Source organism: Mesorhizobium mediterraneum, assembly GCF_002284565.1.
Lineage (GTDB): Bacteria > Pseudomonadota > Alphaproteobacteria > Rhizobiales > Rhizobiaceae > Mesorhizobium > Mesorhizobium mediterraneum.
Genome location: NZ_NPKI01000025.1, coordinates 57,672 through 115,184, shown reverse-complemented (window position 1 = coordinate 115,184; position 57,513 = coordinate 57,672). Strand labels below are relative to the sequence as shown.

Annotated in this window: 53 protein-coding genes, 1 tRNA gene and 1 pseudogene (2 of these 55 running past the window's edge); 30 read left to right on the top strand and 25 right to left on the bottom strand. The window is 60.4% G+C overall.

Annotation, left to right across the window (positions count from 1 at the left end; all coding sequences use genetic code 11):
* The 4 genes from CIT25_RS19715 to rnhA all read left to right on the top strand — a co-directional run.
* Window positions 1-722, top strand: the 3' portion of a protein-coding gene (locus CIT25_RS19715; RefSeq protein WP_167391077.1) for an SURF1 family protein. The gene continues 34 nt to the left of window position 1, outside the view; 722 of the gene's 756 nt are visible here — the last part of the coding sequence; its start codon lies off the left edge, out of view; its stop codon occupies window positions 720-722.
* A gap of 94 nt (window positions 723-816) precedes the next feature.
* Entirely contained in the window at window positions 817-1,827 is a 1,011-nt protein-coding gene (gene ispH / locus CIT25_RS19710) for a 4-hydroxy-3-methylbut-2-enyl diphosphate reductase (RefSeq protein ID WP_095486173.1), read from the top strand.
* A 5-nt stretch (window positions 1,828-1,832) separates the two neighbouring features.
* On the top strand, window positions 1,833-2,795 hold the full coding sequence (locus CIT25_RS19705; protein ID WP_095486172.1) for a homoserine kinase: 963 nt from the start codon (window positions 1,833-1,835) through the stop codon (window positions 2,793-2,795).
* The gene (gene rnhA, locus CIT25_RS19700) at window positions 2,792-3,325 is read left to right on the top strand and encodes a ribonuclease HI (protein ID WP_095486171.1); all 534 of its coding nucleotides are present in this window, start codon (window positions 2,792-2,794) and stop codon (window positions 3,323-3,325) included. The genes CIT25_RS19705 and rnhA overlap by 4 nt, the downstream gene beginning before the upstream one ends.
* 20 nt (window positions 3,326-3,345) lie before the next feature.
* Here rnhA and CIT25_RS19695 read toward each other — a convergent pair whose 3' ends face one another.
* From CIT25_RS19695 to CIT25_RS19685, 3 genes are all read right to left on the bottom strand, one after another.
* A complete protein-coding gene (locus CIT25_RS19695; RefSeq protein WP_095486226.1) occupies window positions 3,346-3,825 on the bottom strand; it encodes a DUF2938 domain-containing protein in 480 nt (159 codons plus the stop codon).
* Between the two features lie 157 nt (window positions 3,826-3,982).
* Window positions 3,983-4,483, bottom strand: coding sequence for a peroxiredoxin (locus CIT25_RS19690; protein WP_095486225.1), 501 nt, complete (start codon window positions 4,481-4,483; stop codon window positions 3,983-3,985).
* Between the two features lie 122 nt (window positions 4,484-4,605).
* Complete coding sequence (locus tag CIT25_RS19685; RefSeq protein ID WP_095486170.1) at window positions 4,606-5,412, bottom strand: protein-disulfide reductase DsbD domain-containing protein; 807 nt, start codon at window positions 5,410-5,412, stop codon at window positions 4,606-4,608.
* 148 nt (window positions 5,413-5,560) lie between these two features.
* Between CIT25_RS19685 and CIT25_RS19680 the strand changes: the two genes are divergently transcribed.
* Entirely contained in the window at window positions 5,561-6,169 is a 609-nt protein-coding gene (locus CIT25_RS19680) for a YqgE/AlgH family protein (protein ID WP_095486169.1), read from the top strand.
* Here the strand turns inward: CIT25_RS19680 and CIT25_RS19675 are convergent.
* The 4 genes from CIT25_RS19675 to CIT25_RS19660 all read right to left on the bottom strand — a co-directional run bounded on the left by CIT25_RS19675 (window position 6,166) and on the right by CIT25_RS19660 (window position 9,272).
* Entirely contained in the window at window positions 6,166-6,714 is a 549-nt protein-coding gene (locus tag CIT25_RS19675) for a hypothetical protein (protein WP_095486168.1), read from the bottom strand. The genes CIT25_RS19680 and CIT25_RS19675 overlap by 4 nt on opposite strands.
* A complete protein-coding gene (locus CIT25_RS19670; protein WP_158302606.1) occupies window positions 6,711-7,136 on the bottom strand; it encodes a hypothetical protein in 426 nt (141 codons plus the stop codon). Before CIT25_RS19670 ends, CIT25_RS19675 begins: the two co-directional genes overlap by 4 nt.
* A 294-nt stretch (window positions 7,137-7,430) precedes the next feature.
* Window positions 7,431-8,240 (bottom strand): class I SAM-dependent methyltransferase, encoded by an 810-nt coding sequence (locus CIT25_RS19665; RefSeq protein WP_095486166.1) that lies wholly within the window; start codon window positions 8,238-8,240, stop codon window positions 7,431-7,433.
* A 153-nt stretch (window positions 8,241-8,393) separates the two neighbouring features.
* Window positions 8,394-9,272, bottom strand: a complete 879-nt coding sequence (locus CIT25_RS19660; protein WP_158302605.1) for a LysR family transcriptional regulator — start codon at window positions 9,270-9,272, stop codon at window positions 8,394-8,396.
* A gap of 150 nt (window positions 9,273-9,422) precedes the next feature.
* Here CIT25_RS19660 and CIT25_RS19655 point away from each other — a divergent pair, with 150 nt between their 5' ends.
* Together CIT25_RS19655 and CIT25_RS19650 are read left to right on the top strand one after the other, a co-directional pair.
* Entirely contained in the window at window positions 9,423-9,686 is a 264-nt protein-coding gene (locus CIT25_RS19655) for a DUF4242 domain-containing protein (protein WP_095486164.1), read from the top strand.
* Window positions 9,687-9,858: 172 nt separating this feature from the next.
* Window positions 9,859-10,785: an oxygenase MpaB family protein gene (locus tag CIT25_RS19650; RefSeq protein ID WP_206072965.1), complete on the top strand. Its 927-nt coding sequence runs from the start codon at window positions 9,859-9,861 to the stop codon at window positions 10,783-10,785.
* A 216-nt stretch (window positions 10,786-11,001) separates the two neighbouring features.
* Here CIT25_RS19650 and CIT25_RS19645 read toward each other — a convergent pair whose 3' ends face one another.
* From CIT25_RS19645 to thrC, 4 genes are read right to left on the bottom strand one after another with little or no spacing between them, the layout of a single operon-like run.
* Window positions 11,002-13,890 carry an EAL domain-containing protein gene (locus CIT25_RS19645; protein WP_095486163.1) on the bottom strand — a complete coding sequence of 963 codons (2,889 nt, stop codon included), beginning with the start codon at window positions 13,888-13,890 and terminating at the stop codon, window positions 11,002-11,004.
* Window positions 13,891-13,893: 3 nt separating this feature from the next.
* Window positions 13,894-14,490, bottom strand: coding sequence for a GNAT family N-acetyltransferase (locus CIT25_RS19640; RefSeq protein WP_095486162.1), 597 nt, complete (start codon window positions 14,488-14,490; stop codon window positions 13,894-13,896).
* 15 nt (window positions 14,491-14,505) lie between these two features.
* Window positions 14,506-15,798 carry a M16 family metallopeptidase gene (locus CIT25_RS19635; RefSeq protein ID WP_095486161.1) on the bottom strand — a complete coding sequence of 431 codons (1,293 nt, stop codon included), beginning with the start codon at window positions 15,796-15,798 and terminating at the stop codon, window positions 14,506-14,508.
* Between the two features lie 14 nt (window positions 15,799-15,812).
* Window positions 15,813-17,210 (bottom strand): threonine synthase, encoded by a 1,398-nt coding sequence (gene thrC, locus CIT25_RS19630; RefSeq protein WP_095486223.1) that lies wholly within the window; start codon window positions 17,208-17,210, stop codon window positions 15,813-15,815.
* Window positions 17,211-17,337: 127 nt separating this feature from the next.
* Here thrC and CIT25_RS19625 point away from each other — a divergent pair, with 127 nt between their 5' ends.
* Window positions 17,338-18,012, top strand: coding sequence for a hypothetical protein (locus CIT25_RS19625; RefSeq protein ID WP_095486160.1), 675 nt, complete (start codon window positions 17,338-17,340; stop codon window positions 18,010-18,012).
* A gap of 39 nt (window positions 18,013-18,051) precedes the next feature.
* Here CIT25_RS19625 and CIT25_RS19620 read toward each other — a convergent pair whose 3' ends face one another.
* Window positions 18,052-18,738 (bottom strand): HAD family hydrolase, encoded by a 687-nt coding sequence (locus tag CIT25_RS19620; protein ID WP_095486159.1) that lies wholly within the window; start codon window positions 18,736-18,738, stop codon window positions 18,052-18,054.
* Between the two features lie 175 nt (window positions 18,739-18,913).
* Between CIT25_RS19620 and CIT25_RS19615 the strand changes: the two genes are divergently transcribed.
* Window positions 18,914-20,047, top strand: coding sequence for a site-specific DNA-methyltransferase (locus tag CIT25_RS19615; RefSeq protein ID WP_095486158.1), 1,134 nt, complete (start codon window positions 18,914-18,916; stop codon window positions 20,045-20,047).
* 65 nt (window positions 20,048-20,112) lie between these two features.
* Here CIT25_RS19615 and CIT25_RS19610 read toward each other — a convergent pair whose 3' ends face one another.
* Both CIT25_RS19610 and mutY read right to left on the bottom strand, forming a co-directional pair.
* Entirely contained in the window at window positions 20,113-20,724 is a 612-nt protein-coding gene (locus tag CIT25_RS19610) for an HAD family hydrolase (protein ID WP_095486157.1), read from the bottom strand.
* Between the two features lie 21 nt (window positions 20,725-20,745).
* Window positions 20,746-21,930 (bottom strand): A/G-specific adenine glycosylase, encoded by a 1,185-nt coding sequence (mutY, locus tag CIT25_RS19605; RefSeq protein WP_095486156.1) that lies wholly within the window; start codon window positions 21,928-21,930, stop codon window positions 20,746-20,748.
* Window positions 21,931-21,985: 55 nt separating this feature from the next.
* Here mutY and CIT25_RS19600 point away from each other — a divergent pair, with 55 nt between their 5' ends.
* The 4 genes from CIT25_RS19600 (at window position 21,986) to CIT25_RS19585 (ending at window position 28,089) form a co-directional block, all read left to right on the top strand.
* Entirely contained in the window at window positions 21,986-22,486 is a 501-nt protein-coding gene (locus CIT25_RS19600; protein ID WP_095486155.1) for a DUF721 domain-containing protein, read from the top strand.
* A gap of 130 nt (window positions 22,487-22,616) precedes the next feature.
* The gene (locus tag CIT25_RS19595; protein ID WP_095486154.1) at window positions 22,617-23,354 is read left to right on the top strand and encodes a DsbA family protein; all 738 of its coding nucleotides are present in this window, start codon (window positions 22,617-22,619) and stop codon (window positions 23,352-23,354) included.
* Window positions 23,355-23,471: 117 nt separating this feature from the next.
* A complete protein-coding gene (gene smc, locus CIT25_RS19590; protein ID WP_095486153.1) occupies window positions 23,472-26,930 on the top strand; it encodes a chromosome segregation protein SMC in 3,459 nt (1,152 codons plus the stop codon).
* Window positions 26,931-27,102: 172 nt separating this feature from the next.
* Complete coding sequence (locus CIT25_RS19585; RefSeq protein ID WP_185928145.1) at window positions 27,103-28,089, top strand: NAD-dependent epimerase/dehydratase family protein; 987 nt, start codon at window positions 27,103-27,105, stop codon at window positions 28,087-28,089.
* 160 nt (window positions 28,090-28,249) lie between these two features.
* On the opposite strand, the gene CIT25_RS19580 is transcribed toward CIT25_RS19585, so the two are convergent.
* From CIT25_RS19580 to CIT25_RS19550, 7 genes and pseudogenes are all read right to left on the bottom strand, one after another.
* Complete coding sequence (locus CIT25_RS19580) at window positions 28,250-29,080, bottom strand: BtpA/SgcQ family protein (RefSeq protein WP_095486151.1); 831 nt, start codon at window positions 29,078-29,080, stop codon at window positions 28,250-28,252.
* Window positions 29,077-29,985: a ribokinase gene (locus CIT25_RS19575; protein WP_095486150.1), complete on the bottom strand. Its 909-nt coding sequence runs from the start codon at window positions 29,983-29,985 to the stop codon at window positions 29,077-29,079. Before CIT25_RS19575 ends, CIT25_RS19580 begins: the two co-directional genes overlap by 4 nt.
* A 3-nt stretch (window positions 29,986-29,988) precedes the next feature.
* Window positions 29,989-30,759, bottom strand: a complete 771-nt coding sequence (locus CIT25_RS19570) for a glutamine amidotransferase (RefSeq protein WP_095486149.1) — start codon at window positions 30,757-30,759, stop codon at window positions 29,989-29,991.
* A 37-nt stretch (window positions 30,760-30,796) separates the two neighbouring features.
* A pseudogene (locus CIT25_RS19565) lies at window positions 30,797-31,570 on the bottom strand (phosphotriesterase family protein); the annotation flags it as partial.
* A complete protein-coding gene (locus CIT25_RS38500; protein ID WP_158302604.1) occupies window positions 31,455-32,222 on the bottom strand; it encodes a nucleotidyltransferase family protein in 768 nt (255 codons plus the stop codon). The pseudogene CIT25_RS19565 and the gene CIT25_RS38500, both read right to left, overlap by 116 nt.
* 232 nt (window positions 32,223-32,454) lie before the next feature.
* Window positions 32,455-32,529: transfer RNA gene (locus CIT25_RS19555), tRNA-Gln, on the bottom strand.
* Between the two features lie 145 nt (window positions 32,530-32,674).
* Window positions 32,675-33,019, bottom strand: a complete 345-nt coding sequence (locus tag CIT25_RS19550; protein WP_095486147.1) for a VOC family protein — start codon at window positions 33,017-33,019, stop codon at window positions 32,675-32,677.
* Between the two features lie 209 nt (window positions 33,020-33,228).
* On the opposite strand from CIT25_RS19550, the gene ppdK reads away from it, so the two are divergent.
* A complete protein-coding gene (ppdK, locus tag CIT25_RS19545) occupies window positions 33,229-35,916 on the top strand; it encodes a pyruvate, phosphate dikinase (protein ID WP_095486146.1) in 2,688 nt (895 codons plus the stop codon).
* A 279-nt stretch (window positions 35,917-36,195) separates the two neighbouring features.
* Here the strand turns inward: ppdK and CIT25_RS19540 are convergent, their stop codons facing one another.
* The 3 genes from CIT25_RS19540 to CIT25_RS19525 all read right to left on the bottom strand — a co-directional run bounded on the left by CIT25_RS19540 (window position 36,196) and on the right by CIT25_RS19525 (window position 39,407).
* Complete coding sequence (locus CIT25_RS19540) at window positions 36,196-37,296, bottom strand: calcium-binding protein (protein WP_245329914.1); 1,101 nt, start codon at window positions 37,294-37,296, stop codon at window positions 36,196-36,198.
* A gap of 1,217 nt (window positions 37,297-38,513) precedes the next feature.
* The gene (locus tag CIT25_RS19530; protein ID WP_095486145.1) at window positions 38,514-38,903 is read right to left on the bottom strand and encodes a DUF427 domain-containing protein; all 390 of its coding nucleotides are present in this window, start codon (window positions 38,901-38,903) and stop codon (window positions 38,514-38,516) included.
* A 147-nt stretch (window positions 38,904-39,050) separates the two neighbouring features.
* Complete coding sequence (locus CIT25_RS19525) at window positions 39,051-39,407, bottom strand: hypothetical protein (protein ID WP_095486222.1); 357 nt, start codon at window positions 39,405-39,407, stop codon at window positions 39,051-39,053.
* 178 nt (window positions 39,408-39,585) lie between these two features.
* Here CIT25_RS19525 and CIT25_RS19520 point away from each other — a divergent pair, with 178 nt between their 5' ends.
* Together CIT25_RS19520 and CIT25_RS19515 are read left to right on the top strand one after the other, a co-directional pair.
* Window positions 39,586-41,214 (top strand): fatty-acid--CoA ligase, encoded by a 1,629-nt coding sequence (locus CIT25_RS19520; RefSeq protein ID WP_095486144.1) that lies wholly within the window; start codon window positions 39,586-39,588, stop codon window positions 41,212-41,214.
* Window positions 41,215-41,290: 76 nt separating this feature from the next.
* A complete protein-coding gene (locus CIT25_RS19515) occupies window positions 41,291-42,073 on the top strand; it encodes a DUF1499 domain-containing protein (RefSeq protein ID WP_164759087.1) in 783 nt (260 codons plus the stop codon).
* A 3-nt stretch (window positions 42,074-42,076) separates the two neighbouring features.
* Here CIT25_RS19515 and CIT25_RS19510 read toward each other — a convergent pair whose 3' ends face one another.
* Window positions 42,077-42,985, bottom strand: a complete 909-nt coding sequence (locus CIT25_RS19510; RefSeq protein WP_095486143.1) for an MBL fold metallo-hydrolase — start codon at window positions 42,983-42,985, stop codon at window positions 42,077-42,079.
* A 115-nt stretch (window positions 42,986-43,100) separates the two neighbouring features.
* On the opposite strand from CIT25_RS19510, the gene CIT25_RS19505 reads away from it, so the two are divergent.
* The 14 genes from CIT25_RS19505 to CIT25_RS19440 form a co-directional block, all read left to right on the top strand.
* On the top strand, window positions 43,101-43,691 hold the full coding sequence (locus CIT25_RS19505) for a biotin transporter BioY (protein WP_095486142.1): 591 nt from the start codon (window positions 43,101-43,103) through the stop codon (window positions 43,689-43,691).
* A 437-nt stretch (window positions 43,692-44,128) separates the two neighbouring features.
* Window positions 44,129-44,692 (top strand): transcription termination/antitermination protein NusG, encoded by a 564-nt coding sequence (nusG, locus tag CIT25_RS19500; protein WP_158302603.1) that lies wholly within the window; start codon window positions 44,129-44,131, stop codon window positions 44,690-44,692.
* 503 nt (window positions 44,693-45,195) lie between these two features.
* The gene (locus CIT25_RS19495; RefSeq protein ID WP_245329911.1) at window positions 45,196-46,191 is read left to right on the top strand and encodes a sugar transferase; all 996 of its coding nucleotides are present in this window, start codon (window positions 45,196-45,198) and stop codon (window positions 46,189-46,191) included.
* 99 nt (window positions 46,192-46,290) lie between these two features.
* The gene (gmd, locus tag CIT25_RS19490; protein ID WP_095486140.1) at window positions 46,291-47,385 is read left to right on the top strand and encodes a GDP-mannose 4,6-dehydratase; all 1,095 of its coding nucleotides are present in this window, start codon (window positions 46,291-46,293) and stop codon (window positions 47,383-47,385) included.
* A gap of 21 nt (window positions 47,386-47,406) precedes the next feature.
* A complete protein-coding gene (locus CIT25_RS19485; RefSeq protein WP_127204425.1) occupies window positions 47,407-48,195 on the top strand; it encodes a glycosyltransferase family 2 protein in 789 nt (262 codons plus the stop codon).
* A 63-nt stretch (window positions 48,196-48,258) separates the two neighbouring features.
* Window positions 48,259-49,260, top strand: coding sequence for a glycosyltransferase family protein (locus CIT25_RS19480; protein ID WP_095486138.1), 1,002 nt, complete (start codon window positions 48,259-48,261; stop codon window positions 49,258-49,260).
* Window positions 49,261-49,357: 97 nt separating this feature from the next.
* The gene (locus CIT25_RS19475) at window positions 49,358-50,524 is read left to right on the top strand and encodes a glycosyltransferase family 4 protein (protein ID WP_158302602.1); all 1,167 of its coding nucleotides are present in this window, start codon (window positions 49,358-49,360) and stop codon (window positions 50,522-50,524) included.
* Entirely contained in the window at window positions 50,521-51,129 is a 609-nt protein-coding gene (locus CIT25_RS19470) for a DapH/DapD/GlmU-related protein (protein ID WP_095486136.1), read from the top strand. Before CIT25_RS19475 ends, CIT25_RS19470 begins: the two co-directional genes overlap by 4 nt.
* Window positions 51,130-51,508: 379 nt before the next feature.
* The gene (locus CIT25_RS19465; protein ID WP_095486135.1) at window positions 51,509-53,062 is read left to right on the top strand and encodes a lipopolysaccharide biosynthesis protein; all 1,554 of its coding nucleotides are present in this window, start codon (window positions 51,509-51,511) and stop codon (window positions 53,060-53,062) included.
* Window positions 53,059-54,387, top strand: a complete 1,329-nt coding sequence (locus tag CIT25_RS19460) for a polysaccharide pyruvyl transferase family protein (RefSeq protein WP_158302601.1) — start codon at window positions 53,059-53,061, stop codon at window positions 54,385-54,387. Before CIT25_RS19465 ends, CIT25_RS19460 begins: the two co-directional genes overlap by 4 nt.
* Window positions 54,384-55,556: a glycosyltransferase gene (locus CIT25_RS19455; RefSeq protein ID WP_095486133.1), complete on the top strand. Its 1,173-nt coding sequence runs from the start codon at window positions 54,384-54,386 to the stop codon at window positions 55,554-55,556. Before CIT25_RS19460 ends, CIT25_RS19455 begins: the two co-directional genes overlap by 4 nt.
* Entirely contained in the window at window positions 55,553-56,305 is a 753-nt protein-coding gene (locus CIT25_RS19450) for a class I SAM-dependent methyltransferase (protein ID WP_095486132.1), read from the top strand. Before CIT25_RS19455 ends, CIT25_RS19450 begins: the two co-directional genes overlap by 4 nt.
* A 261-nt stretch (window positions 56,306-56,566) precedes the next feature.
* Window positions 56,567-57,310: a methyltransferase domain-containing protein gene (locus CIT25_RS19445; protein WP_095486131.1), complete on the top strand. Its 744-nt coding sequence runs from the start codon at window positions 56,567-56,569 to the stop codon at window positions 57,308-57,310.
* A 10-nt stretch (window positions 57,311-57,320) separates the two neighbouring features.
* Window positions 57,321-57,513, top strand: partial view of a glycosyltransferase family protein gene (locus tag CIT25_RS19440; protein ID WP_095486130.1) — the 5' portion only. It continues 884 nt past the right edge of the window; the window shows 193 of its 1,077 coding nt (coding positions 1-193); its start codon is at window positions 57,321-57,323; its stop codon lies beyond the right edge, outside the window.

Below are 57,513 nucleotides of genomic sequence, written 5' to 3'. Positions count from 1 at the left end.
CGCGGCCGAAGACGGCATTGCTGCTTGGCTTCGGCCTCGTGCTGTTCTTCATCTTGCTGGCGCTCGGCACCTGGCAGGTCCAGCGCCTGTACTGGAAAGAGGGTCTTCTCCAGACCATAGAACAGCGCACGCACTCGGCGCCCGTGCCGTTGGCCGAGATCGAAAAGCGGTTTGCCGCCACCGGAGACGTCGACTACACGCCGGTGACGACATCAGGCACTTTCCTGCATCAAGGCGAGCGGCATTTCTTCGCGACCTGGGAAGGCCAGTCCGGTTTCGATGTCTTCACACCCTTGCATCTGGAGGACGGCCGTTTCGTCCTGATCAATCGCGGCTTCGTGCCCTACGATCTCAAGGATGCGGCCAAGCGCCCGCAAAGCCAGGTAGAGGGCCAAGTGACGGTGACGGGGCTCGCCCGCAACCCGCTGCCGGCGAAGCCCTCGATGATGCTTCCCGACAATGATCCGCAGAAGAACATCTTCTACTGGAAGGATCGCGATGCCATGGCGGCGAGCGCGGGTCTGCCGGCCGGCGCGGGGCTGGTGCCATTCTTCATCGACGCGGACGCCACCCCGAACCCGGGTGGGCTGCCGATAGGCGGTGTTACCGTCATCAACCTGCCGAACAGCCATTTGCAATACGCCGTAACCTGGTATGGCCTTGCCGCTGCCCTTGCCGGCGTCCTCATCTTCAGGCTTCGCCGCCCGGCGAAAGAGAAATGATCGCCGCTGGCGCCCTTGACAGGGCAGGGGTGCGCACCTCATTTCGCGCCTTGAGTTCACCTGGGTTCACGATACGACCAACCGGCCGGGAATCATGCTTCACACGACCACAAAGCCACCGCTGACGATAAGGCTCTGCCAGCCCAGAGGCTTCTGCGCCGGCGTCGACCGCGCCATCCAGATCGTCGTTCTGGCGCTGAAGAAATACGGCGCGCCGGTCTATGTCCGCCACGAGATCGTGCACAATCGCTACGTCGTCGAGGGGCTGCAAAGCCTGGGTGCGGTGTTTATCGAGGAACTCTCCGAGATACCGGCGGAGCATCGCCAGAGCCCGGTCGTCTTTTCGGCGCATGGCGTGCCGAAGTCGGTGCCGGCGGACGCCCAGGCGCGTAGCCTCTTCTATCTCGACGCCACCTGCCCGCTGGTGTCGAAGGTCCACAAGCAGGCGATGCGCCATCAGCGGCTTGGCCGCCACGTGCTTCTGATCGGCCATGCCGGCCATCCCGAAGTGATCGGCACGATGGGGCAATTGCCGGACGGCGCCGTCACCTTGATCGAGACCGAAGCTGACGCCGCGAAATTGGTGCCCGCCGACCCGCAGGCACTCGGTTTCGTCACCCAGACGACGCTCTCGGTCGAGGATACCGCCGGCATCATCCGCGTGCTTAAGGATCGTTTTCCCGATTTACATGCGGCGGCCGCGGAATCGATCTGCTATGCCACCACCAACCGTCAGGAGGCGGTCAAGGAGACCGCCGCTGGTGCCGATCTCTTCCTGATCGTCGGCGCCCCCAACTCCTCCAATTCGCGGCGTCTTGTCGAAGTGGCCGAACGCGCCGGCGCCTCGATGTCACTCCTCGTGCAGCGCGCCTCCGAAATTCCGTGGACTGACATTGCCGGCATCTCGACGCTCGGCCTGTCGGCAGGCGCTTCGGCGCCGGAAATCATCGTCGACGAGATCATCGATGCCTTCCGGCAGCGCTTCAATGTGACGATCGAGCTGGCGGTGACGGCCACTGAAACGGAGGATTTTCCGGTGATGCGGGTCCTGCGCGATGTCGAACTGACGGCGGCCGACATGGCCTTCGTCAATGGGGCCGCGTAAGGTCCATGGCGGTCTACACCGACGTCAATGAAAGTGAGCTCGGCGCGTTCCTGAAGCCCTACCCGGTCGGCGATCTCCTGTCCTACAAGGGCATCGCAGAAGGCACCGAGAATTCGAATTTCCTGCTGCACACCACCAGCGGCTCCTACATCCTGACGCTCTACGAAAAGCGCGTCGACAAGGCCGACCTGCCGTTCTTCCTCGGCCTCATGGGCCATCTCGCGAGAAAAGGCATTTCGTGCCCGCTTCCGGTCACCGCGCACGACGGCACCGTCATCGGCGCGCTTGCCGGCCGGCCGGCGGTCATCATCACCTTCCTCGAAGGCCTGTCGCTGCGGCGACCGACGGCAGCGCATTGCGGTGAGGTCGGCAAGGCGCTGGCGCAACTCCATCTCGCGGGTCAGGACTTTCCCATGACCCGCCCGAACGCCCTTGCCATCGATGGCTGGCGTAAGCTGTGGAACGCGTCCCACGCGCGCGCCGACGAGGTCGAGCCGGGATTGGCGGCGGAAGTCGACGCCGACTTCGCCGATTTCGAGCGGAACTGGCCCAAAGGCCTGCCGAAAGGCATCATCCATGCCGATCTTTTCCCGGACAATGTCTTCTTCCTCGGCGAAAAACTGTCCGGGCTGATCGACTTCTATTTCGCCTGCAATGATCTCTACGCCTATGATGTCGCCACCTGCCTCAACGCCTGGTGCTTCGAGAAAGATTTTTCTTTCAACCTGACCAAGGGCACGGCGCTGCTTGCCGGCTACCAGAGCGTGCGACCCTTGAGCGGCGACGAGAAAGCCGCGCTGCCGATGCTGGCGCGCGGCTCGGCGCTGCGCTTCATGCTGACCCGACTTTACGACTGGCTGACTGTTGCCAACGGCGGGCTGGTCATAAAACGCGACCCGACCGAGTACATCCGCAGGATGCGCTTCCACCGGGCGATCAAATCCCCTTCCGAATACGGACTGACATGACCAAGCGCGTTGAAATCTTCACCGATGGTGCCTGTTCGGGCAATCCGGGGCCGGGCGGCTGGGGGGCGGTCCTGCGCTTCAACGGCGTCACGAAAGAACTGTCGGGCGGCGAGGCTGCTACCACCAACAACCGCATGGAACTTTTGGCCGCCATCTCGGCGCTCAATGCGCTAAAAGAACCCTGCGCCGTCGATCTTTATACCGACAGCAACTATGTCAAGGACGGCATTTTCAGCTGGATCGATGGCTGGAAGCGCAACGGCTGGAAGACGGCCGCCAGGCAACCGGTGAAGAATGCCGAACTGTGGCAGGCACTCGACGAGGCGCGCAGCCGTCATCAGGTCGTCTGGCACTGGGTCAAGGGCCATGCCGGCCATCCGGAGAACGAGCGTGCCGACGAGTTGGCGCGGCTCGGCATGGCGCCGTTCAAGAACAAGTCGGCCAGGCCCGCGCTCCTTTCGGCCAAGGAAAGCACCCAAGCCAAGCAGCCGGCAGCCAAGAAAATGGGGCGCTCGACCCAGAGCTACTAAACCAGTCTGGTCCCCCGTATTCAGCGGATCAGCAGCGCCGTGCCGAAAAGCCCGAGCGCGAACACCGTATGCGACACCAGGTTGAGGGCGCGGATCTGCATGGGGTTGGGGCGCTTTGATGCGGCCCAGCCGGCGCCCATGCCGGGTGCCAGCAGGAACCAGCCGGCGCCCACGGTGACGATGCCGAGGATGAAGGCCGGCAGGAAGGTCGGCGCCGCCAGCCACGCTGCGCCCGCCAAAACGGCAAGGATGATGCCGTAGACGATGCCGACAAAATAATGGAATGCCCAGCCCAACGCCGATTCATGCGCGTAGGGTGCTGCCTCGCCGATGTCGTCGTGGAAAACCTTGCCGTCCCTCAGATGCCAGACCCAGCGACCGACCAGCCCCCAGTTCGGCCGCGGCTGAGCAAACACCGTGTTCAGGAAAATCGCCCAGAAGTCCATGAGCGCCGTGGCGCCGATGCCGATCGCCACAGCGCGCCAGAAGATGTCAAACATCATTGAGGTCCCCCAAAAGCAGGCAGTCCCGAAGAGCCAGCGCACGATCCCGAAAACCGGAATGGGCTTTCGCAAAGTTTCATGCGGCCGATTCGAAAGTCTTGAAGCGTCCTTTGGACGCGCGACGTTCTAAAAGGCGGCTGCGGCAATTCCCGGCCTATGCTGTCGCCAAAACGGAAAGCTGTCCGAGAATGTGAGCCGCACCGGATTCATCAACGCCAGGCTTTGTCTCGACATTGAGCGCGATGACCTTGCCGTCGTCGACGATCATCGAGAACCGCTTCGAACGCAGTCCCATGCCACCGCCGGAGAGGTCGGCGTCGAGGCCGATCGACTTGGCGAAGTCGCCATTGCCGTCGGCAAGGTAAAGGATCTTGCCTTCCCCGCCGCTGAAGCGGGCCCAAGCGCCCATGACGTGAACATCGTTGACGGCGACTACGGCGATGGTGTCGACGCCACGCGCCAGGATGGCATCGAAATTATCCAGATAGCCGGGCAGATGGTTGTTGCTGCAGGTCGGCGTGAAAGCGCCGGGAACGGCAAACAGCACAACCTTCTTTCCCGAGAAAATCTCGGCCGTCGTGATCGGTTTTGCCCCGTCGGCAGTCATCGTCTTGAAGGTCGCTTGGGGCAGCTTGTCGCCAACGGATATCATCATGATGGTCCTCATTTGACAAATAAAGGGAGTATCCTTGCGATAACGAACTCAGACTTTTCCCGCAACCGTTTGGGGGAGCCTGGAGCAAAAGGATGTTCGACCTGAACATCCTTTGCTCGGGATCAAGGGAAAGGCAGCTGTCCCTCGACCGCGCCGACCGCAGTTGTCAGCGTGTAGTAAAGTCCGCCATCCGTCGGCGTCGTCGTCGGCCTGTCGAGGATCGGCACGGTAAACACCAGCTTGCCGTCCTTTTCGCTGCGAGCCGGCACGCCGAACATGTAATCCCGCTCACCCGCGACGAAGAAATCCGCCGCCTTCGGATTGCCCGGAAAGCTCGCCTCGACAATCAGTGTCTCGTGGTCGCCTGGTAGCATATTGATGCCGAAATCGGGCCTTGCGGGGGCAGGCAGGGTTGCGAGGGCCGCCTTCACCAAAGCGGCGTCTTCGACATTGTCCGGATCGGAGCCCGGATCGACGGTCAGCCTCGTCTGCACCGGGATGCAGATCGTCTCGCAAATGCCGAGAAAGATATCGGCATCGATGACGGCCGGCTCGTTCGGCGCCGACAACGTGAACGTCACCGGCAGCGAAACCGGATGGTCATAGCCGGCCCATTTGCCGTAGCCGTCGTCGTGGCGCTGGGGCGGCGGAAACGAAAAAATCGCGTTAGCAATGTTGGTGCTGGCCGAGACATCGATTTGCGGCGGCACGCCCGCGTCGCCCGGATCGCGCCAGTAGGTTTTCCAGCCAGGCTTGAGCGCAATATCGAGGACGCCATGGATGCGCCCGGCTTCGTCGGGCTTGCCGGTGGTCACAAGCCGCACTTTGCCGCCTTCGGTGTTGTACCAGATCGACGAGGAGGCTGCAGCGGGAAGGCCGGTTCCACATCCAACAGCGGCGCTGAGCAGCAGGACTTTCAAGCTTTGCATGGCGGTGATTTGAGCGTCCGTTCATGGCTGCGCAATGATTTCATGGCTTCGCTGTTATCATATTTGCGTGACCTTAGATGCAAAGCCGAGACCAAATCGCGCGCGGCACATCTTTTCGGCGCTTCCAAAACGCGTTACGCTGCCTGTCATGGACTTGTTGCGCCACAAGAAGATGGTCGCAGGACGCGGCTTTCTCGACGACCAGTTCCTGATTGCCATGCCCGGCATGAAGGACGACCGCTTCACGCGCTCCGTCATCTACATCTGCGCGCACAGCGACGAAGGCGCGATGGGCCTGATCATCAACCAGACGCAGCAGATGCTGTTTCCGGATCTTCTCGTCCAGCTCGGCATCATGAACGAACAGGAGGCGATCCGCTTGCCCGCGCAGGCCCGTGACTTCGTCGTGCGCAACGGCGGACCGGTCGACCGCAGCCGCGGCTTCGTCCTGCATTCGGGCGACTACCGGGTGGAATCGTCGCTGACCGTCTCCGACGAGATCTGCCTGACCGCGACCGTCGACATATTGCGCGCCATTTCGTCGGGCCGCGGACCTCGGCACGCGCTGATGGCGCTCGGCTATTCGGGCTGGGGCGCCGGCCAGCTGGAAAGCGAAATCGCCGAGAACGGCTGGCTGACCTGCCCGGCAACTGCGGAGCTTCTGTTCGATACCGACATCGAGCGCAAATACGACCGGATTCTCGCTTCGATCGGTATCGACCTCGCGCATCTCAGCGTCGCTGCCGGTCACGCCTAGTGCTGAAAACCTGACACCATCGCCAGCCGTTTGCCCAAATCGTAGACGATATTCTCGATACCGGCTGTCCAGGACAGGTCAGCCTCTTTCACGCGGGTTTCGACATCGCTGTATTTGCCGATGCGGGCTTCCAAGAAGGAGCGCATGCGCTGGTGAAACTGGCCGACGGTGAGCTGTTCTCCCTTGACCCTGAACATCGCGGTATTGAACCGCGCCGCCTCGGGGAAGATTTTGCTGGCTTTGGCATTGGGCGTTTCGTCGGCGTTCGACAGGAGGTTTGCTGCGCCGTTGGTGCCAAGGAAATGGGGGAGGTAAAGATCCCGTTCGTCCATGGCCTTCTCGAGACGGGCTTCGATGCGTTCCCTGGCCGCAAGAAGGTTCTTGGCCGCAAGTGCTGCCGACAGATAGGGATCGCGCCTGAATTGAAGGATGCGCTCTTCTTCGGCCTTGTCGTCGACGAAATGGTGTTCGCGCTTGCCCTCGAGGCGGATCCGGATCAGTTCCGCTTCATCGCCCAGGCCGAACTCTGCACCGTAGTCCTTCACGGCCTCGAGCCATGTCTGGTCGAGGAACTCTCGGCGATCGCGAAAAGGGTGTCGGCAGGAAATTGGGTGTCCTTGGCTGCACGCAGAATCTCGCTGGCAATGTACTGGGACACCTTGTATTCGCCGAACTCGTGCACCGACATGCCTACGACGATCTGTTCCGCGCCTTTGGAAAGGATGGAGACGGTGCCCTTCAATGCATCGGCCAAGGTGCCTTCTCCCTTGCGTCGGGAGGTCGATATGGTCCCCGGATCGATGATGTCGAACTCGGGCGCGGCCGAGAGGAAACCCAGAGCGGAGGACGGAACAGCAGTGGCAACCGCGGCTTCGGTCGCTCCGTTGACCAAGGCTCCCGAATAGACCGGCCATGGCATGGCTGCCAGTGTCGCCGCCAAGCCAAGCCCCGCGATCCTTTTCGACAAAGGCCGCACGCCCGAAAGAATGACGCCTCCGCAAGCAAAGAATTCACGTGTTCTTTGGAGTGACGCCAAGTCCTCCTCCGTTCCTTGTCTGTCCCAGGTATTTTGGGAAGATCTATTTCCAACGTTGAGCCGTCAACGTCGAAAAGACAAGAAGAACGGTCAGTGCCTCCGCTAGCTAGTCATGGATAATGGCGGTACAATGGCCGCAGTGCGGCGAAATAATTCGTAATGTACAATGGGTTGATTTTTACCGAGCGTTGCGTAGGCAATGCGTTGCTTGTGAAGAGAGATCATTTACCCTTTGGCTGTCGCCAGATTGGTGCTGAGCTCGAAGGCTAGTTTCGACCCGTTGGTGTACGGCTGCAGCACGGGCGCACTCTCGCTCACGATCTCCTCCACGACGCGCTTGCGTTCCTGATCGTCCATTTCCTTGGCTAAAGAACTCATCCCGACCAGCGCCATCGTATTCAAATGCAGGAAGGGTGCGCCTTCCCCGAAATGGATGGTGCGCGAAATAGTCCTTGATCGGACCTCGTGGAAGCCGGCGTCTCGCAGCAGCGCCTCAAGTGGCGCCGCTTCCCCGAAGCTGTACCGTTGATCGGCGATGGCGCCCAGGTGGCGCTCCGCCACGCGGCGCAGTTCGCGAAAGAACGGGATTTCGTCATCCGGGCGCCACGTGGCAAGCGCCAGCCTACCACCCTTCGCCAGCGCGCGACGCATCTGCGCCGCCGCCGCGGGTTTGTCGGGAAAGAACTGCAGTCCTTGCTGGCAGACGACCACGTCGAACGTCTCACCGTTACGCAGAGGCAGCTCGCCGGCATTGCCCCGACGCCAGTCAATGGCTGGTTCTACAGCCCGCGCCACGGCAAGCATGTCCAGGCTGATGTCGACGCCGACGATGTATCCGGCTTCACCGAGCCGCTCTCTTGCAACGCGCGCCACTATTCCTGTTCCGCAAGCGATATCGAGTACGCGATCGCCCGAAGACAATTCCAGCTCGTCAAGAGCCAACTCGGCCCATGGACGGAAGAGAGGGCCGACGAGCCACCGCTCGTACATTTCCGGGAAACTTGCCTGGTTCATTGCGTAACTGGGCAAGGTCATAATTGTCCTCCCTCAGATTTCCATCCGGCCATCGCGAGCCTTCTCCGCTGTTCCTTGGCCGCGTGCGATTCCAACCAAGAGAAAGTTGCAGCCGTTTAGGAGAAAGAGAGAAGCATCTCAAACCAGCAGCAGCTCAAGCTTCAGCAATAACGCCTAGCCTGGCCAATCGAAACTTTGGGCAGCTCGGACCATTGCCGCCGTCGCCGGGCTATAGGGCCGGCCCGGAACGCTAGCCAGGGACACCGTGCGTGCCACCGCGGGTTCGATCAGCGGGCGCTGCAGAAGTTCAGGCGATGTCACCGAATATTCAGGCATGAAGGCGAAGCCGATCCGCGCCAGCACCATTGATTGGACCCAATCCTCGCGCTCGGAACGAAAGCGGGCATAAAGGCTAACGTTTCTTTCCCGGCACACCCCCATCACAAGGTCCCGCATTTCGCAGGACAGACGATCGACATAGGGTTCTTGAGAGAGGTCGACCAACTTGATTGCATCGAGGGTCGCAAGCCGGTGATCCGGCGCGAATACGACGACGTAACGCTCACTGTAGAGATCATGGACGCGGAAAGCCGCTCCCAATCCCTCCAGCGGATTGAGAACGGCCAGATCGAGATCGCCATGCTCAAGCCTGTTTTTCAGTTCCTGAACGCTCGCTTCGCTAACTTCAAGCTCGACGCCATGATAGTCGCGCTGGAACTTTGCGAGGAACCGGGCGAGCTTCACATGGCCGATGGTCGACATCACGCCGAGGCGGATCGGCACCTGATTGAGTAGCCTAAAATTATCGGCAAGCGTCCTGGTTGCGTGGGCCTCCTGCATGATCTGCTGAAGATGCGGCAGAATGGAGCGCCCGAACTCACTCAGGAGGACGCGCTTTCCCTCGCGGTGGAACAAGGGCGCGCCAAGCTCATCCTCGAGCGTCTTGACCGCTTTGGTGAGCGCCGGCTGAGACACATTGCAATCGGTGGCGGCCTTGGTGAAATTCAGTATTTTCGCGGCCGCAAGCACGTAGCGGACCTGAAACATCTCCATGGCGAGCCCTCCCGAGGCGGTTCCACGAAACGACATTATAGCCCCTTCATCGATAACTGTCGGCTATCGATCGATAGAAAAAATGTCGTTTTCTTTCGCCCGCCATTGCATTCAACTCCTGTAGTCACTGAACTAGGAGGAGATCTGGAAATGACCGTCTATATGGTGGAACGCGACCTCAAGGGCATCAGCATGGAAGCTCTGGGAGATGCACAGAAGGCGGCGATCAGCAAGGCCGCTGAGATGACGTCCAACGGCACCGACATCAGCTATCTGCGCTCGACCTTCGCACCGGAGGACGGGCGCTGCATGTGCCTGTTTGACGCTGTCTCCAATACCGACGTGAAGCGTCTAAACGACGATGCAGGACTGCCCTATCACAGAATCGTGCCGGCGCTCGATCTGACCCCATAAGGCCATCACGACCGGGCTCGTGATGACCATCCGGGCCCGGTGTTCTGGAGAAGTCTTGCGCAGCGCGCGAGGCTAATCATTTGGAACGGCGGGAAGACCAACGACGTTCGTGCATAACTGCATTCGCTATCGACAGGTTCAACGCTTGTTGTTCCCGAAGTCGGAGGCGTCCATGTTTGGGAACTCGGGCATCATTCTTCTGCCTGGCCCGCTTGAGCGTCGTGTGGACACTCTTGCGCAGTCGTTTATGCGCCAGCGGCTCGGATCTCAGATGGATTTCTCGATCCCGCAAGGCGAGCCGGCGCTGTTGCCGCCCAGCTCGGTGTCCTGGCGTATTTTCAAGAACCCTGTTGCGCTGTTCGTCGGTGGGGTTACTGCGGTGCTGCTCGAATTGGCGGAGCCGCGGGTTCGCGACGCCATTTGGCAGCACAGCACATTCCGCTCCCATGCGCTCCGACGATTACAGCGCACTGGCCTCGCTGCCTTGGTCACTGTCTATGGCCCCCAAACCAAGGCTAAGGCCATGATCGAAGGTGTAGTCAGGATGCATGGCCGCGTTTCAGGTCGAACCAGCGAAGGTGAGCCATACCACGCCACCGACCCGGAGTTGCTGGACTGGGTGCAAGCGACGGCCGAGTTTGGTTTCATGGAGGCGTATCACGTCTATGTGCATCGTCTGCATTTTTTCGAACGGGACGCGATGTTTGCTGAGGCTCGCCCCGTCGCGCTTCTCTATGGTGCGGTTGACGCGCCCACGTCTCAGGCCGAGCTTTACGCGCTGTTCGACGTGATGAGGCAAAGACTAGTCGCGTCGCCGATCATCTTGGAATTCCTGGAGATCATGGAAGAAGTTCCCGCCTTGCCGGGAGTGGCTCGACCGCTTCAGCGGCCATTTCTGAAGGCGGCAGTCGAGATCCTACCCCGCTGGGTCCGCGAGCGGTTGGCGCTCGGCGACCGCTGGACCCTGAAGCCGTGGGAGCGTGCTTTTGTGAAGATGACGGCTGCAATCTGCGAGAGCATCGTGCTCCCCTCATCACCAGCCGTCCAGTCATGCCGTCGCCTCGGTCTTTCCGAGAGCTATCTCTATCGCCGCCGTTAATTCAGGCTTCCAACATTGGTAGAGCCACGCCACGGGTCGGGAGTTAAAGTTTTCGATACTGCGGACCAGAAGGGTTGACTTGCAACCTCCGAGCGCCGGGAAGCGGCCGGCATAAGGCCGCTCTGGTTAGGAATGGTCGTTCTCTGCCATTCCAAGCGGGTACGCATGTCGCCCAAAAAATGCTCAGCGGATTTGGGACAACGACATGCGCAAAAATCAAGCCTGAGTCAGCGGATACTGTTCCTTCAGCGTCTTCAGCACCTGATCGCCGGGCATCGGTGCGCCGAACATGAAGCTCTGCACATATTCGCAGCCCATCTGGCGCAGTTCGAGCGCATCGCTTTCGTCCGAAATGCCTTCGGCCACGACCGAAAGGCCGAGCTCATGCGCCATATTGACCATGGATTTGAGCAGCACCGCGCGCTTCGGTGTCGAGTCGTCGACAAAGCTCTTGTCGATTTTGATCGTGTCGAAGGGGAAGCGCGTCAGATAGGCTAGCGATGAGTAGCCGGTGCCGAAATCGTCCAGCGACAGGCCGATACCAAGCTTCTTCAGCTTGTTCAGCACATGGGCTGTCTGCTCGGGATTGTCCATCACCAGCGATTCGGTGAGTTCGAGCCGGAAGCAGCGCGGCTTTAGATTGGCTCGCGCGATCACCGAGCGGACGTCGCTGACCAGATCGCGGCGGATGAGCTGACGGCTGGACAAGTTGACCGAAACCGACAACGGCGCATCGCCGATCTGCTTTTGCCAGCCCGCCAGATCTTCGGCGGCCTGTTGCATGGCAAAAAGGCCAAGCTGCACGATCAGGCCGCAGCTCTCGGCGACCGGGATGAAATCGCCCGGCGGGATCATGCCGCGGCGCGGATGGTCCCAGCGCAAAAGCGCCTCGAAGCCGGCAACGCTGCCGTCTTCCAGCCGCACGATGGGCTGGTAGGCGAGTGTGAATTCGCGCCGTTCGATGGCGCGGCGCAGATCGGACTCGAACTGCAGCCGGTCGGTGCCGACGGTCCGGAAGGCGGGGCGGAAAGGCTCGATCCTGTCGCCGCCGAAACGCTTGGCCTGGTGCATGGCAAGCTCGGCGTCCTTGACCATGTCCTCGGCTGAGCTCTGCGCCGAGGTCCAGGTGACCAGTCCGATCGAGGCGGTCAGCACGATCTCGCGTTTGGCAAAGGTGATCGGATTGTTGATCGCATGCTTGATGGCGTCGGCGACCGCCGCGATGCGGGCCGGGTCCTGTTCGGAAAGCAGCATCAGCGCGAACTGGTCGCCGGCAAAGCGCGACAGCGAATCCTTCGGCTTGAGCAGCCGGTGCAGGCGGCGCGCAATGGTCAGCAGGATGGTATCGCCGGCCGATATGCCGAGCCCGTCATTGACCTGCTTGAACCGGTCGATGTCGATGACGAAGACGGTCGGACGCACCTTCTCTTCCGTGCGCGCGATCGAGATGATCGCCTCCAGCCGGTTCATCAGCAATTCCCGGTTCGGCAGGCCGGTGAGATTGTCATGCACGGCATCGTGCAGCAGCCTCTCCTCGGACTTTTTCTGCTCCGTCACATCGACCATGGTGCCGACGCAGCGGATGACCTCGCCGTCCGATCCGATCACCGGCCGGGCGCGCAGCGAAAACCAGTGATAGTGCCCGTCGGCGCCGCGCAGGCGGAAGTTCTGCGACACGCGGCCGCGCCGGTGTTCGAGCACCACGTCGAGCGTCGTGCGGAACGTGTCGCGATCGTCGGCATGCAGCACCGGCAGCCAGTTGCGGGCGGCCCCGCCCAGACTGTCGGGCGCAAGGCCAAGCTGGATGCTGACATCCGGCTTGGTGACGACGCGGTCGCGCATCACGTCCCAGTCCCAAACCGTGTCGCCCGATCCGGCGACGGCCAGCGCCTGCCGTTCGAGATCGGAGAACAGACCCTGATGCAGCGCGCCACCGGCAAAGGCGTGCTGCATGACGGTGAAGCCGATCAGCAGGATGATGAGGATCAGCCCGCCGCCCAGCGCCGGCTGGGCAATGTCGTTGTCGAGCATGCCGGTGATCGCCATCCACGACCCGCATAGCCACAACAAGACCATGACCCAACTGGGCACCAGCATGATGGCACGGTCGTAGCCGCGTATGCCGAGGAAAATGATCAGGCCGAGGCCGGTCAGGGCGGTGGCGGCGAAGGACAGCCTGGCGATGCCGGCGGCGACCGCCGGATCGACGATGGCCACACCCGCGATCAGCACCAGCCCAAGAATCCAGACCAGCGCGCCGTAGCTGAAATGGCCGTGCCATCGGTTGAGGTTGAGATAGGCGAACAGGAACACCACGAAGGTCGCCGCAAGCGCCACCTCCGTTCCGGCTCGCCACATCTGCTCGTTGCCGGGCGATATTTCCAGGACCTTGTTGAGAAAGCCGAAATCGATGCAGATATAGGCGAGCACCGCCCAGGCGAGTGCGGCGGTAGCCGGGAACATCGAGGTTCCCTTGACGACGAAAAGGATGGTCAGGAACAACGCCAGAAGGCCGGCGATGCCGATGACGATGCCGCGAAACAGCGTGTAGGAATTGACCGAGTCCTTGTAGGATTCCGGATCCCACAGATAGACCTGCGGCAGTTTGGGCGAGGCAAGTTCGGCAATGAAGGTGATCACCGTTCCGGGATTCAGCGTCACCCGGAACACATCGGCGTCGGGGCTGGTCTGGCGGTCGAGCGCGAAGCCCTCGCTGGGCGTGATCGCGGCAATGCGGGTCGAGCCGAGATCCGGCCAGAAGATGCCGGAATTCACCAGCCGGAAATGCGGTGCGACGATCAGCCTGTCGAGCTGCTGGTCGGTGGTGTTGGCTAGCGCGAACACCGCCCAGTCGCCGGTCGAGCGCGCATCATTGGCCTCGACCTCGATGCGCCGCACGATGCCGTCCGGTCCCGGCGCGGTCGACACCTGGAAGTTCTCGCCCTGGTTGCGGTAGATTTCGACCGCGCCCGAAAGGTCGAGCGCCACGTCGTCGCGGGCGATCTTGATCGGTTCGACGGCGAAGGCCGAGGACGCCGCGCAGAGCGTGACGATTGCCGTCAGGACAAAGGCGAACAGCGACCCGATTCGCAGGAAATTCGTCAAAAATCAGTCCTTCGTTCCCGCGCCGGGCAGATCGTCCTCGATCCGGGCGTAGAGGTAATGGTCCTGCCAGATGCCATTGATCCTGAGATAGGATCGCAGAAGTCCTTCGCGCCGGAATCCGGCTTTTTCAAGCACGCGGATCGACCGGGCGTTGTCGGGAATACAGGCAGCTTCGATCCGGTGCAACCTCAGCGTATCGAAGGCGAAGCGCGTCACCACCTTGACCGCGTCGGTCATCAGGCCGTGGCCGCTGTAGCGCTCGCCGATCCAGTAGCCGATATGGCCGCTTTGCGCGACGCCGTGGCGGATATTGCCGAGGGTGATTCCGCCGACAAGCTTGCCGCTGCTTTTGTCGAAGATGAAGAAGGCTATGGCCGTTCCCTGCGCGTAATCTTCGCGGTAACGGCTGAGGCGATGCCGCCAGGCCGTGCGGTCGAGCTCGTCGGGGTTCCACCGCGGCTCCCACGGCTCCAGGAAGCGGCGGCTTTCCCCGCGCAGCACCGACCATTCGCGATAGTCGTTGGTCAGCGGCACGCGCAGCGTGACGCGATCGCCCTTCAGTGCCGGCAGGTCACGGCGAAAGAAAGGGAGCGCGAACATGACGCTTTGATGGACTTAGCCGGCGAGCTTTCGGGCCGTGGTCTGCGTGCCCGAAAGCGACTCAAGGACCGCCTCATAGGGAGCGAGCGTGCCCACCGGTCCGACGGCAGTCAGCGTCGGCTTGGTCGAAAACAGCCGTGACGACAGGTCCGTCAACCGCTCGACCGTCAGCGCCGACAGCCGTTCCATCAGCTCTTCCTTGGCGATCGGCCGGCCGAACAGAAGCATTTGCCGGGCGATCTGCGAGGCGCGGCTGGCCGGGCTTTCGGCGGACATGATCAGGCCTGCGCGATACTGGGCGCGTGCCCGGTCGAGTTCCTCCTGCAGGATGTTCTCGCCGGCCTTCTGCAACTCGTCGATGACCACCGGCACCAATTCGGCGATGTCGCTCTGCCCGGTCGCGGCATGGACGCCGAATATGCCGGTGTCGGAAAACCCCCAGTGGAAGGCATAGACCGAATAGCACAGCCCGCGTTTTTCGCGGACCTCCTGGAAAAGACGCGACGACATGCCGCCGCCAAGGATCATCGACAGGACCTGCGAGGCGTAGAAGTCGCGCACATGATAGGCGCGGCCCTCGAACCCCAGCACGATCTGCGCGTCCATCAGGTCGCGGTCCTCGCGGAAATCGCCGCCGACATATTGCGCATATTCCGGCATCGTGTTGTCGGACTTGCTGCGGAAACCGCCGAGGTGCTTCTCGACCTCGCGCACGAAATTGTCGTGCTTGATGTCGCCGGCGGCGACGACCACCATGCGCTCGGCGCCATACTGCCGTTCGATGAATTTGTGCAGTTGCTTCGAGGTGAAGGATTTGACGGTTTCCGGCGTGCCGAGGATGGAACGGCCGATCGTCTGGTGGCGGAAGGCCGTCTCGGTGAAGCGGTCGAAAACGATGTCGTCGGGCGTATCGTGAGCGGCGCCGATCTCCTGCAGGATCACATGCTGCTCGCGCTCCAACTCCTGCGGGTCGAACTCGGATTCCTGCAGGATGTCGGAGAGGATATCGACGGCCAGGGGCACGTCGTCGCTCAGCACCCTGGCATAATAGGAGGTGGTCTCGACACTGGTGGCCGCATTGATCTCGCCGCCGACATCCTCGATTTCCGAGGCGATCTCGAAGGCGCTGCGCCTTCTGGTTCCCTTGAACGCCATATGTTCAAGCAAGTGAGCCATTCCGTGCTCTTCGTTACGCTCGTTGCGGGCCCCTGATTTGACCCAGGCACCAAGAGCGACGGATTCGAGGCTTGGAAGGGTTTCGGTGGCGACTGTCAGGCCGTTCGACAGACGGCTTACCTCAACACCCATATAGCAAATACTCCCTAACTTGCCGCCCGCGTGTGACGGCTAACATAATCTTCCACCATTTTCAGGTCGGATGGAAGTACCGTGTATTTTTCCTCTGATGTCATCAACCCGCCGAGCCATGCGGGCAGGGCAGGCGACACGCCGCTGGCGGCTTCGACGGCGGCCGGAAACTTTGCCGGATGGGCGGTGCCGAGCACCACCATGGGCACGGCATTGGTGGCCTTCGCAACCGCAACGTGCATGGCCGCGGCCGTGTGCGGGTCGAGCAGATAATCACTGGCTGCGAGCGTCGCGCGGATCATGGCGGCGACTTCGTCCATCGTCGAACGACCGGCATCGAATTCGGAGCGGATCCTGGCGATCTCGACCGCTTCGATGGTGAAGGCGCCGGACTGCTTGAGGCCGTTCATGTAGCGCCGCACGGTCGAGGCGTCGCGGCCGGACGCCTCGAACAGCAAGCGCTCGAAATTCGACGAGACCTGAATGTCCATCGACGGCGACGTGGTCGAAAAGACGCCTTTCGTGCGGTACTCGCCGCTCGACAGCGTGCGCGCCAGAATGTCGTTGTCGTTGGTCGCGATGATCAGACACTCGATCGGCAGCCCCATCTTCTTGGCGGCGTAGCCGGCGAAGATGTCGCCGAAATTGCCGGTCGGCACCGTGAAGGAAACCGGCCGGTCGGGCGCGCCGAGCGACAGCGCCGACGAGAAATAATAGACGATCTGGGCCATGATGCGGGCCCAGTTGATCGAATTGACGCCGGACAGCGACACCCGGTCGCGAAAACCGTGATCGTTGAACATCTCCTTCACCAGGCCCTGGCAATCGTCGAAATTGCCTTCGACCGCCAGTGCATGGACATTTGCCGCAGTGGACGTCGTCATCTGCCGCTGCTGCACCGGCGAGACCCGGCCGTGCGGGAAAAGAACGAAGATGTCAGTGCGATTGCGCCCGGCGAAAGCATCGATGGCAGCCCCGCCGGTATCGCCTGATGTGGCGCCGACAATGGTGGCGCGCTGGTCGCGTTCGGCAAGCACATGGTCCATCAGCCGGGCGAGAAGCTGCATGGCCACGTCCTTGAAGGCAAGTGTCGGGCCGTGGAAGAGTTCCAGAACGAACATGTTCGAGCCGGTCTGCACCAGCGGGCAGACAGCCTCGTGACGGAAGGTCGCATAGGCTTCGCGCACCAGGCGTTCGAACACCGGCATCGCGATCTCGTCGCCGAGAAACGGTGACAGCACGCGGATGGCGAGGTCGGGATAGGCAAGGCCGCGCATGGCGCGGACCTCTGCCGCCGAAAACTGCGGCCAGGTATCAGGCAGATAAAGTCCGCCATCGCGCGCCAGACCCGCCAGCACCGCGTCGGAAAATCCAAGCACGGGCGCTTCCCCGCGGGTACTCACATATCGCATCGTCATGTTCCATTGCTGCCGGGCGGTTTCGTCCGCGGCAAAGTGGTTAATTTCCGTGCTTGCTCAGTCGCATTTTTGCCGCGCGGTTGATATACGTCACCCGCTTTGCGAGAGGGAAGTGCAGTTCATGGCGTTTCATTCATTCAACGGTCGTTTTATCGCGGGTCTGGCCCTCACTGGCTTTATGCTTACCGCCGCCGGCTGCCAATCAGGCGGCAGTAGCATTCTGGGCTTCGGAAAAAAGGACACGACACCGCCACCACCTCCGGACCCGAAGGTTCTTTCCAGCCAACTGCTGGCCTATTGTCCGAAAGTGACGCTGCGCGACGGCACCGCTTTCTTCAACACCTATGCCAAGGGCAACCAGAAACCTAAGAAAAAAGCCGCCGCTCAGGACGCCGAGGCTGCTGCGCTCGACGCGAGCAGCGATCAGCAGGACGATTCGGCGAAGGTCATCTATCAGGCCTCGATCACCGATGTGACCCGCGACTGCAACCGTGCCAACGGCTCGCTGACGATGAAGATCGCCGTCGCCGGCAAGGTCGTTCCGGGACCGATGTTCAGCCCGGGCACGATCACAATGCCGATCCGTATCGCAGTGATGCATGGCACCGAGGTGCTTTACTCGCAGCTTCATCAACATCAGGTCCAGGTTACCAATCCCTCGAGTGCCACCCAGTTCGTCTTCACCGATTCGAACGTCGTCGTTCCCGAGCCCACTGCGCAGGACTATCAGGCGTTCGCCGGCTATGACGAAGGCCCGGCGAAGAAGACCGACAAGAAGATTGCCGCAGCCGAATAGCGGCGGCATTAGGGCCGCCTCCGGTCGGAGGCGTATGCATCACGCATCCGACCATTCCGACAGGGCGGCGATCACGCTTTTCAGTTCTGCCCAGCGGCGGATGACCGTTTCGGCGCCGGCCTCGGTCAGCGCGTCGGCATGCCCGGGATAGCTGTGCGCCGCGCCGGTAAAGCCGATAACGCGCATGCCGGCTGCCCTGGCGCCGGTCACGCCATGCACGGAATCCTCGATGACGAAGGTGTTGGCCGGATCGGCCTTGAGCTTTGCCGCGGCAAAGAGAAACACGTCTGGGGCAGGCTTGGACTTTCCGCTCGGTGTTTCCAGAGAGGAAAAAATCCGGCCGTTGAAAAACGGCAGCAGATGCACCTTCTCCAGCATGAATTCGATCCGCTCGGAGCGAGAATTCGAGCAGATGCAGCGCGGTGCAGTCACCGCGGCGACCGCCTCGTGCACCCCGTCGATGGCGCGCACATCGCTGCGCAGCCTGCGGTCGACCAGGTCTTCGGCGCGGTCGATCAACGAGGCTTGGAATGGGATGCGGGACTTCTCCTCGACCCGCATCATGATGTCCTTGAAGGTCAGCCCGGCATAGGTTTCGGAAATCTCCTCGGCCGATATCTCGTAACCGGCCGATGTCAAAAGCTCGGCTTCGATGCGCGCGGCGATGATTTCGGAATCGACGAGCACGCCGTCGCAATCGAAGATGACAAGGTCTGGCTGGGGCATTGGCGATCCGGAAAGCGGGAGGGAGGAGGCTGAGACGCTCAGGCGGCGCGGCATACACCAACAGGCCGGCCTTCGCAAATTACCTGTGGTCCGAACCCTCAACCTTCATCGAATATTTACGCTGATCGGTAACCATAACAGGGAGTAAACAGTAACGCGTGCTTTGGGTGTCACAATGTCTGCCGTGCGTCTTCTCGACGACCTTTCCCATGCTCCCCAGCAGTCCGAATGGCTGGATACGATCCTGAAGGGCGATTGCGTCGCCGCGCTCGACCGGCTGCCCGAAAAGTCCATCGACGTGATCTTTGCCGATCCGCCCTACAATCTGCAGCTCGATGGCGATCTGCACCGGCCCGACCAGTCCAAGGTCGATGCCGTCGACGATGACTGGGATCAGTTCGCGAGTTTTGAGGTCTACGACGCCTTCACCCGCGCCTGGCTGCTGGCGGCGCGCCGCGTGCTGAAACCGAACGGCACCATTTGGGTCATCGGCTCCTACCACAATATTTTCAGGGTCGGCGCCAAGATGCAGGATCTGGGGTTCTGGATCCTCAACGATGTTGTGTGGCGCAAGACCAATCCGATGCCGAATTTCCGCGGCCGTCGCTTCCAGAACGCCCATGAGACGATGATCTGGGCCTCGCGCGATCAGAAGGGCAAGGGTTATACCTTCAACTACGAAGCGCTGAAGGCGTCGAATGACGACATCCAGATGCGCTCCGACTGGCTGTTCCCGATCTGCACCGGCGGTGAGCGCCTGAAGAACGAAAATGGCGACAAGCTGCATCCGACGCAGAAGCCCGAGGCGCTGCTCGCCCGCATCATGATGGCCTCGACGAAGCCCGGCGATATCGTCCTCGATCCCTTCTTCGGCTCCGGCACCACCGGCGCGGTAGCCAAGCGCCTCGGCCGCCATTTCGTCGGCATCGAGCGCGAGCAGACCTATATCGACGCCGCCAACGAGCGCATCGATGCAGTCCGGCCGCTGAATGGCGCCGATCTTACCGTGCTTACCGGCAAGCGCGCCGAGCCGCGCGTTGCCTTCGTCAGCCTCATCGACACCGGGCTGATGTTGCCGGGTGCCACGCTTTATGACGCCAAGAAGCGCTGGGCGGCCAGGGTACGCGCCGATGGCACGGTGGCGATCGGCGACAGCGCCGGATCGATCCACAAGATCGGCGCGGAAGTGCAGGGGCTGGACGCCTGCAACGGCTGGACCTTCTGGCACTATGAGCGCAGCGGCGGCCTGACCCCGATCGACGAGCTTCGCCGCATCGCCCGTCTTGGCATGGAGCGGGCAGGGGCCTGACGACGGAATCTATGGATCCGTCATGTTAAAGCGGATTATCGATCGGCCTGTCGAAGTGATTCAAATCACACTCTGATCCCCAGCTCTCTAAGGTCCGCCTTGAGCGTCTTGGCGTCGGTGAACAGCACGGACTGCCAGCCGGCCGCCTTGGCACCTTCGACATTCTTCTGGCTGTCGTCGATGAACAGCGTGGCCGCGGGCTCGAGGCCGAAGGCGGCGACGTGATGATCGTAGATGCCGCGATCCGGCTTGATCAGGCCGATCTCGCCCGAAATGGTCACCCCGCGCGGACGGTTGAGGAAGTCGAAACGCTGCCGGGCTTCGGCGAGCGTATCGGAGGCGAAGTTGGTCAGCATGGTGACGTCGTGGCCGGTGTCGATCAGCTTCTCCATGATCTCAACGCTGTCCGCATAGGCGTGCGGCACCATCTCGTGCCAGAGGCGGCGGAAGCTGCGGATGTTTTCGGCATGGTCGGGATGTTCGGCGATCAGCAGGGCTTCGGCTTCCTCCCATGCCCGCCCTCGATCCTGCTCGATGTTCCAGTCATGCGTGCAGACATTGTCGAAGAACCACTTTCTCTCCTCGGCATCCGGAATGAGACGGCTGAACGGAAGGTTCGGGTCATAGTGGATCAGCACTCTGCCGATGTCGAAAACGATGTGGCGGATTTCAGTCATTCTGTCCTCATTCAATGCAATTCAATGCGGGCGCTGCTTTTTGGTCGCGCCCGGTATCGCCGCTTCGATTACCTTTTTCATGACAGTGGGTAAGGCTTCCCCGGAAATTTCATGGGCCAGTGACCAGAAATGCCCCGCCGGAGCAGCGCCTTCTGTCACCGATTTGAACACGTCGAGTTCAAGCCCGAAATGGGTAAAGACGTGGCCAATCCGCCCGGCGGGCCGCCAGTCGCCGGGAAAGGGGGCTGCCGCATCCGTGGTGGCGCCGTCAATCCGTGCTGTCCAGCCGGTCGTCGGCACCTCGGTCATGCCGCCGAGCAGGCCTTTTTCCGCACGTTTTCGCAAAAGAATGGCGCCGTCGGCCCTGACGGCGACAAAGGCGGCGCCACGCCGCAATGGCTTTTCCGCCTTCGGCAGGCGCACCGGAAAATGCTCGGGGTCGCCCGAGACAGTGGCGCTGCAATCGTCTCGCAGCGGGCACAGCATACAGCGCGGCCGGCGTGGCGTGCAGATCGTCGCGCCCAGATCCATCATCGCCTGGGCGAAATCGCCCGGTCTGGTCGCTGGAACCATGCGCTCGACATAGGCGCGTATGTCTCCCTTGGCTTCGCTTAGCGGCGTGGCGATCGAGAACAGCCGGGAAACCACACGCTCGACATTGCCGTCGACGACCGCGGCTGGCTGGTCGAAGGCGATCGCCGCGATCGCCGCCGCCGTGTAGGCGCCGATGCCGGGCAGCTCTCTCAAGGCAGCTTGCGTATCCGGAAACCTGCCGCCTTGCCGTGCGACGAGATCGGCGCAGGCCTTTAGATTGCGCGCGCGGGAATAGTAGCCGAGCCCGGCCCAGGCCTTCATGACATCTTCGGTCGGTGAAGCGGCCAACGCCTCGACATCCGGCCATTTCTGGACAAAGGCCCGGAAATACGATTTTACCGCTTCCACCGTGGTCTGCTGCAGCATGACTTCGGAAAGCCAGATGCGGTAGGGATCGGGACGCACCCCGCGTGCCAGCTCGCGCGGCGCAATGCGCCACGGCAAGTCGCGGTGATGCGCGTCGTACCAGGCGAGCAGGCGGGACGCGATCTCGGCGCTCTCCCCCGATGCAGCCTTGCTGCTATCGTCGGACGCAGCTTTGCTGCTGTCTCTAGACGCGGCTCCGCCGCTGTCTCCGGATGCGGTCTTGCGGGTCTGGTCGTGCAGTGCCATTGATCGAGGACAGGCCTAGCCGATGCTTGGTGAAGGTCGTGACTGGAGAACGCACATGGCAGGGAAAAGGCCCTTCGGCAATCCCGTTCCGGTGAGTGATCTCGCAACCCAGATCCTCGATCCGGTGTTGCGCAAGCGGGCCGGCATGTCGATCGGGCTCGTGCAGTCTTGGGAGGAGATTGCCGGGCCTCGGCTCGCCAGCCGTTCGCGCCCTGAAAAGATCCAGTGGCCGCGGCGCATGCATGAAGACGATCCGTTCGAGCCGGCGGTGCTGGTCATCGCCTGCGAAGGCATGGCCGCGCTCCATCTGCAGCACGAAACCGGCGAGATCATCAACAGGGTCAACGCCTTCCTCGGCTTCAACGCTATCGGCCGGATCAGAATCGTGCAAAAGCCGGTGACGGCGGACAAGGGGCGGCCTAAACCAAGCTTCCGGCCGCTGACTGCGGCCGAGAAGGTGAAGCTGTCAGGCACTGTCGGAATGATCGAGGATGACGGGCTGCGTGCTTCGCTGGAGCGGCTCGGCGCCACCATTCTCGGTCAAAAGAAGGTATAATCTCGCGCTTTCGTGATCGCGCACACAAAGTTTGGCGATTGGAATGGGGACGGCGATGCCTTAATTCGCGCCAACTCTCGCCTTTTCTAGTCTTTGCATTGCAAAATCCAACTATTGTCAGGTGATTCGTATGACCCGTCCTTTGTCCCGCAGAAACCTCCTGTCGTCGCTGGCCGCCATTCCGGCGGTGGCTCTGCTCGCCGCCTGCAGCGACTCGGGCGAGAAGGCCGTCGCGCAGGATGCGGCTCCCGCCGATGCGATGAAGCCGGCCGATCCGGCGAAGCCGGCAACGCCGGCCGCGGTCAAGGCGCCTGAGGCCCAGGGCACGGTGGACATGGCGGCCTTGCTGAAGCCAGGCGCGCTGCCCGACGCGCAACTGGGCAAGGACGACGCGAAAGTCACAATCGTCGAATATGCCTCGATGACCTGCCCGCACTGCGCGCATTTCCACGAAACCACCCTCCCGGAGCTGAAGACGAAATATATCGACACCGGCAAGGCCCGCCTTATCCTGCGCGAATTTCCGTTCGACCCCAGCGCTGAGGCCGGTTTCATGCTGGCGCGCTGCTCCAAGGACAATTATTTCCCGATGGTAGACGTTCTGTTCAAGCAGCAGGCGAACTGGGCAGGTGTTGCCAATACCAAGGATGCCCTGCTGCAAATCTCCAAGATGGCCGGTTTTACACAGGAGTCCTTCGAGGCCTGCTTGACGGACCAGAAACTTCTGGACGATGTGAGGTCGGTCCAGAAGCGCGGCGCCGATGAATTCAAGGTCGACTCGACGCCGACCTTCTTTATCAACGGAAAGACCTACAAGGGGGCGCTGTCGATTGAGGAAATATCGGCCATCATCGACCCTCTGCTCTGACGTTTCCGCAGCGCCGAAGCGGCTGCGCTTCGGCGTGCGCAGCTTTTTGCTGTGCCGCGGATTCTCTTCGCAAAACCGCGGAACACTTTTGCGGAACTTGGCTATGGGGCGGCGCGAATGAAGTTCTCGCGCCTTCGCCTGCTCGGGTTCAAGTCCTTCGTCGAACCCGGCGAGTTCGTCATCGAACGCGGCCTGACCGGCATCGTCGGGCCGAACGGCTGCGGCAAGTCGAACCTTGTCGAGGCTTTACGCTGGGTGATGGGCGAAAGCTCGTACAAGAACATGCGCGCGTCCGGCATGGACGACGTCATCTTTTCCGGTTCCGGAACGCGTCCGGCCCGCAATACCGCCGAAGTCACGCTTTTCCTTGACAACAGCGACCGTACTGCGCCCTCGGCCTTCAATGATGCCGATGAGCTGCAGGTTTCGCGCCGCATCGAGCGCGAGGCCGGTTCGCTCTACCGCATCAACGGCAAGGAAGCCCGCGCCAAGGACGTGCAACTGCTTTTCGCCGACCAGTCTACCGGCGCGCGCTCGCCTTCGATGGTCGGGCAGGGCCGCATCGGCGAGCTGATCCAGGCAAAGCCGCAGGCGCGCCGCGCGCTTCTGGAAGAGGCGGCCGGCATTTCGGGCCTTCACACACGCCGCCATGAGGCCGAGCTGCGGCTGAAGGCGGCCGAACAGAATCTGGAACGGCTGGACGACGTCGTCGGCGAACTCGAAAGCCAGATCGAAAGCCTTAAGCGCCAAGCCCGCCAGGCGTCGCGCTTCAAGAACCTGTCGGCCGATATCCGCAAGGCCGAAGCGACGCTGCTGCACCTGCGCTGGACGCTGGCCAAGACGCAGGAAGGCGAGGCCCGCTCGGCGCTGGCGATCGCCACGGCGCTGGTCGGCGACCGCGCCGCCGCCCAGATGGCTGCCGCCAGGGAGCAAGGGATCGGCGCGCACCGGTTGCCGGACCTGCGCGATGCGGAAGCCGCGGCCGCTGCCGCCTTCCAGCGCCTGTCGATCGCCAAGACGCAGATCGAGGAGGAAGCGGGCCGCATCCGCGCCCGCCAAGTGGAACTCGACCGCCGCCTCCAGCAGCTCGACGGCGACATCACCCGCGAGGAGCGGATGGTCCGCGACAATGCGGATATCCTCGAACGCCTCGCCACCGAAGAAGCTACGCTCAATGCCGAGAACGCCGGCGCTGCCGAGCGCGAGACCAGCACCCGCGCTGCGGTCGAACAGGCGGCGTCGACGCTTGCCGCGAGCGAAGCCAAACTCGCCGGGCTGACGGCCGAACGGGCGGAGGCCGCCGCCTCCCGCAACCAGATCGAGCGAACGCTGCGCGATACCGCTGAGCGCCGCGACCGTTTCGCCCGCCAGCTCGCCGATGTCGACCGGGAATTGTCCGACATCGCCTCCAGGGTCGCCGGCCTGCCGGATCCCGCCGAAAAGCAGCTTCTGGTCGAACAGGCGCTGGCGCTGCTGGAGGAGACCGAAGCCGCGGCGATTGCCGCCGAACAGTCTGTCGCCGAGGCGCGTACGGCGGAAAGCGCCGCCCGCCCGCCGGTTCAGGATGCAAAGGCCGAGCTGGCGCGGATCGAAACCGAGGCCCGCACGCTGACCAAGATCCTGAATGCCGCCAGCGGCGACCTCTTCCCCTCCGTCCTGGAGCAGATCAGCGTCGAACGCGGCTACGAGACGGCGCTGGGAGCGGCCCTTGGCGAGGATCTCGACGTGCCGCTCGATCGCAGCGCGCCGGTGCATTGGGGCCAAAGCGAGATCCAGCCCGGCGACGCCGCTGTGCCCGAAGGCATCAAGAGCCTTGCCAGTGTGGTGCGCGCGCCGGCGCAACTGGCTCGCCGATTGGCGCAGATCGGCATCGTCGAGGCCGGCGACGGAAAGCGGCTACAGGCGCTGCTCGCCCCCGGGCAGCGGCTGGTAAGCCGCGAAGGAGCGCTCTGGCGTTGGGATGGGTTCACCGCCAGCGCCGACGCGCCGACCGCTGCCGCGCAGCGGCTGGCGCAGAAAAACCGGCTGGCTGAGCTCGACGCTGAGGCGGTCCACGCAACGCGCATCCTGCGCCAGGCCGAAGAGGCTCTTGCCTATGCCGAGCAGGCGCTTGCCCAGGCGAGTGAGGCCGAGCGCTACGCCCGTCAAGCCGGGCGTGATGCCCAGCATGGGCTGGACGCCGCCCGCAACGCGCTGGCCGAGGCCGAGAAGGCCGGCGGCGAGCTGTCGAGCCGACGCGCAGCACTTGACGAGGCGCGCGCGCGCATCGTCGACAGCCATGAGGAGACGGCGGCGGCCTTCGTCGAGGCGGAGATGTTGCTGCAAAGCGCCCCCGATCTCGGTGATCTCCAGTTGCAGCTCGAACAGTCGGCCGCCAACGTTGCTCGCGACCGCGCCACCCTTGCCGATGCACGCGCCGTCCATGAAGGCTTGAGGCGGGAAGCCGAAGCGCGAACGCGCCGCCTCGACGCCATCGGCGCGGAACGCCGCAACTGGCTGGAGCGTGCCGAAAACGCCTCGACGCAGATCGCCGCACTCGGCGAACGCAAGGCCGAGGCCGAGGCCGAGCGTGAAAGACTGGCCGACGCACCCGATGAGATCGACGCCAAGCGGCGCGCTTTGCTGTCGCAGCTTGCCGAAGCCGAAAGCCTGCGCCAGGCAGCAGGCGATCGTTTGCAGGAGGCGGAGAACCGGCAGTCCGAACTGGACAAGGCCGCGACATCAGCAATCCAGTCGTTGGCCGAGGCGCGCGAAACGCGCGTCCGCGCCGAAGAGCGGTTGACCGCAGCCGACGAAAGACGGCTCGAGGTCGAGGCCCGCATCCAGGAGACGCTGAACACGCCGCCGCATCTGGTCATCCGCCACACCGGCCTGGAGGCCGACAGCCCGATGCCGGAGATGACCGAGATCGAGCGCCAGCTCGACCGGCTGAAGATCGAGCGCGAACGGCTGGGCGCCGTCAATCTGCGCGCCGAGGAAGAACAGAAGGAACTGTCCGACCGGCTGGAGACCATCGTTTCCGAACGCGAGGACATCATCGAGGCCATTCGCAAGCTGCGGCAGGCGATCCAGAGCCTGAATCGCGAAGGCCGCGAACGGCTGCTGGCTGCCTTCGACGTGGTCAATGGCCATTTCCAGCGGCTGTTTTCGCATCTGTTCGGCGGCGGCACGGCGGAACTGCAACTGATCGAGTCCGACGATCCGCTCGAGGCTGGTCTCGAAATCCTTGCGCGGCCGCCCGGCAAGAAGCCGCAGACGATGACGCTGCTTTCCGGCGGCGAGCAGGCGTTGACGGCGATGTCGCTGATCTTCGCCGTGTTCCTGACCAATCCCGCGCCGATCTGCGTGCTCGACGAGGTCGACGCGCCGCTAGACGATCACAATGTCGAGCGTTTCTGCAATCTGATGGATGAAATGGCCGCCACCACCGAGACGCGCTTCGTCATCATCACGCACAACCCGATTACCATGGCCCGCATGAACCGGCTGTTCGGGGTGACCATGGCCGAGCAGGGCGTGAGCCAGCTCGTGTCGGTCGACCTGCAGGCTGCAGAGGCCCTGCGCGAGGCGAGCTGACGCGTCGACTAGACCGCTTGTCGGTAGCGCTTATAGGGACTCTCGATTGTAGCACGAACTGAAACGGTCGGTTCCGTTCATTCGGATGTAGCATTTTGATGTTGTGCATGATCCTTTCCGAAATCGATCTCGATTTTGCGATCATGTGCCGGCATATGCGTGGAGAACCTTGTTGCCTATACTTGTCACTGGAGCCGCGGGATTCATTGGCAGCCATGTTTGCCACTACCTCCTGAACAGGGGGGAAGCAGTCGTCGGCGTCGACAACATGAACGACTACTACGACCTGGCGCTGAAAAAAGGACGGCTCGCCCGCCTTCAGCCTGACAAGAAATTTTCATTTCATCAGATCGAGATCGCCGAACAGGGCGCGCTCGCTACCGCTTTGGCCGGGCAAGGCATAACCAGGATTGTCCATCTCGCTGCTCAGGCGGGTGTGCGCCATTCGCTCGACAATCCGCGCCTCTATGTCCGTTCCAATGTCGTCGGCCATCTCGAAGTGCTTGAATTCTGTCGCGCGCAGCCCGCATTCGAGCATCTGGTCTATGCCTCGTCGAGCTCGGTCTATGGGGGCAACCGCAAGGTGCCGTTCAGCGAGACCGATCAGGTCGACAGGCCCGTCTCGCTCTACGCCGCCACCAAGAAGTCAGATGAATTGATGAGCCATACCTACGCCCATCTCTTTGGGGTGCCGCAGACCGGCTTGCGGTTTTTCACCGTCTACGGTCCCTGGGGCCGGCCCGATATGGCCTATTGGATATTCACCAAGGCGATGCTCGAGGGCAAGCCGATCCGGGTGTTCAACAATGGCGAGATGTGGCGGGATTTCACTTATGTGGACGATGTGGTGAGGGCGGTCGTTGCCGTGCTCGACCAGCCGCCCGTGGCCGAGGTTCCGCCGAGCAGGGTTTACAATGTCGGCAACAACCGGCCGGTGCGGCTGGGCGATTTCATCGACACTCTGGAGAAACTGCTCGGTGTGAAGGCGATCCGCCACAGCGAGCCGATGCAAAGCAGCGACGTCGAGCGGACCTATGCCGACATGACCGCCATGGAGCGCGATTTCGGCTTTAAGCCGAGCGTTTCAATCGAAGACGGGCTGAAGAAATTTGTCGACTGGTACCGGTCGGAATGGGCTGCGGGATCAACGACAAGATGATGGCGGCCTGAGTATCGTCATCGCCGGGTTCTCCGCGCGTCAGCATATACCGAAGAACTTGCCGGTGATACGCGCCACGTCCCACCGAGGCTCCGTCGTCTGCATTGTGACGTGGCCGGTTTGTAGCCTTGAGCCTCGCGCCATAACCAGCCCAGCTCGATCATCGCCTCAGCCCGGCCATGAAGGCCTTTACTCTGGCGGGGTCGACCTGGTTCCACCAGACGCCGTCATGCTTCAGCGCGCTGGCGATGATGACGCCATCGACGATGCCAAGAATATCGTTTGCATTGTCGGGCGTCACGCCGCTGCCAACCAGCGTCGGTAGGCCGGCAGCCTCTTTGATCATGCGGATGTAGCTCAGATCCGCAGCGTGCCCGGTGCGCTGACCGGTCGCTATGATGGCATCGGCATCGAAGAAGACCAGATCCTTGACCAGTTCCTCCACCGGGCGGTCGGCAACGATCGCGTGCGCGCCATGCTTGACATGAGCATCAGCGAAAATGCGGATGCCGTTGGCGCGCAGCTTGGCGCGGTAGCGTGCTGCGCGACCCGACTCGCCCTCGACAAAACCCTCGTTGGCGACATAGGCATTTGCCCATTGATTGACGCGGATGAAGCCCGCGCCAGCGGCACTGGCGATGGCAAGGGCCGGGATCGCGGCGTTAGCGAGCACATTAATGCCGACCGGCTTGCCGAGTTCGCGGCGAATACGGTCGGAGATAACAGCCATATAGGCCGCTGTCTCCGGCCCAATATCGTCAGGTTTGGCAAAGGGGATGTCGCCATGATTCTCGACGATCACCCCGTCACATCCGCAATCGAGATAGGATCTCGCATCATCGAGGCCCCGCTGATAGATCGCCTCGACCGCCTCGCCGTCAAAGCGCGGCGCGCCAGGAAGCGGCGCAAGGTGAACGACGCCGATCACCACCTTGGTGCGGCCGAAAAGTTCTACGAGCGCGTCGCCGCCTGATTGGCCGAGTTGGGTCATGAGAACTCCGTTTGATCGATGAGCGCCGCCATTTCAGACGCGGAAGGACAGGATATCAGTGTGCCCGGGCGAGTCACTGCAATTGCCGCCGCCGCGAGCGCGAACTTCAGCGCTGAGATAACCGACATTCCCTTGGCAAGCCCGCCGGCCAGACAGCCGCAGAACACATCGCCGGCACCGCTGGTGTCGAGCGCTTCGACGCGCGGCGCCGGCAAACGACGCGGTCCTGCCTGGTCCGGGCCAAGCACGAGACAACCTTCAGCGCCAAGCGTGACCACAACTGTCCCGGCGCCTTTGGCCGCGAGCGCGTCGGCCGCGGCTGCCATATCACCCTGGCCTGTCAGTGCTTTCGCCTCGGACTGATTCACCACCAATACCTGCGCCAGACCGAAGTCAGGCAGAGCCGCCGCATCGATAGGGCTGGCGTTCAGGACGGTGCGCGCGCCATTTTGCCGTGCTGCCCGCAGGCAGGCATTTATCGCGGCGGCTCGCAGGTTTCCTTGGCAGACAAGGATGTCGCCAAACGCGATCCGGCGGGCAAGCGCAGTTTGCGCGATCGGATCGAACGCCTCGCTGCAGGCGACACCGCTGACGATGAAATTCTCGCCGCTAGCCTCAATGACGATAGTCGAGCGGTCGCTTGGCAGGTCAAATTCGCTCGCCTCGAGGTCAGACAACTCCCTGTCGAGGCGGCTCCTGATCCATGCGCCTGCGCGGTCCTTGCCGAGCGCCGTCCAAAACGTCACCGCAGCACCCGTGCGCGCGGCCGCAACCGACTGGTTTGCGCCCTTGCCGCCGAGGCCGTCGGCGTAGCTGCTGGCGTTTAAAGTCTCGCCGGCGGCAGGGAAGCGGCCGACGCGAAACATCGTGTCGACACAGGCATTGCCCACGACGTGGACGTGCATCGCTCAGCTCTCGCCGGTCGCCCAGCTCAGCATCTGTTCGAACAGGGTTTTGTAGCCTTTCCAGGCGATGAACTCCGGTGGCAGCCAATGCGGCCCGACATCGGATGTCCAGGCCACAGTGCGGCCCCTGCCATAGTGGCCGGTGACGAGCAGCGGCAGCGATCCGTAGTCCGACGACACGGTCGCCAGAACTTCCGCCCCGTCCTTCAGCGTCACCTCGTTGAAGCCGAGCAGGATCGGCCAATCCGCACCGAGACCCTTCAGGATGGGATGGCTGGACGAGGCTTGCGGCATAGGCGAAAAACCTTCCGGCACCTCGACGCGGTCGTCGAACGCGAGGCAGTTCACCGGCAGGACCTCCTCGACCGGCGTCTTGCGGTAACGCGCGCCGCCATTGATGCCTTGGAAGCTATAGTAGCCGCCGAACATCAAAAGCCCGCCGCCATCGCGCACGTAGTCGCGCAGCAGGCGCAAGCGGTTCGGCGTCGGCTTCGAGTGGACCCAGGTGTCGGGATGCAGAAGCAGCGTATTGGCGCCGATGTCGGAGAGCACCACCGCGTCATAGGCCGAAAGCGCCTCCATCGTTTGCGGAAAGCTGCGCTGTGCCTCATGCGCCGGCATGAAGGTCACGTCGAAGTCGGTCGCCTTCAGGGCCGTCAGCAATTCGTCCGCGCCGGTGTGATAGGTGACCGTCGGAAACTGGTCGAAACCCTTGATATGGGTCGCGGTCGACACCCAGGATTCACCGGCAAGCAGGATCTTTTTCTTGGACATTTGAACTCCGTCGTAAGTGTAAGCCGTAAGTCTGCGCTTAATTCTGCCGCGAGAACACGGCCTTCGGATTGGCGATCAGCATGCGGTCGATGGCTGGCCGCTCGACGCCATGCCGTTTCAGGCGCGGTATGAAATGCTTCAGGATATAGCCGTAGCCGAAACCGCCGAAGCGGGTCAGCATGATCTTGAGGAACACATCCTGCGACAGCAGCAGGCGGTCGCCGAAGCCGGCCTCGATAAGTGCCGCAATTGCCCGCGCGTTCTCTTCGTCTGAGGGCGACTGCGCGTCCTGATCGGCATAATAATAGTCCATGCCGATCATATCGTATTCAAGGAATGCGCCGCGCCGGGCGAGGCTTGTCTGGTAGTCGAGATCGTTGTGGCTCGGATTCATATGGCACAGCACGGTGTGGCGGAGATCGGCGCCCTCGGCCTCGACGACATCGAGGACCTCGTGCGCCAGCCGCTCCCAGCCCGGCAGGTGGATCGATAGTGGCACGCCCGTGATGCGCGAGGCCCGCGCCGAAGCGCGCAGCGACTTTCGTTCCTCGGCGGTAAAATCCTTGCTGACGCCGACCTCGCCGATCAGGCCGGCCAGGATCGGCGGCTGCGTCTCGCCGCCGCCGACGTCGTCGACGATGAACTCGGTCACTGCGTCGACATCCATGGTCTTTAGCCATTCGGGATGGGTGTGCTCAAGATAGAAGCCGGTGCCCATGACGATCTTCAGTCCGGACACGCGGCCGATGCGGGCGAGTTTTTCCGGCTCGCGGCCGATGCCGATATTGGTCGCGTCGACGACGGTGTGCCCGCACGAGCGCGTGCACTGGATCAGCTGCGAGGGCATTCGCGCTCAAGTTCGGCAGTGGCCGGGCCGCGGAGCGCAATTCTTCATACGAGAACAGATTTGACAGGAGTGTGGAATTGGTGATCCGCCAATGCAAATCGAGGGTGTGTTCCTGATTGGAGGCGGGGTCTGTCCAGCTATAGCTCGTCTGGCCGCGGATGACATCCGCTCTTGTTCCCAACTCACGAAACCCCAGGGCCTCTAACGCTTTGGCTACCCGATCACGCGTGTCCGACGGTACGAGGAGGTCCGTGTCACCTCTTGTACGCAGGAAAGACGTCGGATAGACACTGTAGGCTAAGGCCGTGCCTTTGAACAGAATTGGATGGATTCCAATAGCCGCTAGCCGCTCCAGTACTTGTTTCAGCATGTACTGGTGGCGCATCTCCCACAATGCTTGAGCAGTGGCCTGCTGACGACAAGTAGCCAGGATAACTTCCGGCCAACCCATGTCAACGCGTTCGCGATCTGCAATATAGTGATGAAGTAACGCCTGTACCCCGTGATAAGCACTTCGCTCGATGAAGCGGGCCGCGAAATTATTGTCGCCGTATTCCGGCCAAGTCGGATTTTCGCCACGTAAGGTAGCACAAAGCAGCTCTTCAATTCCCTGCATGACTAGAGCTCCGTTGCAGAGATCCAACAGCGCCCTTGAGCCCGGCGCTCTGGCAGATTGTTGTCATTCGTTCGGGCCTAGCCATCTGTTCGCTGCTGCGTTCATCGCAAGCTTTGGTCGTGACATGGTCCTGATGGGCATTGGCGACGAGGCTGTCAAGTTGGCATCGACGTAGCGTGCCGGCATTACGAAGTGGCTGCTGCACATGTGTCCGGAACGGACCTGTGAGCGATGGCTGGGGCGCCAGGATTCGAACCTGGGATTGTCGGTACCAAAAACCGATGCCTTACCACTTGGCTACGCCCCAGCAGCGGGAACATGCCCGTTGCGCGCGGCCTTATAGGACGAGCCGACGGAAAGCTCAATGCCGAGAATAGCGGTGCGCGGAACTGATCCATCGGTTCCCGCAGATAGGAGTTCGGACATTATCCCCTGCTGTCAGGCCATGGCGTCTACTCGCCCCAGACGGCCATTTCGTTGCCGGCCGGATCGACGAAATGGAACCGCCTGCCACCAGGGAACGAAAAGATCGGCTTGACGATCGTGCCGCCGGCATTTTCGACGGCGCTCAGGATTTTTTCCAGGTCCTCGGAATAAAGCACCGGAAGCGGCTTGGCGGGCGCTTCGCCGGCACCAGCCTGGAAGCCTCCATCAAGACCTTCCGAAAAGGCCGAATAGGTAGGCCCATAGTCGGTGAATGACCAGGAAAAGGCGGCGCTGTAGAAAGCCTTCAGCCTGTCCAGCGTTCCACCAGTTGCCGGCATTTCCAGATAATCGAGTTTTCCGGTCAGTCTCATGGCGCCACCTCGTGTTCCTACTATGTTCTACTTTGGTGACCACTAAGCCGCAAGTCTTTTTGCCATCGCTTTTTCTTAATCGATTGTAGAAGCCGGCTGGCTTTGCCGACGCTTGCCTTTCGCACTGCAGCATCATATCGCTCGGATAGGGACACGGCGGAACTTCGGCTTCGTCAATCTTTTCAATCTCCTGCAACCGGAGAGCAAGCATGACCAAATGGGTCTACACCTTTGGCGACGGCGCCGCGGAAGGCCGTGCCGGCGATAGGAACCTCCTGGGCGGCAAGGGTGCCAATCTCGCCGAAATGTGCAGTCTAGGCCTGCCCGTGCCGCCGGGCTTCACCATCACCACGGAGGTCTGCAGTGCCTACTACGCCAATGAGTGCTGCTATCCGGCCTCGCTGGAAGCGGATGTCGCGGTCGCCCTCGATCATATCGGCCGGCTGACCGGGCGCCGTTTCGGCGATCCCTCGAAACTGCTTTTGGTGTCGGTGCGTTCCGGTGCCCGCGCTTCCATGCCTGGCATGATGGACACCGTGCTCAATCTCGGTCTGAACGACGAGACGGTCGAGGCGCTGGCCGCCGATTCAGGCGATGCGCGCTTTGCCTATGACAGCTACCGGCGTTTCATCCAGATGTATTCCGATGTTGTCATGGGCCTCGACCATGAGGTGTTCGAGGAAATCCTCGAAGACCAGAAGGGCGGGCTCGGCCATGAGCTCGACACCGAACTGACCGCCATCGAATGGCAGGGCGTGATTGCACTCTACAAGGCCAAGGTCGAGGAGGAACTCGGCAAGCCGTTTCCGCAGGATCCGAACGAGCAGCTCTGGGGTGCGATCGGCGCCGTGTTTTCGAGCTGGATGAACAGCCGCGCCATCACCTATCGGCGCCTGCACGACATTCCCGAAAGCTGGGGCACGGCGGTCAACGTCCAGGCCATGGTCTTCGGCAATATGGGTGAAACTTCGGCCACAGGTGTCGCTTTTACCCGCAATCCGTCAACCGGCGAAAAGATGCTCTATGGCGAATTCCTGGTGAATGCGCAGGGCGAGGATGTCGTTGCCGGCATTCGCACGCCGCAAAACATCACCGAGGCGGCGCGCATTGCCGCAGGCTCCGACAAGCCGTCGCTGCAGAAGCTGATGCCGGATGCGTTCCAGTCGTTCGTCACCATCTCAGACCGTCTGGAAAAGCACTACCGCGACATGCAGGATCTTGAATTCACCATCGAGCGCGGCAAATTATGGATGCTGCAGACGAGGTCCGGCAAGCGTACCGCCAAGGCCGCGCTCAGAATCGCCGTCGAAATGGCGCAGGATAAGCTCATTTCGAAAGAAGAGGCCGTCGCCCGCATCGATCCGGCCTCGCTCGACCAGTTGCTGCATCCGACCATCGATCCGGAGGCCGCGCGCGATGTGATCGGCATCGGCCTGCCAGCTTCTCCGGGTGCTGCCACCGGCGAGATCGTCTTTTCCTCCAACGACGCTGAGGAGCTCAAGACGCAAGGCCGCAAGGCGATCCTCGTGCGCATCGAGACCAGTCCCGAAGACATCCACGGCATGCATGCGGCGGAAGGTATCCTGACCACGCGTGGCGGCATGACCAGCCACGCCGCGGTGGTGGCGCGCGGCATGGGCAAGCCTTGTGTGTCGGGCGCGGGCTCGCTGCGCGTCGACTACAGGGCCGGCACGCTGACGGCGATGGGGTCGACGTTGCGCAAAGGTGACATCATCACCATCGACGGCGGCAACGGCCAGGTGCTGAAAGGCGCCGTGCCGATGCTGCAGCCGGAACTCTCGGGCGATTTCGCCGCCATCATGGAATGGGCCGATTCCGTGCGCCGTATGAAGGTGCGCACCAACGCCGAAACGCCGCTCGACGCGCGCATGGCGCGCTCCTTCGGCGCCGAAGGCATCGGGCTTTGCCGCACCGAGCACATGTTCTTCGACGGCGACCGTATCGTCGCCATGCGCGAGATGATCCTGGCCGAAACGGAAAAGGGCCGGCGAACGGCGCTCGCAAAACTCTTGCCCATGCAGCGCTCGGATTTCCTCGAACTGTTCGAGATCATGGCCGGCCTGCCGGTGACGATCCGGCTGCTCGATCCGCCGCTGCACGAATTCCTGCCCAAGACCGAGGAAGAGGTGGCCGAAGTCGCCGCCGCCATGAACGTGTCGCCCGACAAGCTCCGGCAGCGCACCGAGGCTCTGCACGAATTCAATCCGATGCTTGGCCATCGTGGCTGTCGGCTTGCGGTTTCCTATCCCGAAATCGCCGAGATGCAGGCGCGCGCCATTTTCGAGGCCGCCGTCGAGGCCGGCAGGAAGGCCGGCGCGCTGGTGGTTCCGGAAATCATGGTGCCGCTGGTCGGCCTGGTGAAGGAGCTCGATTATGTCAAGGCGCGGATCGATGCCGTCGCCAAGAGCGTGATGGAGGAAACCGGCGTCAAGATCACCTATCTTACCGGCACGATGATCGAATTGCCGCGCGCGGCGATCCGCGCCCATGTCATCGCCGAGGCGGCCGAATTCTTCTCTTTCGGCACCAACGATCTGACCCAGACCACCTTCGGCATCTCACGCGACGATGCGGCCTCGTTTCTGGAGACTTATCGTCAAAAGGGCATCATCGAGCAGGATCCGTTCGTGTCGCTCGACATCGAGGGCGTCGGCGAACTGGTGCGGATGGCGGCCGAAAAGGGCAGGGCGACACGGCCGGACATCAAGCTCGGCATTTGCGGCGAACATGGCGGCGATCCGGCGTCGATCCATTTCTGCGAGGAGGTCGGCCTCGACTATGTGTCATGCTCGCCCTACCGCGTGCCGATCGCCAGGCTGGCTGCCGCTCAGGCGGCGGTGCAGGTTTCGAAGACGTCAGCGCCGCGCGCCGTTTAATTGGGACGCAAACGACGCTTCGGCACCTGGTCTTTGCGCATGATCCCGTCGAACCGAACCCCAGCGTAGCGAAAACCCGATTCGGATTTTCGCTGACGCGCACCCTCTCGGGCATGGTCTCTTGAGGCGCATTTCGCTCGCTGCACTCGCCGGTGCGGCAAGAGTCCACGCGGGAACGTCCATGCTCGCCAGAAGAGACAGACTGAACGGTGCAGTTTGTCCACCTGTCCCTGTTGGCGACCGCGGGTCCTCCCACCATGTCGCTTCCCGTCAGCTCCTTCAGGTCACAAAGAATGCGCCTGCCGTAATCGAGAGACCTGGAGAAAGGGTGGCGAACTGTGTTTGAGCTGCGCCGCCGATCCCGTCGCTGTCGAAGGAGAGCGCTCCAGTTGAACTGTTGTAGATAATATGGTCGGAGCTATCATGCGCGCCCGCGCCCGTAAAGAAAGCGGCGGATGTGAGCGCGCCCGAGCTCAGCCCGGCAAAGATGGCGTTGTCGATGTGGATTTTGTCCTGGAGCGTGTTGAAGTCAGTGACCCTGTCGATATTTCCGCTTCCAAGGGCGGAGTTGAAAACGAAAGCATCATTGCCACCGTTGCCGGTCAAGATGTCGGCACCACGGCCGCCATTGATGATATTGGCGCCGGCATTTCCCTGGATGGTCTGGGCGAACTCGTTGCCAGTGAGGTTGATTGCCGTCGTGGCGGACGGATACCTGGTGGCGAGAAGCTCGACCGCCGAGCCGGCCGCAAGCGCATAGCTCACCGTAGTGGCTATGTTGTCGCGACCGCCGCCTGCCACCTCAATCACTTTGTCGCCGGCATTGTCGACATAGTAGCCGTCATTGCCGCCATAGCCGGTCATCGTGTCGGCCCCGCCGTGGCCATTGAAGACATTGGTGCCGGCATTGCCTTGGATGGTCTGGGCGAACTCGTTGCCGTTGAGGTTCATAGCCGTCGTGCCTGACGGGTTCGTGGTGGCGAGAAGCTCGATCTGCGAGCCGGCCGTAAGCCCATGACTCACCGAGGCGAGCACTTTGTCGGTACCGCCGCCTGTCGCCTCAACCACCCTGTCGCCGGCATTGTCGGCATAATAGGTGTCGTTGCCGCCATAACCGGTCATCGTGTCGGCGCCGCCGAGGCCGTTGATCACGTTGGCTCCGGCATTGCCTTGGATGGTCTGGGCAAACTCATTGCCGGTCAGATTGATCGCCGCTGTGCCGGCCGCGTTGTTGGTGGCGAGGAGTTCGATATGCGAGCCGGCTGTAAGCGCATAGCTCACTGCAGCGAGCACCTTGTCCGAACCGCCGCCCGCCGCCTCGATCACCCTGTCGCCAGCATCATCGACATGATAGGTGTCGTTGCCGCCATAGCCAGTCATTGTGCGGGCACCGACTGCCTGAAGCACATCGGCTCCGCTTGTGCCGTCCAGAACATCGTCGGTTGGAGGCGGGGTCGTGGTGCTGGTGTTGTGCTGCAGGAAAAAGGATTGCATCGACGGAGTGTTGCCAAGCGAGGTTTCGCCGTTCTGCGAGGCCCATTTATAGGCCATGTCAAAGGCAGGATTGGGAACCAGCCTTTCCCAGTGGTCCATCATGGTCTGCATCTGGGACGTCNGTGTTGCCAAGCGAGGTTTCGCCGTTCTGCGAGGCCCATTTATAGGCCATGTCAAAGGCAGGATTGGGAACCAGCCTTTCCCAGTGGTCCATCATGGTCTGCATCTGGGACGTCGTGGGCATGACATACGATCCGCCCGTATTGGTCGCCCAGCCGCCGCCGCCAAACGCCTGATAGACTGGAATGATCGCGCTCTGCGGGATGCCTGCTTCCAACGCCGCAGCCACGGCTCTATCAATGTAGTTGAAGTCCACCGCAGTCGTGCGCACGGGATAAGGGTTTATCCCATAATAGTCGATGCCTGTGTTGGCAGGATTGTAGGTGTTGGAATAGTCCGAATCTGCGAACGACCCCATGTCCATCAGGGTGATAAAAGTCTTGGCGCCCGGAAAATGGGAATGGATCCAGTCGGATTCCGCCTTCAGGTTGGCAGCGCTCACCTGGGTATGGTATCTGCCGGTGGGATCAGGCTCGTCGGTCAGGAAAAATCCAAGAACCTTCGGATTGCCGATGAGAGGCGTTACCTTGTCGATAAAGGACTGGGTTACCCCGTTGCTCTCGCCGAGCCAGATCAGGGCCTTCGAGCCATCCGGCAATGCGTTGACCGATGACGCGTATTGAAGATCGACCAGGTTGAAGCCAGTGGCCGCGGCCTGGGCCGCTGAGGCGCCCCAGGTGAAGTGCATTGTGGCCATGCGATATCCCTCGTCTGATTCGGAAGCCCCCGATCCCTGCCTACTCGACGGCCCATATTAGCGCCTAATCAATTAGCGACACGCCATTGATAGAATCGTTGAACTTCGATGGACCGCCAATTGTCATGTGATTTGACTGCACGGGCTTTGTGCGAACCTGCGCGAATCTTAATGGCGGCAATACGATCTTCTGGCGCTGAAGGACAGGAGGCTGACCTTCGTGCGGCTCGACCTCGGCAGCGGTGGCCCCGACTGATCGGCGGGACAGGTCTCGAGCCGTCCCTGCTCAGGCTGGTTTGGCTTCGATCGTCGCCTTGTTGGGATAGAACGCGCCGTGATCGCGGATTTCGACCATCTCGTCGAAAGGCCGCTCATACGCCCACATCGCGTCCTTGCCCGCTTCGGCGGCAGACAGCACGCTCCAATAACTCGCATCGCCCTTGTAAGGGCAATGAGTCGAGAACTCCGTCTTGCGAAGCTGGTCGAAATCGATGTCCGCAAACGGAATGTAAAAGACTGAAGGATAGGGGGACTCGGTCAGTACCTTTGCTTTCGTGGACGAGGCGACGACCGTTTCGCCGCTGCGCACCGTGACGGTGCCGCGATAGGGCTCGACGGTGATGACCTTGCCGGGATTGCTTTGAAAGCCTGGTGCGGGGTTTGCGATCTGGTCCATTGGCGGGGTTCTCCTTGTCTGGCATGCGCCCCGAAATAGGTGTGGCGAGCGAGCGAATTGCGCAAGGTCGCCCTCTAGGAATAACGCACAGCCAGCCGTGTGGCTCAGGTTTCGGCCTGGTCTCCCGTTAAACCGGTCTGGAAACGATCAGGCGGCAGCCTGAAACGCATCCATCAGCTCGGCATAAGCGGCGGCGATACCGGCGACCGGATTGCTGCTTCTCGATGCGGTCTCGACCTTCAGCGCACCCCCGCCGGTCGGCAAGGTGAGCAGAAGGAACTGGCGGTTGCCGCCATCGCCGACGCATGCCGCGGCAACGTGCTGGCCTTCGCCTTCGTTCTGAACGCACATCTTGAACAGCAGTGTGCCACCGACCGCCTCAAGGGCGCCGCCGACAACTTCGACAAATTCGTCTTCGGAAACGGTCTTAGTGTCCGGCACCAAATCAGCCAGGCTTTCGGCGAGCGTATTTTCGAGAGTCTTGTCGTCGAGCTGCGCGTCCATGCGAACCTCTTTCATTCGCCAATCGCACCCTTGCCCATTAATCAAAGTTAACGCCGAGGATGGCCGGATTGTGGCGGTTTTCCTTTCTTTTCGATCAATGCATCGCTTCTGCCCGGTCATGGCTGGACAATCAGCTGGTTCGCCCCACAATGGAACGAAAAACCAATGGGAGGAAAAAATGCTCGGACTGATGCAGGAATGGCCGCTGCTTTGCCACAAGCTCATCGACAATGCAGCCAGGCAGCACTGCGAACGCGAGATCGTGTCGCGTTCGATCGAAGGCCCTATCGTCCGGACCACTTACGCCGAAATACGGCGCCGCGCCTTGAAAGCCGCGCAGCGGCTCGAGCGAGACGGTTTTGGGCTTGGCGACCGCATCGCCACATTGGCCTGGAATACGGCGCGCCACGTCGAAGCCTGGTACGGCATCATGGGTGTCGGCGCGATCTATCACACGCTCAATCCGCGCCTGTTTCCCGAGCAGATCGTCTGGATCATGAACAATGCCGAAGACAAGGCGATCTTCGTCGATCTGACATTCGTGCCGCTGCTTGAGAAGATCGCCGGCGCGGTCAAATCGCTGAGAAAGGTGATCGTGCTGACCGAAAAGGCGCATATGCCGCAAACGGCGCTGCCGAACGTCGTTGCCTATGAGGAGTGGCTTGACGAAGCCGATGGCGCCTTCGCCTGGAAGACGTTCGATGAAAACACCGCCGCTGGCATGTGCTACACCTCGGGCACGACAGGCGATCCGAAAGGCGTCCTTTACAGCCATCGCTCGAACGTGCTGCACGCGATGATCGCCGCGATGCCCGACGCCATGGGCCTCTCGTCGCGCGATACCATACTGCCGGTCGTGCCGATGTTCCACGCCAACGCCTGGGGCCTTGGCCAGAGTGGCCCGATGATCGGCGCCAAGCTGGTCATGCCTGGCTGCAAGATGGACGGCGCCTCGATCTATGAGTTGCTCGACACCGAAAAGGTGACGTTCAGCGCCGCCGTGCCGACAGTGTGGCTGATGCTGCTCCAGCATCTTGAGGAGACCGGCAAGAACCTTCCTTATCTGAAGAGGGTCGTCATCGGCGGCTCGTCCTGCCCGCGCGCGATCACGGCGAAGTTCCAGGACAATTACGATGTTGAGGTCATCCATGCATGGGGCATGACCGAGATGTCGCCGCTCGGCACCCTGTGCACCATGAAGCCGGGCTGTGCCGGGCTCGAGGGCGAAGCCCGGCTCGACGTCCAGAGCAAGCAGGGCTATCCGCCGTTCGGTGTCGAAATGAAGGTGACGGACGACGACAATAAGGAGCAGCCATGGGACGGCAAGACATTCGGGCGCTTGAAGGTCCGCGGACCGGCAGTCGCGCGCGCCTATTATGGCGGCGTCGGATCCGAACAGTTCGATCAAGAAGGCTGGTTCGATACCGGTGACGTCGCCCATATCGACCCGGGCGGCTATATGCAGATCACCGATCGCGCCAAGGACGTCATCAAATCGGGCGGTGAATGGATTTCGACGATCGAGCTCGAGAATCTCGCGGTCGGCCATCCGGATGTGGCGGAGGCAGCCGCGATCGGCATCCAACATTCGAAATGGGGCGAACGGCCCTTGCTTGTCGTCGTCCGCAAGCCGGGCCGGGAGCCGACCAAGACGGATATTCTCGCTTTCATGAACGGCAAGGTGGCGAAGTGGTGGATGCCGGACGACGTCGCCTTCGTCGGCGAAATTCCCCACACCGCCACCGGCAAGATCCAGAAGACCACCCTGCGCCAGCAATTCAGGGACTATCGCCTGCCGACGGATTGACGGAGATGACGTCTTTCGCCTTCAAGCCGCCGCTAAAGGGCTCTAAACGCCCGTTCGGGTTGGGGCAGTGCGGATAATGGAAACTCCCGAGCGACAGACGTCGAAGGTGGCCGGCTGGTCGCGGCGCACAGGCGCTTTTTCGGCGGTCCTGCTACTGACCGTTCTTATCGGCCATCGATATGGCCTGGTTGAAACGCCGGCTTTCCTCTGGGTGCTTGGCATTGTCGCGTTGCTTGCTGCTTTTGCCTTGCTGTTCGCCGGATTTGCCTTTTCGAGACTGTGGAATTTCGGCGACCGTGGCGGTCGCGATCTCACCGTCGGCACGTTGCTGGCACTGCTGGTGCTTGCTCCTTTTGGCATTGCTGCCTACTGGGCAGCGACTTACACGCCGCTCAGGGACATCTCGACGGATTTCGACGATCCGCCGATGCTCGACACCAGCACCCGGACCGGGGATATGAACGCGCTTTCGCCACCGACCCCGGGCGAGCAGCGCCTGCAGACCGAGACCTATCCGCTTGTCACCGGACGCAGCTACAATCTGCCGTTCGATCGCGTCCTGGAAGCAGTCGAAACCGTGCTCGATCGGCGGGATTGGCAGCTTACGGCGCCGTTTCCCCGCGCGATCGGGCAAAGCGAGGTGACGATCAACGCCCTGGCCAAGAGCTTCATCCTCAGCCTTCCCGCCGACGTCGCTGTCCGTGTGACCGACGATGGCGATGCGATCATTGTCGACATGCGTTCGGCGTCGCGTTACGGCCGCTACGACCTTGGCGACAATGCAGTTCGCGTCGTGGATTTCCTGGCCGAACTGGATCAGGAGGTCGCCGGCCAGGTCGGCACGGCCCCGACCGAGTAGCGCCTACGCAACGGGCGCGAAAATGCCGTCGATCGCCGGGTCGCCGTCGGTGCTCACCAGGCCGCGCGCCACCAGGTCCTCCAGATGGGCAAGCACGGACAGTCCGGCAGCGCCATGAAGGCGCGGATCTGTATTGCTATAGATAGCCATGACCATGTCCTTGATCGTCCGGTCGCCGCTTCTGATCCGTTCGAGGATCGCTTGTTCGCGCATCCTGCGATGCGTCTTCAACTCGTGCATGAAACTGCGCGGCGCGGTCACCGGCCCGCCATGACCGGGCAGCAGCAGGCGATCGTCGCGCTCGATCAGCCGATCCAGCGAGGCCATATAGTCGGCCATCGCGCCATCCGGCGGCGCAACGATGGTGGTCGCCCAGGCCATTACGTGATCGGCCGAGAACAGGACACCGGTTCCTTCCAGCGCAAAAGCCGCGTGATTGGCGGCATGACCTGGCGTCAGCACTGTTCTGATCGCCCAGCCGTCGCCGTTGACGACTTCATCGTCGGGCAGTGTGATGTCGGGAGCAAAGGCGATGTCGGCGCTGGCGTCGAGCGGATTGACCTCGCCTATGCGCAGCGGCCTCGCCGGGCGATGCGGGCCTTCGGCCAGGACAATTGCGCCGGTATGCTGCTTCAGCCGCGCTGCCAGCGGAGAATGGTCGCGATGCGTGTGGCTGACAAAAATGTGGCTGACCGGCCTGTCTCCGATCACCTCGATCAGTGTCTTGAGGTGCGCGTCGTCATCCGGTCCCGGATCGATCACCGCCAGCGTCTTGCGCCCGACGATGTAGCTGTTGGTGCCGTAAAAGGTGAACCGGCTGGGGTTTTTGGCGGTAATCCGAAGCACGTCGGGCGCTACGGTCACGCTGTGGCCGTAGGACGGGTCGAAGCGTGTGTCGAATTCCAGCGCCATGGTGAATGTCGTGACCTTTATTGGGGGGAGGGCAAAACTGATTGCCGCATAACACGGAAGCCAATATAGGAAAACGCAAGGCCGCGCTCTGCGGCAGTCCGAAATGGGGAAGACCATGGCAATTGTAACGACGATGCGCCCGCTTGTTTCTCTCGCTTTGCCTGAAAAGGGCGCGACCCGGCTAATGACCCAGCTTTTGCTTGCGATCGTTGGAACGCTGGTGCTGACCTTGTCGGCCAAGACGAGGGTTTTGCTCGGGCCGGTCGACATCTCGATGCAAACTTTAGCCGTCTTTCTGATCGCCGCAGCATTCGGCATGCGCCTCGGCGTCGCCACGCTGCTTCTTTACATGGCGGAGGGCGCCATGGGCTTCCCAGTCTTCCAGGGCACGCCGGAAAAGGGCATCGGCATCGCCTACATGCTCGGCTCGACCGGCGGCTATCTTGCCGGCTTCGTGGTCATGGCCGCGATCGTCGGCTGGGCCGCCGATCGCGGCTGGGATCGCCATCCGGTCAAGCTCTTCAATGCGATTCTGGTTGCCGAAATCATCATGATGGCGATGGGTTTTGCCTGGCTGGCGCTGCTCATCGGCCCGGAAAAATCATGGCAGTTCGGTGTTGTGCCCTTCATCGTCGGCGACCTGATCAAGGTCGCCCTGGCGGCGAGCCTAGTGCCAGCCGTCTGGTCGCTGCTCAAACGCTCCTGAACTCTGGTCGATAGATCGGGCGCGGCACTGATCGAGTCCACGCAACCACAGGCCTGTGATTGCGTGGTCCTGTTTCAGCGACGGCCTGGCCGCGAGTTCTCGTCAAAGCAGGCCGCCGCCAAGTGGTCGGTAACGCTTTGCTAACGATAACCGTCACACTATGTTCAAATCGACCGATTAAGGACCAGAAGTGCCAGCGGTTCGCCGCGAGTCAGCGTAACCAAGCAGCTACATATCGACGCAATTGCTCGATACCCCTGCTGGATAGCTAAAAAAGAAAGCGGCTCGATGACTTTTAGGTGCAGCCAAAGTTAGTGGACAATTAACAGGACTTTTTCGACCAAGCTTGATTCTCGCGAGATGGTTGCTTGCTGGTATCTTCACGCTGTCGTAACCCTTGCCGTCAGCCATGCCGAAAACCGCCGAGAGCGAGACGTGTGATTAGCCCGGAAAAAATAACTGTTAAGGCGACTGTATCGTTGCAACGGCCCGCAACCGGCACCGCCGCACGCTGGTATGCCGCCAGCGTATTTCCGGGAAAAGAAGACGTCGCCGAACGGCATCTCCGGGTGCAGGGGTTTCACCCGTTTACGCCTCGCTGCGAGAAGACCACACGTCATGCCCGGCGCATCGAGACGCGACCGGCGGCCTATTTTCCAGGGTATATGTTCATCTCCCTCGATGTCGCGCTGCAGCGGTGGCGCTCGGTCAATGGAACGTTCGGCGTGCGCTCACTCATCATGCAGGGCGAACGGCCATTGCCAGTCCCGTCGGGGTTGGTGGAGCGGTTCATAGCTCTGACTGGCAGGGACGGCCTGCTTGATTTCAGCGGAGGCCTCGTTGCGGGCGCATCGGTTCGGATTCTTTCAGGTCCTTTCGCGGAGATGATCGGCCGCCTTGACCGGCTCGATCCAGCTGGAAGAGCCCGGGTTCTGGTTGCCATCATGAATGGCGAGATCCCTATTGACATGGATTCAAGGGAACTCGTCGCGATCGCATAACCGCAATTGTCGCTCGGTCATGCGGTGTAGACTGTTGGAAAGTCGGCTCTCGGGTTTCACCCGGGAGTGCGGTAGCCATTGTTGGAGCCTAAGCATTCCGATGGAACGAAAGGTTGCCTTGCGCGCGTGGGCACGGAGCCTGACAATTTCTGCATTTCGCGTGGAATGCCTAACGTTTTCTGGCCGTTTCTCGGGAACCCATTAGAGAGCACTCTGAATTGAATGCGCCCATCATAAAGCCGCAAAACCAACGGCACCTGCTACACCGGATTAGATTTCAACTTCTCGGTGGATTGGCTTTTGCGATTCTGACTCCTGCGCTGGTTAGGATGCTGGTAGGTCAAAATATATTATATTACTCAAACGTTCAGATTACGATTTTCGCCGGAATAGTCGCGCATACTTCGGGATTTTTTTTCTTTCGCCGAATAATAAATCTGCCTGGCGTCGCGGCCGCTGGTTATATTATGCCGACTTTTGCGCTTTCCTACGGACTTGTATATTTGGCGATTTTCCTGTTCCGAATTGACTATAGCGCTTTCCAGGCAGCCGGCAGTTTGACGCTGTCAATCTTCTGGTATTTCGGTTTGAGTATCCTGAGCCGGCGCCTGGATCCGTACAGTCTCGCCGTGGTTCCAGGCGGGGCTGTCAGTCGTCTTGAAGAGATTGGCGGCGTGAATTGGCATTGGCTCCGCTCCCCCGAGACGGTCATTGACCGCGTGAGCGGAGTCGTTGCCGACCTTCGTGCCGAGCTATCCGACGATTGGGAGCGCTACATCGCCGATCAGGCTCTCGCAGGCGTTCCTGTCTATCACGTCAAGCAGATCAGTGAATCGCTGACGGGGCGCGTCGAAATCGAGCATTTGTCCGAAAACACGTTGGGTTCGCTTAATCCCAACCAGGCCTATATCAAGATCAAGCAGGTGATCGACTGGGTTTGCGCGCTGTTGGCCCTGATTATGCTGGCGCCGTTCTTGTTGTTGATTGCGCTGATGATCAGGCTGGAATCTCCTGGGCCCGCCATATTTCGCCAGGAGCGCCTAGGCTACGGCGGAAAATCATTTACGGTCTATAAGTTTCGGACGATGACAGTTAGCGCGCCTGAAGCGGCAAACGTTCGCAGTCTCGCCGTCACCAGGCCGGGCGATACCAGGGTTACCCGGCTCGGCCGCTTCCTTCGCAGGAGCCGAATTGACGAACTGCCGCAGTTGATAAATATCGTTCGCTCGGAGATGAGCTGGATTGGGCCCCGCCCCGAAGCGACGGTGTTGTCTTCTCATTATTCGATGGCGCTGCCGTTCTATCGCTACCGAAATATCGTTCGTCCAGGAATTTCCGGGTGGGCCCAGGTGAATCAGGGATATGTGTCTGACGACGACGACGAGATCGAGAAGCTGCACTATGATTTCTATTACATCAAGAATTTCTCGCCATGGCTCGATATCGTTATTGTGCTAAGGACCCTAAAAACGATGCTAAGTGGGTTTGGATCCCGATAATAGCCAGGTTGAATTCAGTCTGGTTCCACCAGTCGAACGCTGCACCGATTGACTGAAGAACGCCATGGTTGTGTTTCTACAGCTGCCGAAGGGAACGAAATGAGCCGAAAAACTGCGTTGATTACCGGTATCACCGGCCAAGATGGCGCCTATCTGGCGGAACTGCTCCTGGCAAAGGGCTACGATGTCCACGGCATCAAGCGGCGTTCCTCGTCGTTCAACACCGGTCGCATCGATAATCTCTACCAGGATCCGCACGAAAAGAACGTAAGGCTGTCGCTTCACTATGGTGATATGACCGACGCCACCAACCTCATCCGCATCGTCCAGGAAGTGCAGCCAGACGAGATCTACAATCTCGCCGCACAATCGCATGTCCAGGTAAGCTTCGAGACTGCGGAATATACGGCGAATGCCGACGCGATAGGTACGCTACGCCTTCTGGAAGCCATCCGGCTGCTTGGCCTGACAAAAAAGACGCGTTTCTATCAGGCATCGACTTCCGAACTCTATGGTAAGGTGCAGGAGATCCCACAAAAGGAAACGACGCCCTTCTATCCGCGCTCGCCTTATGCGGCGGCAAAGATATATGCCTACTGGATAACCGTGAACTACCGCGAAGCTTACGATATCCATGCCTCCAACGGCATACTGTTCAATCACGAGAGCCCGATGCGCGGCGAGACGTTCGTTACCCGCAAGATCACGCGCGCGGCTGCCGCGATCAGCCTCGGCCTTCAGGACAAGCTCTACCTCGGCAATCTGTCGGCTGAACGTGATTGGGGGCACGCTCGCGACTACGTCGAAGGCATGTGGAGAATTCTTCAGCATGACGTGCCAGACGACTACGTCCTTGCAACCGGCGTAAAGAATTCGGTCCGCCGCTTTGTCGAGCTAGCATTCAATGAGGTCGGGACCGAGATCGAGTGGGTTGGTTCCGGGATTGATGAAAAAGGCGTAGATGCAAAATCAGGCGCTGTCCTGATCGAGGTGGATCCGCGCTATTTCAGGCCGACTGAAGTAGAGCTTCTGATCGGCGACGCCTCGAAAGCGGAGCGCGTTCTCGGGTGGAGGGCAACAACCTCGCTCGACGCGATGGTTCAGGAAATGGTTCAGTCCGACCTTGAAACGGTAAAGCGGGAATCGGAGCACCGGCGCCTGGACGAGGATCGCATTCGCGTTGCGGCGCAGTAAGCGACTTTGGGCCTGGTCGACATGAAAATCTCGGTTTTGACGGTCTGCCGGAATTCCGCAGCAACGATCAGGCATACGCTTGACAGTTTTTTTGCCCAAGATCATGAGGACAAGGAACTGGTCGTCGTCGATGGAGCGTCGACCGACGAAACGCTCTCGATCATTCGTTCCTATGGGGACAAACAACTGCAGATCGTCAGCGAGCCGGACCGAGGCATGTATGACGCTCTGAACAAGGGGCTTGCGCTTTGCAGCGGCGAGGCGATCGGGGCCCTCAATGCGGACGACGCGTTTCACGACCGGTCTGTGCTTGGCAAGATCAGCGTGGCGCTCGCTGACGCCGATATCGTCCACGGCCATCTCGACTTCGTGGAAAACCACGACAGCAAGCGGGTGGTTCGCCGCTGGCGGGCAGAACCAAGACCTCGAGATGGGTTTCGTTCGGGCTGGATGCCTGCTCACCCGACCTTCTATGTTCGGCGTGGCGTTGCCGAAAAGGTCGGGTCGTTCGATCTGGCGCTCAAAGTCTCCTCCGACTACGACTGGATGCTGCGGGCCGTCGAGCTTCATGGATTTAGGCTCGCGACAATGGATCAGGTCCTTGTCGACATGATGGTTGGGGGGGCAAGCACAAGGAGTTTCCGTTCCCATATCGGGCACAATCTGGAAGCGCTGCGCTCCCGCCGCCGTTGGCTCGGATCAGGCCCTGTCGACTACGCGCTTGTTGCGAAGCCGATGCGGAAGATTGGGCAGTTCTTCGGCGTCAAGGGTGCCAGCACTGCCAAGCAAAGCCGGCACGGAGCAAGCTGAATAGTGGTTTCGGCAACTCATGCCGCGAAGGCCGGCGCAGGGGTGAGGCGAGATCGCGTTCACGTGTTTGCGCCCGATGGTCACCGCCAATTCTACCAGGGTCTCTTTGCCAGCCTGTTTGACCTTGAGCCGGTAATGGGACGCATTGGACCTCGATTGTGGCTTGACCTCGTTCGGGCCCGCCACCTCCTGTTCGCCACCATAGACGATGACTACGCTGGTTTTATAGCAGTTGCGTTGACAAGATCGCTGATCGGACGGCGCACGGTTGGGCTTTTTCTCAGGCCGTCCCAATGTTTCGAGAGCGGGAGGCTCGTCTATCGCCTCAAGAGATGGGCTTTCCGGTGCTTGCGATATTTGCCTCGCCTGTCGCTCTTTACGATTTTGCCGTTCACATTTGATCGTCGATTTGCCCAGGTCGCGTACGGATGGGTACACGACCCTCAGATGTGGGACATGCATGACCGCGCGATGTCCATCGAAACGTCTCAACTGTCACGCGACGTGTTGGCCGCGGCCGGTGGACGCGCGATTTTGTGCTTCCTGGGCAGCGTGAGAAAGTCGAAGGGCTTCGAATTCTTAGTCAACATCCTCTCCGACCATCCAGATCTCGCGAAAGATGTCTTTGTGGTGGCTGCCGGCCGCGTCGATCCGGCCTCTGGCCGGGATTGTGCTCGGCTGATTTCTACTGGCGGAATGGTGGTCGACCGTTTCGTGTCCGACGACGAACTTCTGAGCCTTTACAAGACCTGCGATTTCGCCTGGTGCTGCTACGAGCCCGACTACGACCAGGCCTCCGGCATATTCGGACGAAGCGTACAATTGGGGGCACGTCCGATCATCCGCAAAGGCTCGCACCTTGAGAAATACGCACAAGAAGGTGCAGTTGCGCCGGTCTGTCTAATTTACGGCGACACCCGTGACGCTGCCGCCAATATAGCAACGGCCGCAGCCAATCGATCCGAGAAGGTCGCGGACAGTCGGTCCGACAAAGCGGTTCGGCTGGGCGAAATCGTCGGTAGCTGGCGGTCTGATTTTATTCAGAAGATCCGAGCGGCCCTTTGACCCGCAGGCACATATTCCTCAAGTACCGCTGGCAGTCAGTTTCGGGTGCCTGCAAGGCGTGGTTCGAAAGTGTGGTCGGTTCCGAGTGTATCCGATAGTGAAGAAAGTTCTGTATTTTCATCATGCGACGGGCTTGGGTGGCGCGCCACGGAGCCTTTCCTTGCTCATCCGGGGGCTTGATCGCGAGCGATTCCAGCCAATCGTAGCTATGCCTAAGCGGGAGGGTAATGGTGCGGTAAAGGCCTTATTTCGTGAAGCTGGTGCCGAGGTCATCGAAGAGAGAGATATACGGCCGTTCAATGGGTCCTCAGTAGCCCGCAATGACGCATTAAAAGATCGCGCCTATGCGATCGCTTCCTATCCACTCACTGTAAGGTGTGCAAAGCGTCTAGTTAATGATGTTCGTCCCGATCTGGTGCATCTGAATTCAACCTGTCTAGTGGCCGCCGCCGCCGGGGCGCACATGGCGGCGCCAAAATTGCCGGTGATCGCTCATGTACGCGAGCCTCTGCTCTCCAATAGGTGGGGCCGAGCGCTGGCCAGCCTTAATAGGAGGCACGTGAATGCCTTTATTAGCATTGACGAAGCTGGTTTGCGGACGCTCGGAAGCAAAGATGCAGATGGGACAGTTGTGTACAATTTCGTCGACGACGAAGCATTTCACTCCGATCCTGAATCCGGTGAAAAATATAGGCGCATGCAGGCTTGGAATGCTGACGATATCGTTTTCTTATTCTTGGCTCGTGTTGCTCCGTCAAATGGCCCCCTGGAGTTAGTGAAGTTGATCGACGAGAACGCGCAAAAGTTGCATCCGTCTGCTCGATTTGTTGTTGCCGGATTCCCAAAAAGCAAGACCGGCTACGCTTTGGCTGCGTACGAAGCTGCAGGACGGAGCCCCCGATGTGTCGCAGTGGATTTCGTAGAAGATCCGGTTCCCTTGATGTTGGCTTCGGATGTAATGGTCGCTCCCTTCACAGAGCCTCACAGTGCGAGAAGTGTGTTCGAAGGTGCCGCGTTAGGAAAGCCGGGCTTGGTCGCCAACGTTCCACATTTGGTTGAATTAGTGAGGGACGGTCACACAGGCGCTGTGTTCAGTTGGGAAGAGCCAAATACCTTTGTGTCTGCTGTTAATGACTTGTGCAATAGTGATAAGCGAACGGAAATGGGGCGTGCCTCGCTCGAGTTTGCTAAGGCAAACTTTTGCAGCAAGACGGGTGTCGAAAAGACAATGTCAGTCTATGACAAACTGTTAGAGAACAGATGATCGCACGAATTGGACATCTGTATAACATAATATGCCGTTTCTACTGGTCTGTGAGAGTTCGCCTGCAACTGCGCATCCGCAGGGTCCCTTTGCCAAAAGGCTTTGTGGTACTTGGCCCATTGGGATTAAGCGCGCGGGGTCGAATTCGTATTGGTGAGAACGTCACAATCGTAAACAGCTCTCGTTTTAATCGGGCCGGTATCAACCACCCAACACAGTTGGTGGCTGGGCAGGGAGCAACACTGACGATCGGTAATAATACTGGGATATCGGGAGCAGCGATATTCTGCTCAGAGTCGATTTCGATTGGAAATAATGTACTTATAGGAGCAAATTGCAATATATATGACACAGATTTCCATCCAGTAGACTTTATGCGGCGGCGCGAGGGCATGCCGTGCAAAACCGCGCCGATAGTTATCGAAGATGATGTTTGGCTGGGCGCGGGCGTTACCGTCCTGAAGGGGGTAATGATTGGCGCGCGCACCGTCATCGCGGCGGGAAGCGTCGTCACTTCCGACATCCCGCCGGATTGCCTGGCCGCCGGCGTGCCTTGCAAGGTCATACGGTTCCTGGCGCCCACGCACGTCGCATCGATTGAATGACGACTTATTTCCTCAATGGCGGCTGGATGACGGCCAACAACGTCATTGCCCGGGTTCTGGGCCTTCTGGTCATAGTCCTCGCCGCGCGACGTCTGAGGCCCGAAGTTGCGATGCCGCCGGTCAGCGCCGTGTTTGGTAACTGGTTCTGCTCGCGCGTCGAGGCGTGCTGTGCCGTCGTTTCCAAGTTAGCCGGTGTTGTGTGGGGGGAGGAGGTTCAAGGTGGGTGCCGTTGGAGCCATTCTGGGCGTTGGATAACGTCTCGCATGATCATGGCATTTCACGACGCTGGAAAGAGCGAGCGCCGAAGATGGCGACAGGTGCCAAATAGCTACGTGCATGGGCCTGTGACCAACCGACGAGAGCGCGCTGGAATGCCATTGTGACGAAGGCTCCGTCCGGTCGTTCTGATACGTCAAAAAGCTCTGTGCTAAGCAGCGAGCATCTGACGCGCGATCTCGGGAGACGCACGGCATCTGGGGGGGTCATAGCCCTCTGCGCTCAGGCTTTGATTCTTCTTACACAGGTCGGCTACATGGCGCTAATGGCGCGGTTGCTGCAACCCGATGACTTCGGTCTGGTGGCCATGGCGGCGTCCGTCACGGCGTTTGTCGGAGTCTTCGCCGACTTGGGTCTGTCCATGGTGACTGTCCAGCGCAAGGAGGTTGATCACGACACCGTCAGCGCGTTATTTTTCGTCAATCTTGGCGTCGGTTTCGGTCTGATGCCGCTGGCGTGGCTGATGGCGCCGGTCGCGACCTGGCTTTTCAATGACCCTCGCGTTTTTCACCTTGTCTTAATTCTGGCGATCGCCATCCCGATCACAGCGGCCGGTGCGCAGCACAAGGCGCTATTAATTCGACACATGCGTTGGATGTCGCTGCATAGTGTAAATCTTGGCAGCCTCGTGTGTGGATGTGCTGTCGGTGTTGCAATGGCCTGGGGTTGGCACTTCGAATACTGGTCGCTCGCCGGGGCGACGCTCACGACGGCTCTTGTTGGCACGACTGGCCAGTGGGTACTGTCACCTTGGCGACCGACCAGGGTCGCCAATTGGAGGAATGCACGATCGGCCATTAGTTTTGGGATCAATTACAGTGGATCCCAGTTCACAAACTACATTAACCGCCAATCCGACAACGTGCTGGTCGGCTGGAAATCCGGTCCCAACGAACTCGGATTCTACACCCGCGCTTACTCACTGTTCATGCTGCCGATGACGCTTATAAGCGGACCAATTGGCTCGGTTATCATTCCGATGCTGAGCCGCCTTCAAACCCAACCCGACAAATGGGCTAGAACCTATCTCAGCGCCATGCGGCTTACACTCATGATAAACACGATATTGTGCATTCTCATTACGATCAATGCGCAAGAAATCGTAGAGATCGTTTATGGAGAAAACTGGTCAAAGTCTGGTACTATTTTGGCGATACTCTCGTTGTCCCTCATCACGAGTATTTCCGGTCAGTTTGGTGGTTGGGCGCTGATCTCTTTGGGTCGAGCGCGCGAGTTGTTTGTATTTTCCATCTTCTCTTCGTTAATCCGATTTGCGCTCTTCCTGTTCGCCATTCAATGGGGGGCTCCGGGAGTCGCTGTCGCGTGGTGCATAACGTCTTGGGTGTTCACCCCGGTACTCTGGCTTTATGCGACAAGAGGTACAGAGCTGAGATTCAAGGATCTTGTGAAGGCATCGAGCCTATTCTTCTTTTCTTATATTGCGATCGTCGCGCTCTTTATTCTCGGGGAGTCGGTCGGAACTTCATTTAACGCCCTGTCTATGCTGACCGAGGGCGGCCTCGTCTTAAAGACTATCAGCACGATGTTAATCTATGGAGCTTTTGTTGTTGCTCCATATCGTTTCGCCGGTTCCATGTGGGAGGACATGCGGCTCTTTCTAGACAAAGACGTCCATCCAGAGGATCTAAAGCATTGAAAATCATCGTCGAAACCACGGTTTTTTTGAACGGCGGAGACGCTGCGATCCAGGTCGCGACAAAACGGATTCTTAAAGCCGCGTTCGGAGACGATATCGAGATCGTTTTTGCGGACATGGATGCGCAGGTCGCCAAACGGTACTATCCGGGAAACACCTTTGTTTGCTTTCCTTCTGCACAGCTTCACAAGAGCAAATATATTAGGTTGCTGAATAGGCTGACAAAGGGACGGCTGGAATTAAATTCAGTTTATTCAATTCTGATCGCCATGATCTTTATAGAGCGGCATTTGAGCTGGTTGAAATACCTTGGGTACGGAGGCCAAGTTGCTCGAGCCTTACGAGAGTACATTGCGGCAGATCTCATTATTTCGACCGGCGGCACGTACCTTTCAAAGAAACACCGAGGGTCGGTTTCCCATCGGCTGCCGGAATATGAGAGAGACGTCTATCTTGGAAAGCCGCCCATTTTTTTTACGCAATCGATGGGTCCATTCGGCGACGATCGCATTTTTCACCGACTTGCGGAGATTCTGAGAAAAAGCCCTCTCATACTGGTCAGAGACCGGAAATCCATGGCTTTCGCGAAAGAGCTTGTCGGACATGCGGATAATATTGAGGAAGTGGCAGACTGCGTATTCATTCTGACGGACCAGGACGAGATCGAGAGACGGCGCGCAGCGTCGCAGGTTGCGAAGCCGGGACGGCGGCCGAGAATCGCCGTTTCAGTTCGGCCGTGGGCGGATTTTGGGGAACGAGATTCTGAGGTCGGCCGCGCGAAATACCATCAATCGGTAGCCCGAGCGACCGCGTGGTTCGTGGAAGAAGTCGGGGCCGAAGTGACATTTATTTCGACCTGCCAAGGGATTCCCGAGTATCGCTTCAACGACTCGGACGCGGCGCGCGACGTCTTGAAGTATCTGCCGGAGCACGTGCGAAACAGCGTAGTCATTGATTTGCAGTTCAGGGACACCGAAACATTGCTTCGTAAAATTGGCGAATTCGATGGCGCCATATGCACACGCATGCACATGTGCATTCTGAGTTTGTGTCGCGGCCTTCCAGTCTTGCCGATTTGCTATGAGAGGAAAACAGCAGATCTTTTTCGATCACTTGATTTGGAGGACTACGTTACTTTCATCGATAAGATTGAGCCGGATGGTTTTCGCAATCTCGCTGAGCGCTGGTGGCAAAACCAGGAATCGATAGCGGAAAGATCGCTGCGGGGAACCCTTGCGCTCCGCGACAGTGCTTTATCCACGGTTGGTATTCTCAAAAACAGATTTGCACCGGTGGAGTTGCAGATGGAGGCAGTATCCCCATGATTGCTGTCATTTCGCAATTCTTCAACACGCCTTCTGAAACATTTATCCGTGATCATGTTCGCCATCTCGCGCCCGGCAGGACTGTGCTCATCTGTCAGGAGCCCGATGGTGCCGATCAATTCGGTTATCCAGTTCTTTCCGGGGTCCCGCGGCTGTCACCGCTTAGCCGACTACACAGCCGCATTGTCAATGTGGCGCGTCTGGGCTGGCTTGCGTATGTGCGTGAGGGAATGTCGCGGAGCGATGAGGACCGGGTTGTCGAATTCTTGAAGGCCCACAAGGTGGATGCCGCCCTTGTCGAGTATCTTACGATGGGCGCGCTGTTCGCTCCCGCTTGTCGCCGCGCCGGCGTGCGGTTGTACGCCCACGCCCATGGGGCGGATTCAACCGTGATGCCCAGGAAGCAACTATGGCGACGTCGCTACCGGCGTCTGTTCGCCATTGTTGACGGCATCATCACGCCATCGCGTTTCATCGCCGACCGTCTGAGTCAAATCGGCTGTCCGAATGAGAAACTCCACGTCAGTCCGTGTGGAGTTTTGCCCGAGCGCTTCACACCATCGAAGCGCGAAAGCGGTCGGCTCCTTTTCGTTGGGCGGTTCGTTGAAAAGAAATCACCGCACCTCGCGATCGAGGCGTTCGCCCGGATCGCTTCAAAGTTTCCCGAGGCGCAGCTCGATTTCGTTGGGGATGGGCCCTTGATGGCGCGATCCAAGGCGTTGGTGGAGCAGGAGAATTTGTCGGATCGTGTCATTTTTCACGGCTCTCGAAGCATAGAATATGTTCAGGGCATGATGCAGGACGCTGCTATTTTCGTGCAGCATTCAGTGACGGCTCGCAATGGAGATATGGAAGGCCTGCCGGTATCGATCCTGGAGGCCATGGCGAGCGCGCTTCCCGTTGTGGCGACACGTCACAGCGGCATTCCAGAGGCCGTTGTCGATGGTAAGACTGGCATACTTGTGGAAGAACACGATATCGAAAGCATGGCAGAGGCGCTTGCTAGTCTCCTGGCAGAGCCTCACCGTGCTGCCAAGATGGGGGATGCCGGGCGCCAGCGCGTGCTGGATCATTTCACCCAACGGCACACGCGCGATCGCCTTCGACACGCCATGATGCTGCCGACAATTGCGGAACCTCTCGACTTCGCTGAGGGCCAGGTTCAATGAAGAATGCCGAGCAGTGGAAGCCTACTAAGTTCGAACGGACCGGCAAGGGCGTTTGGCGCTCGAACCGCAAGGAGGTACCGGCGCGGTCGCGATTGATCGCCGATCGATTGGCGTCCGTCTATGCCGCGGCGATCGCTACTCATGCCAAGGGTCGTCTTGTCGATTTGGGCTGTGGTGCCGTTCCGCTTTACGGGATCTATCGCGAGCATGTCAGTGATGTCTTCTGTGTCGATTGGCCGGGCAGCACCCATGGCGCCGCCTACGTCGACCTTTTCGCGGACCTCAACGAGCAATTGGTCCTGGAGCAAGGGAGTTTCGACACGGTCATCGCCAGCGACGTTATCGAACATCTGCATACGCCGCAGGCCTTGTTCGACAGTGCAGCCCGGGCTTTGAGGCCTGGTGGTAAGTTGATAATCGGCGTGCCGTTTTTTTACTGGCTGCACGAGGTTCCCCACGATTATCATCGCTACACCCGCTTCGCCTTGGAGCGGATGACGATGAAGGCGGGCCTAAGCACAATCGAGTTGTCGTCCTACGGCGGCGTCACAGATGTTATTTCCGATCTTGCCACGAAGGCGGTGGCGTCTCGGCCCCGGATTGCCAGTTCGGTCTATTGGCTGACCAGCCTGATGCGGGCATTGCCGCCTGTCAAGAAATTGGGGCTTGCGACTCGCGAGAGCATGCCGATGGGTTATCTTCTAATAGCCGAAAAAGTATCAGCCCCACCGTCTTCGGGGGGAGGCTAAAAATACAGGACCGCCGAATATTGTGCCTGCAACCGGTGTCGCCGAGAGCTGTCAGGCTCGATTTCGTCATCCGGCGCACAGAAGAGAGACACGACAACGCTTCGTTTCATTCTTGACCGGCATCCAGAAATCGAATTGCGCGAGAGGCGCCACCTTCATCGGGTTGGAGAAATGGGGCGAATCTCGTGGTGCAGCTGGCTATGCCATATCCACTAGGAAGCAGCTATCCGCGGTACGACCGATTGGCAGAAAAGGGATACGGTGATTCTCAAGACATTTATTGGCTGGAACAGGAATGCTGCAGCATGGCTCGAACGCCGTTTTCCCCGAATCTTCGGTGCGCCATCCTACAAGGAAGAACTTGAACGGCGTATCGCTGACGATGTTGCGCGCCTAAGGCCGTCGGCGATCCTCGAAGTCGGCGGGATTGACCGGCCACTCCTCAAGCGGAGTGCTGATTTTACCTATATCGGGCTCGACATCGAGGAGAAGCCAGACTGCTATCGCATCTATGATCGATTTGTCGTCCAGTCGATTGAGCGGCCAGTCGATGTCGAGGCCGGCATGCTGATTTCGATCACATTGATGGAGCATATACCGGACAACAAGGCGGCGGCGCGTTCGATGTTTTTGGCGCTACGGCCGGGGGGCGTGATGCACCACTACATCCCATCGAAATGGCACCCCTATTCGGTGGCATTGCGGCTCGTCGGACCGGTTATGCAAAAATGGCTGATCCCGCACCTTAGGCCGTCTGCCGTCGGTGTTACCGGCTACCCGGCCTTTTTTGACCATTGCTCTCCTTCGGACATGGCGAAGCTGTTTCGCGACCAAGGATTTGAGCGGGTCGACGTCATGTCATTTTACCGCGCCAGCGATTACTTTGCGTTCTTTTTACCCGCCTATCTTTCCGTCGCTCTGTTCGAGAATCTTTGCGCGGCCCTGAACTGGCGCATGTTCTGTTCCGGCTTCGTCATCAGCGCTACAAAACCCACTCACCAGTAAGAACGAGGCCATGCGACTTTTTCAAAATTCTGGGCTCAACCCAAGCTATCGGCCCCGGCTTGCTGACCTCGTCGGGCAGGCCAGGGGATTCGAGCAGCAGAAGGAAGTGTTTCTGAACGATCGCTACGGGGCGGCACACATTCTCTTGCCGATACTCGGGCGTAGCCCGGAGGCATTCTTTACGAACGGCGACGACGAATCAC

Bases quoted from the DNA above. Each gene is read 5' to 3' on its own strand.
- ispH (WP_095486173.1), top strand. From the start codon at position 817: ATGCTTCACACGACCACAAAGCCACCGCTGACGATAAGGCTCTGCCAG.
- CIT25_RS19705 (WP_095486172.1), top strand. From the start codon at position 1,833: ATGGCGGTCTACACCGACGTCAATGAAAGTGAGCTCGGCGCGTTCCTG.
- rnhA (WP_095486171.1), top strand. From the start codon at position 2,792: ATGACCAAGCGCGTTGAAATCTTCACCGATGGTGCCTGTTCGGGCAAT.
- CIT25_RS19695 (WP_095486226.1), bottom strand. From the start codon at position 3,825: ATGTTTGACATCTTCTGGCGCGCTGTGGCGATCGGCATCGGCGCCACG.
- CIT25_RS19690 (WP_095486225.1), bottom strand. From the start codon at position 4,483: ATGATGATATCCGTTGGCGACAAGCTGCCCCAAGCGACCTTCAAGACG.
- CIT25_RS19685 (WP_095486170.1), bottom strand. From the start codon at position 5,412: ATGCAAAGCTTGAAAGTCCTGCTGCTCAGCGCCGCTGTTGGATGTGGA.
- CIT25_RS19680 (WP_095486169.1), top strand. From the start codon at position 5,561: ATGGACTTGTTGCGCCACAAGAAGATGGTCGCAGGACGCGGCTTTCTC.
- CIT25_RS19665 (WP_095486166.1), bottom strand. From the start codon at position 8,240: ATGACCTTGCCCAGTTACGCAATGAACCAGGCAAGTTTCCCGGAAATG.
- CIT25_RS19660 (WP_158302605.1), bottom strand. From the start codon at position 9,272: ATGGAGATGTTTCAGGTCCGCTACGTGCTTGCGGCCGCGAAAATACTG.
- CIT25_RS19655 (WP_095486164.1), top strand. From the start codon at position 9,423: ATGACCGTCTATATGGTGGAACGCGACCTCAAGGGCATCAGCATGGAA.
- CIT25_RS19650 (WP_206072965.1), top strand. From the start codon at position 9,859: ATGTTTGGGAACTCGGGCATCATTCTTCTGCCTGGCCCGCTTGAGCGT.
- CIT25_RS19640 (WP_095486162.1), bottom strand. From the start codon at position 14,490: ATGTTCGCGCTCCCTTTCTTTCGCCGTGACCTGCCGGCACTGAAGGGC.
- CIT25_RS19635 (WP_095486161.1), bottom strand. From the start codon at position 15,798: ATGGGTGTTGAGGTAAGCCGTCTGTCGAACGGCCTGACAGTCGCCACC.
- thrC (WP_095486223.1), bottom strand. From the start codon at position 17,210: ATGCGATATGTGAGTACCCGCGGGGAAGCGCCCGTGCTTGGATTTTCC.
- CIT25_RS19625 (WP_095486160.1), top strand. From the start codon at position 17,338: ATGGCGTTTCATTCATTCAACGGTCGTTTTATCGCGGGTCTGGCCCTC.
- CIT25_RS19620 (WP_095486159.1), bottom strand. From the start codon at position 18,738: ATGCCCCAGCCAGACCTTGTCATCTTCGATTGCGACGGCGTGCTCGTC.
- CIT25_RS19615 (WP_095486158.1), top strand. From the start codon at position 18,914: ATGTCTGCCGTGCGTCTTCTCGACGACCTTTCCCATGCTCCCCAGCAG.
- CIT25_RS19610 (WP_095486157.1), bottom strand. From the start codon at position 20,724: ATGACTGAAATCCGCCACATCGTTTTCGACATCGGCAGAGTGCTGATC.
- mutY (WP_095486156.1), bottom strand. From the start codon at position 21,930: ATGGCACTGCACGACCAGACCCGCAAGACCGCATCCGGAGACAGCGGC.
- CIT25_RS19600 (WP_095486155.1), top strand. From the start codon at position 21,986: ATGGCAGGGAAAAGGCCCTTCGGCAATCCCGTTCCGGTGAGTGATCTC.
- CIT25_RS19595 (WP_095486154.1), top strand. From the start codon at position 22,617: ATGACCCGTCCTTTGTCCCGCAGAAACCTCCTGTCGTCGCTGGCCGCC.
- smc (WP_095486153.1), top strand. From the start codon at position 23,472: ATGAAGTTCTCGCGCCTTCGCCTGCTCGGGTTCAAGTCCTTCGTCGAA.
- CIT25_RS19580 (WP_095486151.1), bottom strand. From the start codon at position 29,080: ATGACCCAACTCGGCCAATCAGGCGGCGACGCGCTCGTAGAACTTTTC.
- CIT25_RS19575 (WP_095486150.1), bottom strand. From the start codon at position 29,985: ATGCACGTCCACGTCGTGGGCAATGCCTGTGTCGACACGATGTTTCGC.
- CIT25_RS19570 (WP_095486149.1), bottom strand. From the start codon at position 30,759: ATGTCCAAGAAAAAGATCCTGCTTGCCGGTGAATCCTGGGTGTCGACC.
- CIT25_RS38500 (WP_158302604.1), bottom strand. From the start codon at position 32,222: ATGCAGGGAATTGAAGAGCTGCTTTGTGCTACCTTACGTGGCGAAAAT.
- CIT25_RS19550 (WP_095486147.1), bottom strand. From the start codon at position 33,019: ATGAGACTGACCGGAAAACTCGATTATCTGGAAATGCCGGCAACTGGT.
- ppdK (WP_095486146.1), top strand. From the start codon at position 33,229: ATGACCAAATGGGTCTACACCTTTGGCGACGGCGCCGCGGAAGGCCGT.
- CIT25_RS19540 (WP_245329914.1), bottom strand. From the start codon at position 37,296: ATGACTGGCTATGGCGGCAACGACACCTATCATGTCGATGATGCTGGC.
- CIT25_RS19530 (WP_095486145.1), bottom strand. From the start codon at position 38,903: ATGGACCAGATCGCAAACCCCGCACCAGGCTTTCAAAGCAATCCCGGC.
- CIT25_RS19525 (WP_095486222.1), bottom strand. From the start codon at position 39,407: ATGGACGCGCAGCTCGACGACAAGACTCTCGAAAATACGCTCGCCGAA.
- CIT25_RS19520 (WP_095486144.1), top strand. From the start codon at position 39,586: ATGCTCGGACTGATGCAGGAATGGCCGCTGCTTTGCCACAAGCTCATC.
- CIT25_RS19515 (WP_164759087.1), top strand. From the start codon at position 41,291: ATGGAAACTCCCGAGCGACAGACGTCGAAGGTGGCCGGCTGGTCGCGG.
- CIT25_RS19510 (WP_095486143.1), bottom strand. From the start codon at position 42,985: ATGGCGCTGGAATTCGACACACGCTTCGACCCGTCCTACGGCCACAGC.
- CIT25_RS19505 (WP_095486142.1), top strand. From the start codon at position 43,101: ATGGCAATTGTAACGACGATGCGCCCGCTTGTTTCTCTCGCTTTGCCT.
- gmd (WP_095486140.1), top strand. From the start codon at position 46,291: ATGAGCCGAAAAACTGCGTTGATTACCGGTATCACCGGCCAAGATGGC.
- CIT25_RS19485 (WP_127204425.1), top strand. From the start codon at position 47,407: ATGAAAATCTCGGTTTTGACGGTCTGCCGGAATTCCGCAGCAACGATC.
- CIT25_RS19470 (WP_095486136.1), top strand. From the start codon at position 50,521: ATGATCGCACGAATTGGACATCTGTATAACATAATATGCCGTTTCTAC.
- CIT25_RS19455 (WP_095486133.1), top strand. From the start codon at position 54,384: ATGATTGCTGTCATTTCGCAATTCTTCAACACGCCTTCTGAAACATTT.
- CIT25_RS19450 (WP_095486132.1), top strand. From the start codon at position 55,553: ATGAAGAATGCCGAGCAGTGGAAGCCTACTAAGTTCGAACGGACCGGC.